Source organism: Streptosporangium sp. NPDC023963, assembly GCF_040639135.1.
Taxonomy (GTDB): Bacteria; Actinomycetota; Actinomycetes; order Streptosporangiales; family Streptosporangiaceae; genus Streptosporangium.
The window spans coordinates 726,323-783,993 of record NZ_JBEZZK010000002.1 but is presented as its reverse complement, the minus strand read 5'-3'; the positions used below and the strand labels follow the sequence as shown (position 1 = coordinate 783,993).

General features: G+C 72.4%; 47 protein-coding genes and 1 pseudogene (2 of these 48 running past the window's edge). 27 read left to right on the top strand and 21 right to left on the bottom strand.

Annotated features, from left to right (window positions below; translation table 11 throughout):
- Together AB0F88_RS09465 and AB0F88_RS09460 are read left to right on the top strand one after the other, a co-directional pair.
- A pseudogene (locus AB0F88_RS09465) lies at positions 1-442 on the top strand (ATP-binding cassette domain-containing protein) (it extends 304 nt beyond the left edge of the window).
- Between the two features lie 97 nt (positions 443-539).
- Entirely contained in the window at positions 540-1,388 is an 849-nt protein-coding gene (locus AB0F88_RS09460; protein WP_362679558.1) for an arylamine N-acetyltransferase, read from the top strand.
- 106 nt (positions 1,389-1,494) lie between these two features.
- Here the strand turns inward: AB0F88_RS09460 and AB0F88_RS09455 are convergent, their stop codons facing one another.
- Complete coding sequence (locus tag AB0F88_RS09455; RefSeq protein ID WP_362679555.1) at positions 1,495-3,213, bottom strand: class I adenylate-forming enzyme family protein; 1,719 nt, start codon at positions 3,211-3,213, stop codon at positions 1,495-1,497.
- Between the two features lie 144 nt (positions 3,214-3,357).
- Between AB0F88_RS09455 and AB0F88_RS09450 the strand changes: the two genes are divergently transcribed.
- The 4 genes from AB0F88_RS09450 (at position 3,358) to AB0F88_RS09435 (ending at position 9,984) form a co-directional block, all read left to right on the top strand.
- Positions 3,358-4,944: a serine/threonine-protein kinase gene (locus AB0F88_RS09450; protein WP_362679552.1), complete on the top strand. Its 1,587-nt coding sequence runs from the start codon at positions 3,358-3,360 to the stop codon at positions 4,942-4,944.
- Positions 4,945-5,042: 98 nt separating this feature from the next.
- The gene (locus tag AB0F88_RS09445; protein ID WP_362679549.1) at positions 5,043-6,944 is read left to right on the top strand and encodes a hypothetical protein; all 1,902 of its coding nucleotides are present in this window, start codon (positions 5,043-5,045) and stop codon (positions 6,942-6,944) included.
- Entirely contained in the window at positions 6,937-8,481 is a 1,545-nt protein-coding gene (locus AB0F88_RS09440; RefSeq protein WP_362679547.1) for a protein kinase, read from the top strand. Before AB0F88_RS09445 ends, AB0F88_RS09440 begins: the two co-directional genes overlap by 8 nt.
- 141 nt (positions 8,482-8,622) lie before the next feature.
- The gene (locus tag AB0F88_RS09435; RefSeq protein WP_362679544.1) at positions 8,623-9,984 is read left to right on the top strand and encodes a hypothetical protein; all 1,362 of its coding nucleotides are present in this window, start codon (positions 8,623-8,625) and stop codon (positions 9,982-9,984) included.
- A gap of 30 nt (positions 9,985-10,014) precedes the next feature.
- Here the strand turns inward: AB0F88_RS09435 and AB0F88_RS09430 are convergent, their stop codons facing one another.
- On the bottom strand, positions 10,015-10,932 hold the full coding sequence (locus tag AB0F88_RS09430; RefSeq protein ID WP_362679541.1) for a helix-turn-helix domain-containing protein: 918 nt from the start codon (positions 10,930-10,932) through the stop codon (positions 10,015-10,017).
- Between the two features lie 278 nt (positions 10,933-11,210).
- Here AB0F88_RS09430 and AB0F88_RS09425 point away from each other — a divergent pair, with 278 nt between their 5' ends.
- The 4 genes from AB0F88_RS09425 to AB0F88_RS09410 all read left to right on the top strand — a co-directional run bounded on the left by AB0F88_RS09425 (position 11,211) and on the right by AB0F88_RS09410 (position 15,276).
- Positions 11,211-12,662, top strand: coding sequence for a carotenoid oxygenase family protein (locus tag AB0F88_RS09425; RefSeq protein ID WP_362679538.1), 1,452 nt, complete (start codon positions 11,211-11,213; stop codon positions 12,660-12,662).
- A 35-nt stretch (positions 12,663-12,697) separates the two neighbouring features.
- Positions 12,698-13,867, top strand: a complete 1,170-nt coding sequence (locus AB0F88_RS09420) for an acetyl-CoA C-acyltransferase (protein ID WP_362679535.1) — start codon at positions 12,698-12,700, stop codon at positions 13,865-13,867.
- Positions 13,864-14,958, top strand: a complete 1,095-nt coding sequence (locus AB0F88_RS09415) for an LLM class F420-dependent oxidoreductase (RefSeq protein WP_362679532.1) — start codon at positions 13,864-13,866, stop codon at positions 14,956-14,958. Before AB0F88_RS09420 ends, AB0F88_RS09415 begins: the two co-directional genes overlap by 4 nt.
- A 126-nt stretch (positions 14,959-15,084) precedes the next feature.
- A complete protein-coding gene (locus AB0F88_RS09410; RefSeq protein WP_362679529.1) occupies positions 15,085-15,276 on the top strand; it encodes a hypothetical protein in 192 nt (63 codons plus the stop codon).
- An 88-nt stretch (positions 15,277-15,364) separates the two neighbouring features.
- Here AB0F88_RS09410 and AB0F88_RS09405 read toward each other — a convergent pair whose 3' ends face one another.
- Both AB0F88_RS09405 and AB0F88_RS09400 read right to left on the bottom strand, forming a co-directional pair.
- Positions 15,365-15,676, bottom strand: coding sequence for a DUF3817 domain-containing protein (locus tag AB0F88_RS09405; protein ID WP_362679526.1), 312 nt, complete (start codon positions 15,674-15,676; stop codon positions 15,365-15,367).
- A 29-nt stretch (positions 15,677-15,705) separates the two neighbouring features.
- Entirely contained in the window at positions 15,706-16,650 is a 945-nt protein-coding gene (locus AB0F88_RS09400) for an SURF1 family protein (protein WP_362679523.1), read from the bottom strand.
- 132 nt (positions 16,651-16,782) lie between these two features.
- On the opposite strand from AB0F88_RS09400, the gene AB0F88_RS09395 reads away from it, so the two are divergent.
- Both AB0F88_RS09395 and AB0F88_RS09390 read left to right on the top strand, forming a co-directional pair.
- Complete coding sequence (locus AB0F88_RS09395) at positions 16,783-16,959, top strand: hypothetical protein (protein ID WP_329425724.1); 177 nt, start codon at positions 16,783-16,785, stop codon at positions 16,957-16,959.
- A 333-nt stretch (positions 16,960-17,292) separates the two neighbouring features.
- Positions 17,293-18,750 (top strand): NAD(P)/FAD-dependent oxidoreductase, encoded by a 1,458-nt coding sequence (locus AB0F88_RS09390; protein WP_362679519.1) that lies wholly within the window; start codon positions 17,293-17,295, stop codon positions 18,748-18,750.
- A 197-nt stretch (positions 18,751-18,947) separates the two neighbouring features.
- Here the strand turns inward: AB0F88_RS09390 and AB0F88_RS09385 are convergent, their stop codons facing one another.
- A complete protein-coding gene (locus AB0F88_RS09385; RefSeq protein WP_362679516.1) occupies positions 18,948-20,735 on the bottom strand; it encodes a gamma-glutamyltransferase family protein in 1,788 nt (595 codons plus the stop codon).
- A gap of 130 nt (positions 20,736-20,865) precedes the next feature.
- On the opposite strand from AB0F88_RS09385, the gene AB0F88_RS09380 reads away from it, so the two are divergent.
- The 7 genes from AB0F88_RS09380 (at position 20,866) to AB0F88_RS09350 (ending at position 28,191) form a co-directional block, all read left to right on the top strand.
- Entirely contained in the window at positions 20,866-21,993 is a 1,128-nt protein-coding gene (locus AB0F88_RS09380; RefSeq protein ID WP_362679513.1) for a sensor histidine kinase, read from the top strand.
- On the top strand, positions 21,990-22,637 hold the full coding sequence (locus AB0F88_RS09375; RefSeq protein ID WP_362679510.1) for a response regulator transcription factor: 648 nt from the start codon (positions 21,990-21,992) through the stop codon (positions 22,635-22,637). The genes AB0F88_RS09380 and AB0F88_RS09375 overlap by 4 nt, the downstream gene beginning before the upstream one ends.
- A gap of 93 nt (positions 22,638-22,730) precedes the next feature.
- Entirely contained in the window at positions 22,731-23,354 is a 624-nt protein-coding gene (locus tag AB0F88_RS09370) for a Uma2 family endonuclease (RefSeq protein WP_362679507.1), read from the top strand.
- A gap of 141 nt (positions 23,355-23,495) precedes the next feature.
- Positions 23,496-24,014 carry a sigma-70 family RNA polymerase sigma factor gene (locus AB0F88_RS09365; RefSeq protein WP_362679504.1) on the top strand — a complete coding sequence of 173 codons (519 nt, stop codon included), beginning with the start codon at positions 23,496-23,498 and terminating at the stop codon, positions 24,012-24,014.
- Positions 24,011-25,219, top strand: a complete 1,209-nt coding sequence (locus AB0F88_RS09360; protein WP_362679501.1) for a hypothetical protein — start codon at positions 24,011-24,013, stop codon at positions 25,217-25,219. Before AB0F88_RS09365 ends, AB0F88_RS09360 begins: the two co-directional genes overlap by 4 nt.
- A 209-nt stretch (positions 25,220-25,428) precedes the next feature.
- Positions 25,429-26,604, top strand: a complete 1,176-nt coding sequence (locus tag AB0F88_RS09355) for a sulfite exporter TauE/SafE family protein (RefSeq protein WP_362679498.1) — start codon at positions 25,429-25,431, stop codon at positions 26,602-26,604.
- Positions 26,605-26,778: 174 nt separating this feature from the next.
- The gene (locus AB0F88_RS09350; RefSeq protein WP_362679495.1) at positions 26,779-28,191 is read left to right on the top strand and encodes a tetratricopeptide repeat protein; all 1,413 of its coding nucleotides are present in this window, start codon (positions 26,779-26,781) and stop codon (positions 28,189-28,191) included.
- A 157-nt stretch (positions 28,192-28,348) separates the two neighbouring features.
- On the opposite strand, the gene ald is transcribed toward AB0F88_RS09350, so the two are convergent.
- Positions 28,349-29,464 carry an alanine dehydrogenase gene (gene ald / locus AB0F88_RS09345; RefSeq protein ID WP_362679492.1) on the bottom strand — a complete coding sequence of 372 codons (1,116 nt, stop codon included), beginning with the start codon at positions 29,462-29,464 and terminating at the stop codon, positions 28,349-28,351.
- A 208-nt stretch (positions 29,465-29,672) separates the two neighbouring features.
- On the bottom strand, positions 29,673-31,067 hold the full coding sequence (locus tag AB0F88_RS09340) for an aspartate aminotransferase family protein (protein ID WP_362679489.1): 1,395 nt from the start codon (positions 31,065-31,067) through the stop codon (positions 29,673-29,675).
- Between the two features lie 281 nt (positions 31,068-31,348).
- On the opposite strand from AB0F88_RS09340, the gene AB0F88_RS09335 reads away from it, so the two are divergent.
- Positions 31,349-32,695 carry a M20/M25/M40 family metallo-hydrolase gene (locus AB0F88_RS09335; RefSeq protein ID WP_362679486.1) on the top strand — a complete coding sequence of 449 codons (1,347 nt, stop codon included), beginning with the start codon at positions 31,349-31,351 and terminating at the stop codon, positions 32,693-32,695.
- A 264-nt stretch (positions 32,696-32,959) separates the two neighbouring features.
- Here AB0F88_RS09335 and AB0F88_RS09330 read toward each other — a convergent pair whose 3' ends face one another.
- Positions 32,960-33,484 carry a cysteine dioxygenase family protein gene (locus AB0F88_RS09330; RefSeq protein WP_362679483.1) on the bottom strand — a complete coding sequence of 175 codons (525 nt, stop codon included), beginning with the start codon at positions 33,482-33,484 and terminating at the stop codon, positions 32,960-32,962.
- Between the two features lie 75 nt (positions 33,485-33,559).
- Here AB0F88_RS09330 and AB0F88_RS09325 point away from each other — a divergent pair, with 75 nt between their 5' ends.
- Together AB0F88_RS09325 and AB0F88_RS09320 are read left to right on the top strand one after the other, a co-directional pair.
- Positions 33,560-34,477 carry a LysR family transcriptional regulator gene (locus AB0F88_RS09325; RefSeq protein ID WP_362679480.1) on the top strand — a complete coding sequence of 306 codons (918 nt, stop codon included), beginning with the start codon at positions 33,560-33,562 and terminating at the stop codon, positions 34,475-34,477.
- A gap of 67 nt (positions 34,478-34,544) precedes the next feature.
- The gene (locus AB0F88_RS09320) at positions 34,545-35,189 is read left to right on the top strand and encodes a LysE family translocator (RefSeq protein ID WP_362679477.1); all 645 of its coding nucleotides are present in this window, start codon (positions 34,545-34,547) and stop codon (positions 35,187-35,189) included.
- 44 nt (positions 35,190-35,233) lie between these two features.
- On the opposite strand, the gene AB0F88_RS09315 is transcribed toward AB0F88_RS09320, so the two are convergent.
- Positions 35,234-36,187, bottom strand: coding sequence for an aldose epimerase family protein (locus AB0F88_RS09315; protein ID WP_362679474.1), 954 nt, complete (start codon positions 36,185-36,187; stop codon positions 35,234-35,236).
- Positions 36,184-37,155, bottom strand: coding sequence for a LacI family DNA-binding transcriptional regulator (locus AB0F88_RS09310; protein WP_362679471.1), 972 nt, complete (start codon positions 37,153-37,155; stop codon positions 36,184-36,186). The genes AB0F88_RS09315 and AB0F88_RS09310 overlap by 4 nt, the downstream gene beginning before the upstream one ends.
- 400 nt (positions 37,156-37,555) lie before the next feature.
- Between AB0F88_RS09310 and AB0F88_RS09305 the strand changes: the two genes are divergently transcribed.
- On the top strand, positions 37,556-38,713 hold the full coding sequence (locus tag AB0F88_RS09305; RefSeq protein WP_362679468.1) for a Gfo/Idh/MocA family oxidoreductase: 1,158 nt from the start codon (positions 37,556-37,558) through the stop codon (positions 38,711-38,713).
- Positions 38,714-38,873: 160 nt separating this feature from the next.
- Positions 38,874-40,310: a pectate lyase gene (locus tag AB0F88_RS09300; RefSeq protein ID WP_362679465.1), complete on the top strand. Its 1,437-nt coding sequence runs from the start codon at positions 38,874-38,876 to the stop codon at positions 40,308-40,310.
- A 174-nt stretch (positions 40,311-40,484) separates the two neighbouring features.
- Here AB0F88_RS09300 and AB0F88_RS09295 read toward each other — a convergent pair whose 3' ends face one another.
- The 6 genes from AB0F88_RS09295 to fdxA form a co-directional block, all read right to left on the bottom strand.
- Positions 40,485-42,653 (bottom strand): family 78 glycoside hydrolase catalytic domain, encoded by a 2,169-nt coding sequence (locus tag AB0F88_RS09295; protein ID WP_362679462.1) that lies wholly within the window; start codon positions 42,651-42,653, stop codon positions 40,485-40,487.
- An 858-nt stretch (positions 42,654-43,511) separates the two neighbouring features.
- Positions 43,512-45,215 carry a hypothetical protein gene (locus AB0F88_RS09290; RefSeq protein WP_362679459.1) on the bottom strand — a complete coding sequence of 568 codons (1,704 nt, stop codon included), beginning with the start codon at positions 45,213-45,215 and terminating at the stop codon, positions 43,512-43,514.
- A 297-nt stretch (positions 45,216-45,512) separates the two neighbouring features.
- Positions 45,513-46,979, bottom strand: coding sequence for an aldehyde dehydrogenase (NADP(+)) (locus AB0F88_RS09285; RefSeq protein ID WP_362679457.1), 1,467 nt, complete (start codon positions 46,977-46,979; stop codon positions 45,513-45,515).
- 199 nt (positions 46,980-47,178) lie between these two features.
- Positions 47,179-47,910 carry a hypothetical protein gene (locus AB0F88_RS09280; RefSeq protein WP_362679454.1) on the bottom strand — a complete coding sequence of 244 codons (732 nt, stop codon included), beginning with the start codon at positions 47,908-47,910 and terminating at the stop codon, positions 47,179-47,181.
- An 83-nt stretch (positions 47,911-47,993) separates the two neighbouring features.
- Entirely contained in the window at positions 47,994-48,434 is a 441-nt protein-coding gene (locus tag AB0F88_RS09275) for a hypothetical protein (protein WP_362680609.1), read from the bottom strand.
- Positions 48,435-48,576: 142 nt separating this feature from the next.
- Entirely contained in the window at positions 48,577-48,921 is a 345-nt protein-coding gene (fdxA, locus tag AB0F88_RS09270) for a ferredoxin (RefSeq protein WP_362679451.1), read from the bottom strand.
- A gap of 56 nt (positions 48,922-48,977) precedes the next feature.
- Between fdxA and AB0F88_RS09265 the strand changes: the two genes are divergently transcribed.
- Positions 48,978-49,571, top strand: a complete 594-nt coding sequence (locus AB0F88_RS09265; protein WP_362679448.1) for a DUF2249 domain-containing protein — start codon at positions 48,978-48,980, stop codon at positions 49,569-49,571.
- Positions 49,568-50,488, top strand: a complete 921-nt coding sequence (locus tag AB0F88_RS09260; RefSeq protein WP_362679445.1) for a methyltransferase domain-containing protein — start codon at positions 49,568-49,570, stop codon at positions 50,486-50,488. The genes AB0F88_RS09265 and AB0F88_RS09260 overlap by 4 nt, the downstream gene beginning before the upstream one ends.
- Positions 50,489-50,584: 96 nt before the next feature.
- Here AB0F88_RS09260 and AB0F88_RS09255 read toward each other — a convergent pair whose 3' ends face one another.
- The 5 genes from AB0F88_RS09255 to AB0F88_RS09235 all read right to left on the bottom strand — a co-directional run bounded on the left by AB0F88_RS09255 (position 50,585) and on the right by AB0F88_RS09235 (position 56,928).
- Positions 50,585-52,171 (bottom strand): acyl-CoA synthetase, encoded by a 1,587-nt coding sequence (locus AB0F88_RS09255; protein WP_362679442.1) that lies wholly within the window; start codon positions 52,169-52,171, stop codon positions 50,585-50,587.
- A 19-nt stretch (positions 52,172-52,190) separates the two neighbouring features.
- Positions 52,191-53,342 (bottom strand): thiolase domain-containing protein, encoded by a 1,152-nt coding sequence (locus AB0F88_RS09250; protein ID WP_362679440.1) that lies wholly within the window; start codon positions 53,340-53,342, stop codon positions 52,191-52,193.
- Between the two features lie 75 nt (positions 53,343-53,417).
- Positions 53,418-54,437, bottom strand: a complete 1,020-nt coding sequence (locus tag AB0F88_RS09245; RefSeq protein WP_362679437.1) for a thiolase domain-containing protein — start codon at positions 54,435-54,437, stop codon at positions 53,418-53,420.
- Entirely contained in the window at positions 54,438-55,370 is a 933-nt protein-coding gene (locus AB0F88_RS09240; protein ID WP_362679434.1) for an OB-fold domain-containing protein, read from the bottom strand. It lies immediately after the preceding gene.
- Positions 55,360-56,928: an acyl-CoA synthetase gene (locus AB0F88_RS09235; RefSeq protein WP_362679431.1), complete on the bottom strand. Its 1,569-nt coding sequence runs from the start codon at positions 56,926-56,928 to the stop codon at positions 55,360-55,362. Before AB0F88_RS09235 ends, AB0F88_RS09240 begins: the two co-directional genes overlap by 11 nt.
- Before the next feature lie 365 nt (positions 56,929-57,293).
- Here AB0F88_RS09235 and AB0F88_RS09230 point away from each other — a divergent pair, with 365 nt between their 5' ends.
- Positions 57,294-57,671: the 5' portion of a crotonase/enoyl-CoA hydratase family protein gene (locus AB0F88_RS09230; RefSeq protein WP_362679428.1), read on the top strand. It continues 438 nt past the right edge of the window; only the first 378 of its 816 coding nucleotides appear in the window; the start codon lies at positions 57,294-57,296; its stop codon lies beyond the right edge, outside the window.

The window sequence follows — 57,671 nt, the reverse complement described above, 5'->3', positions numbered from 1 at the left end:
GCGGGCCCTGAAGGAGATCGTGCCGATGCTCGCCCAGACGGTGGTCGTCGTCGCCGTCACCATCCCGTTCGGGTTCCGCCCGCACCTCGCGGGAGCGCTCCTCGGCCTGCTGATCCTCGCCGTCTTCCGCGTGGGCCTCGGCGCGCTGTCCTACACCCTGGCGCTGGCGTCCAAGGACAGCGAGTGGATGTTCTGGGGGGTCCAGCAGACCCTGCTCTTCCCGCTGATGCTGCTCGCCGGGATGCTGCTGCCCGTCGGCGGCGGCCCGGACTGGTTGCCGGTGCTCTCGCGGCTCAACCCGCTGACGTACGTCGTGGAGGCCGAGCGTGCCCTGTTCGACGGCGAGATCGTCTCGGCGGCCACCGGCGGCGGCGCGGTCGCGGCCGTGATCGTGGCCGCGCTGGGCCTGCTCGTCGGCACCCGGGCCATGCGCCGCGCCTGACCGTGCCCGACCTCACCCGACCTCACCCGACCTCACCCGACGCGCCGCGCCCCGGTATACCGCCGGGCCGCGCCCACCTCGGCGTTACCGTGACGGAGTGATCGATGTCCCCGCGTACCTGCGCAGGATCGGTGTGAAGGTCGACGGACCCCCGAGCGCGGAGTCGCTGCATGTGCTGCACCGGGCACACGTGGAACGTGTGCCCTACGAATGCCTGGAGATCTGGCTGGGCCGCCCGACGACCGTCGACCCGGTGGAGTCGGCCGCGCGGATCGTGCGGGGCCGGGGCGGCTACTGCTACCACCTGAACGGGGCCTTCTCCCTGCTGCTGAAGGCGCTCGGCTACCGGGTGACCCGGCACCTCGGCGGGGTGCAGGGCCGCGCCGGGGGGCCGGCGAGCGTGGACGGCGGTCACCTCGTGCTCACGGTCTCGGGACTTCCCGCTCCGGGCAATCCCGGCGGGGAGTGGCTGGTCGACCAGGGCCTGGGCGACGCGATCCACGACCCGCTCCCGCTCGTCGAGGGCACGTACCGGCAGGGACCCTTCACCTACGGCCTGCGTCCCTCCGAGGTGGCACCCGGCGGGTGGCGGTTCGACCACGACCCGCGCGGCGACTTCCTCGGCATGGACTTCCGCGCCGGACCCGCCGGGATGCCGGAGTTCGCCGCGATGCACCGGTTCCTCTCCACCTCGCCCGAGTCGGGCTTCGTCCGCGTGGCCACGGTCCAGCGGCGCGACGCGAACGGTGTGGACATCATGCGGGGCCTGGTCCTGACCCGTCTCGGCGACCGCGAGCACACCCTGACCGCGCGGACCGAACGCGAGTACTTCGAGATGCTGGCCGACGTCTTCGGCCTGTCCCTGCCCGACGTCACCCCGGCCGAACGCGCCAAACTGTGGCAGCGCCTGTGGACCGCCCACGAGGAGTGGTCCGACTCGTACTGACTCCTCGGACACGGCACGGCCCCGCCTCCGTACGGCCCGCGCGGGCCGGTCCTCCCGGCGGCCCGGTCGCGGAGGGCCACGGCCGCCGGGGTGGGGGTCGCGGGACTCAGCCGTCCGCCGCCAGCGACTCCTTCAGCTCCCGCTTGAGGATCTTGCCCAGCGGGTTGCGGGGCAGCGCCTCGACGATCTCCAGGCGTTCGGGGAGCTTGTACGAGGCGATGCCCTTGCCCCGCAGGTGCTCCACGACCGAGGCGAGGTCCACGGTCTGGCCGGGCTTGGGGACGAGCACGACGCAGACCCGTTCGCCGAGGACCTCGTCGGCGTAGCCGACCACCGCCACCTCGGCCACCGCCGGGTGCCCGGAGACCAGCGCCTCCAGCTCGGCCGGGGCGATGTTCATGCCGCCCCGGATGACCAGGTCCTTGGCCCGGTCGACGTAGCGCAGGTACCGCCCCTGCTCTCCGGCGATCTCGAACACGTCGCCGGTCCTCAGGTAGCCGTCCTCGTCGAACGGGTCGGCGGCGGCCGTGCCCGGCAGGTAGCCGGAGAAGACGGTCGGCCCCGACAGGCGGAGCTCACCGGGGATCCCGGCCTCGACGATCTCCTCGCCGAGGGGGTCGACCAGCTTGGTCCTGGTCGCGCCGAGGGTGCCGGGCCACGTGGTGCCCGGGGCGTCGGGCCGGGGGAAGAAGCGGGCCCTGTCCTCGGGGTCGGGCATGTGCACCGGGTCCGAGAGGAGCGCGACGCCCTCGTTGGAACCGAAGAAATTGATGATCGCGATGCCGTACCTGTCCTGCCAGCCCTTCACCATCGGCGGTGGCAGCGGCGCCGAACCCGAACCGATCCGGGTCAGCGTGGTGAGGTCGGTCCTGGCGAGGACCGCCTCCTGCTGGAGCAGCATCGTCAGCAGCGCGGGCGGGGCCAGGGTGTAGGTGACGCCCTCGGCCGCGATCTGCCCGAGGTAGGTCGGCAGGTCGAACGGGTGGTGCTGGACGAGCACCGCACCGGTCTTCAACCAGGGCAGGAATACGCCGCCGATCCCCGCCATGTTGACCATGGGGAAGGGGTTGAGGATGACGTCGTCCTCGGTGAGCCCGGGAGCCTCGGCACAGGTGGACGCGACCGCGAGCCAGTCGTAGTGGCACCTCGGCACACCTTTGGGAGTGGCCTCGGTACCGGAGGTCCAGCAGATCGTGACGGGGTCGGCGGGGTGGGCCTCGTACGGGATGCCCTGCCCCTCGTGTGACCGCGACCGCGACTGCGGCTGCGGCTGCGGCTGCGGCTCGCGCGGGGAGGGATCGGGCCCGCCGGAAGGGGCGCCCGGAGTGGGGACGGCGTCGAGGGGGGTGGCGGTGTCGAGGTCGGCGCCCCAGGTGAGGGCCGGGATGATCGTAGGCACGCGGGCGGTGGCGGTCGCCGAGGTGACGAAGATCATGGCCCCTGCGAGGGCGCAGAGCTGGTTCAGCTCGTACTCGCGGTACTGCACGGGAAACGGGGTGACCACCGCGCCCACCCTGATCACGGCCAGGAAGGTGACCGCGAGCTCCACGCTGTTGGGCAGCTGGACGGCGACCACGTCCCCGGGTCCGGCGCCCCGGCCGCGCAGCACCCCCGCCACCCGGTCGACCTCGGCGTCCAGCTCGGACCAGGTGAGCCTCTTGACCTCGCCGGGCAGCAGGTCTGCCTTGTTGGGCGGGTCGGCGATCGCGAGGGCGCCTGGGCGGGCGCTCACCTGGGCACGGAGCAGCCGGTCGATCGTGTCTCCGGTCCACCAGCCGCCGGCGGTGTAGTGGTCGATCCGCTCTTGCGTGTGCAGGCGCTTCATCGCGGCTCCAGGGGCGTCGTGAGGGTGCTCGTGACACTACGAAAACAGAAGCCAGGGGTCAATGGATGGGGCGGAATCATCGTTCATTGGTCCATGTGCCGGTAAGTGACTATGTTGCTGTCCGCGATGGGATAAGCGAACGGGGTGAGCGGGATCGACACTCGAGTGCTGGCAGGCCGTTACCGGCTGCTCAACCCTCTCGCCGAGGGCGGGGCGGGCACGGTCTGGCTCGCCACCGACGAGACGCTCGGCCGCGACGTGGCCGTGAAAGAGGTACGGCTCCCGCCTGACCTCGACCCCGTCAGGCGGCAGGAGGTCTTCGCCTCGGCGATCCGCGAGGCCAACCTCGCCGCCCGGCTCAAACACCCCTCGATCGTGACCGTCCACGACGTGGTCATCGACCAGGACCGGCCCTGGCTCGTCATGGAGCTGCTGTCGGGCTCGTCCCTGGAGCAGACCGTCCTCGGCCGGAGTCCGCTTCCCGCGCACCAGACGGCCAGGATCGGCGTGGGCATCCTCAGCGCGCTCGGCGCCGCCCACGCCGCCGGGGTGGTCCACCGCGACGTCAAGCCGGGCAACGTCTTCCTCACCAGGACCGGCAAGGCCGTCCTCACCGACTTCGGCTTCGCGGTCGCCGACGGCGAGGCCACCTCCGGCCGGACCGGCCACCTGGTCGGCTCGCCCAACTACATCGCGCCCGAACGGCTGCGCGGCGAGCGCGGCGGCCCCGCCTCCGACCTGTGGTCCCTCGGCGCCACGCTCTACTTCGCCGTCGAGGGGGTGCCGCCGCACCCGGCGGAGACCCCCATCGCGGCGATCAGCCGGGTGCTCACCGAGCCGCCGAGGCCGCCGGAGCTCGCGGGCGAGCTGGGCCCGCTGCTGACGCGCATGCTCGACCCGGTCCCCGAGGCCCGGCCGTCCTTCGAGGCCGTCGCCCGCGCCCTGGGAGAGCTGGCCGCCGGTCGTACGGTCACCGGGATCCCGGCTGCGTCCCCCGCGTCCCCCGCGTCCCCCGCGCCCTCGCCGTCCCCGGCCCCCGTACCCGCCCGCTCCTCCGAGCCGCGCCGGAGCCGCACGGCGCTGTGGGCCGCCGCAGAGACGGCCGGGATCGCGGTGGTCATCGGGGTCACCTTCGGGGTGACGTTCCTGCTGACCTCGAACCCCACGGCCGCCGAGAAGCGGGTCAGGCTCAGCGAGAGTCCCGGCGCCTTCGCCACTCCGGTGGACGTGTGCAAGCTCATTCCCGGCGCCATGGCCAGGCAGCTGCTGCCCGCGCCGGCGGGCGAGGGCAAGCCGACCAACGACGGCGGCTGCCAGTGGCCGGCACGCGGCATGGGGCTGGAGGTGCGTCTCTCCGGCGCCGACCAGTGGGGCAAGAGCCCCCGGCAGGCCCACGAGCTGTTCGTGAACCGGCGCCAGAGCGCCATACCGAGCGGGGAGAACGCCTGGAGCTGGCCGGAGATCCAGGCCGGCATCCGCTCCTCCCGCTCCACGGCGCCGAGGACGGTGAAACCCGTCGGGGACGAGGCGTTCGGCTACGACGTCTACGAGAATCGCAAGACCGGCAGGCTGGAGCAGAGCTACGTGGTCGTACGCGTTGACAACCTCGTCCTCGACGTCGGTTACACCGTGGTGGACGGCAGCAAGGACGGTCCGGCGATCCAGGCGGGCGCCCACACCACCGCGACGTGGATCGCGAACGCGTTGAACAAGCAGAAAGCGAGCGGATGAACCATCCAGACGTCCCTCGATCGCAGGGCAGGCACGCGGGCGGGCACACCGCTCCCCCCGCGCCGGGACCCGGGATCGCCGGAGCCGAGGGTCCGCCGATGCTTGAGCAGAGCTCCCTGGAACAGGTGATCGCCCGGTTCGGGCCGATGTCCCCGCAGCAGGCCGCGGTGGTCGGGGTGGCGGTGCTGGACCAGCTCGTGGCGATGCACAGGCAGGGCATGCTGCACGGCGACGTGCGGCCGGGTTCGGTGCTGCTCGGCCCGTACGAGCAGATCGTCCTCGCCGCGCCGTCCCTGCCCTCCTCGCTCTTCACCTCTCCCGAGGGGGTGACCAGCCCGGCCGCCGACCTGTGGTCGCTCGGCGCGACCCTCTACACCGCCGTCGAGGGCCGTCCACCGTCGCCCGGCGGCTCCCTGGACAACGCGGGCCCGATCGCGCCCGTCCTGTTCCACCTGCTCGCGGGCGACCCCGCCCAGCGGCCCGACCCGGGCGTCCTGCGCGGCGCCCTGATCGACGTCTCCCAGTACCGTCCCGAACCGCCGGCCGCGCCACCCTTCCCTGGCGCGTTCCCGCCTCCCCCGGAGGGCTCGCTTCCCCAGGTTCCGGGAACCCCCGATCCGGGGACGTCCGCCCCCTCCGGCCCCTTTCCTCCCTTCGCGCCCGGAACCCCGGCCCCCGGAGGCCCGGCCGCCTTCGGGCAGGCGCCCCTCCAGGGCCCCGGAACACCCGGGGCCCCGGGGCCGCACACCGCGACGGGACCCGGGACGACCGGGCCCACCGCGACCGGACCGGGAATGACAGGACCGGGAATGACAGGGCCGGGCGCGGCCGGACCCCAGGGGTTCGACACGACCGCGCCGCCCGGGAGTCCCGGGGCCCCCGGGGCCCTCGGATCCCCCGGCGGGCAGGGGGAGGACGGCACCGCTCCGGTCAACGAGGGCGAGGTGACCGCGCCCTTCAGGAAGAACCTGACCGAGCAGATGTCCGCCATCACGGCGAAGCTCCCCCCTCAGGACGTCCCCGTCCCCTCCCAGGTCGCGCTCTCCTCCTCCCCGGGAACGCCGATCGTCTGGCAGGCCCCGCCCTCGATCCCGCCGCAGCAGGACGCCGTCCACCAGGGCCCTCCCTACCCCGGCTCCCCCCAGCAGGGGCCGCCTCATCAGGAATCACCTCCGCAGGGGCCGCCCCGGCAGGTGACACCCCAGGGGGGACACCTCCCCTCCGGCGCGCCCGGCTCCACGCCACCGCACCCGAACCCGCCGGACGCCCCCGCCTCACGCGAACCGGCCCGTCACCCCTCCCCCGCGGCGGGGGACACGCCCACCGAGCGGCCGACGCGGACGACGGGGGTGCTCGTACCCCGGCCGGTCGTGGCGCTGACCGGTGTGCTGCTCTTCGGCATGGCGGTCACCATCGGCGTCCTTCTCACCTCGGTGGTCGCGAACTCGGACGACGACCTCTCCGCCGCCGAGCCCTCCGGCGCCAAGGGCCGCTTCGCCACGGCCCCCCGGGCCTGCAGCCTGCTCGACGACAAGCAGGTGAACGAGGTCGTGCCGGGCTTCAAGAGCTCCGAGGTCGAGCGCTCCGTCTGCAACTGGCTCAACCAGCACGACTGGCGCAAGCCCAACGTCGAGAAGTACGACCTGCGGGTCCGGTTGATCGCCCAGAAGCAGGACGGGTCGGAGGTCGCGAGGGCCAGGGAGTATCTGGCGGGCAAGAAGAAGGACCTCGTCGACAAGGGCCAGTTCACCACTCCCAAGCCCCTGCCGCCCAAGGACCTGCGGGGCATCGGCGAGGAGGCGTTCACCTCCGGCGCGTACACCTCCATCAACCTGTACGGAGGCTCCTACAAGGCGACCGTGGTCTTCCGGATCAGCAACCTGATCGCCGAGGTCGACTACGAGCGGGGCGGCGTCAAGGAGGACCCCGACGGCAAGATCTCCGAAGGCGCGCTGAAGGTGGCCCGCTGGCTCACCGAGTCCCTGAAGACCGATGACTGATCGGATGGCGGGCCCGCTGCCCGTACTGGCGGGCCGCTACCGGGCGCTCGCGAGGCTCGGCGCGGGAGGGATGGGCGTGGTGTGGCGGGCTCGCGACGAGCTGCTCCACCGCGAAGTGGCGATCAAGGAGGTCAAGCTCGACCCGAACCTGCCCGAGGCGCAGCGCGCCGAGGCGCGGGAGCGCACCCTGCGCGAGGCGCGCGCCGCGGCCAGGCTGGGGCACCCGTCCATCGTGGCCGTACACGACGTCGTGGCGCAGGACGGCCGCCCGTGGATCGTGATGGACCTGGTCGACGGCCGTTCGCTGGAACAGGCGGTCCAGGCCGAGGGACCGCTGCCGCCACGGCGGGTGGCCATGATCGGCCTGGCCGTGCTGGACGCGCTGGCCCTCGCGCACAGCCGGGGCATCGTGCACCGCGACGTGAAGCCGGCCAACATCATGCTCGACAGGAACGGCGGGGTGCTGCTGACCGACTTCGGCATCGCCACCCTGGAGGGGGACGTCCAGCTCACCTCCCCGGACGCCCTGGTCGGCTCCCCCGCGTACATGGCCCCCGAACGGCTGCGCGGCGGCGACGGCCCGGCCACCGACCTGTGGTCCCTGGGGGCGACCCTGTACACAGCCGTCGAGGGCCGCAGCCCCTTCCGTCGCGACACCTCGGCCGCGACCATCGGCGCGATCCTCACCCAGGAGGCGCCGCCGCCCCGCCGGGCGGGGGATCTGGCTCCGGTGCTCGTCGCGGCGCTGGCCAAGGATCCCCGGCAGCGCCCGGGAGAGGCCGGGCTGCGCGCCGCCCTGCGGCAGATCTCCCAGGGACTCCCCCCCGAACCGCTCACCCAGCTCCCGCCCGGCTCGCCCCTCTCCGCGCAGGAGACCGTGCCCGGGAGGCGGATGGCCTCGCGCCGTCGTACCGGCCTGGTCGCCGGGGCCGCGCTGGCCACGGTGGCGGTGCTGGCGACCGGGGCGGTACTGCTGACGACGACCGCGAGCGACCCCGAGGCGTCCGGGTCCCAGTCCCCGGCGCCGCCCACGGCCGGCGCCGGGCGGTTCGCCACCGTGCCCGACGCCTGCTCGCTGCTGTCCGCCGCCCAGAGCCGGGCCGTGGCGCCCGGCTCCACTCCGGAACCCGCGGAAGGGCTGAAGGAAGGGGAGGCCCGCTGCGCCTGGGGCGGCCCGACGGAGGCGCGCTGGTTACGGCTCTCGCTGACCCACAAGGAACCCGTGAGGGCGAAGGCCGCCCCGGAGGTGGCCCACGAGTTCTTCGCCTCCGAACGCACCAGGATCGTCGCCGATCGCGGGGAAGGCCTCCTCGGCGAGACCGGCGCCCTCCGGAACGTCGGCCGGCTGGGCGCGGAGGCCTTCGTCTACGACGTGATCGTGCTGGACCGGGTCAACTCCACGGTTCGTTTCCGGATCAGCAACCTGCTGGTCGAGGTCGACGTGTCGCGGGAGGGCGAGCGTCCGGACGCCGGGCTGCGCGGGCAGGCCCTCCGCGTCGCCCGCCAGGTCGCCGAGAGGCTGAACAGCCGTGACTGAACGCCCCCGGCCCGCGCTCGGCGCCGCCACACCCGGACGACCCACACGGCTCGGCACCGCCCCCGGACCACCCACACGGCTCGGCCCTGCCGCACCCGAACGACGGGCACCACTCGCCCCCACCTCCCCCGGACGACCGACATGACCGATCCGAACCTGCTGGCCGGTCGCTACCGGCTGCTGGAGCGCCGCGACCGGGCCGGGACCAGCTGGCGCTCCCGCGACGAGCTGCTCCAGCGCGACGTCACGATCACCGGGATATCGCTCCCGCCGCCCGGTCCGCACCGCGACCGGCTTCTCGTCCGCATCCGCGCCGCGGCCGACTTCAGGCATCCGAACGTCATCACCCTGCACGACGTCGTCTCCTTCCCCGACCGGGTGTGGCTGATCCTGGAGTCGGTCGAGGGCCGCTCGGTGCTGCGGACCGTCCGGGCCGAAGGACCGCTCACCGCCGAGCGGGCGGCCGAGGTCGGGCTGCGCGTGCTGGACGCGCAGACCGCCGCCCACGGGCGGGGCGTCAATCTCCTGGCCGGCCCGGAGAGCGTGCTCCTCACCCCGGACGACAGGGTCGTGGTCACCGACTTCGCCATCTTCGACGCCACCGACGAGTTGCGCGACCTGGGCACCGTCCTGTTCACCGCCGTCGAGGGACAGGCCCCGGGCACCGGGCCGCACGCCGGGTCGCGCCCGGCGGGCGGCATCGCCCCCGCCTCCGGGGACGCCGGCGGGGCCGGACCCGCCGCGGGGGACACCGGCGCGACGGGCTCCGGTGCGACGGGCTCCGGTGCGACGGGCTCCGGCCCGCTGGCCCCGCTGCTGGAGGGCCTGCTGGCGGCCGAACCCGCCCACCGCCCGGACGCCACCACGACCCGCACGGTCCTGCAGGGGCTCACCTCCCGCCCCGCGAGGTCCCGCCCCCGCCACCTGCTTCCCGTGGCCGCCGCGCTCGCCCTCCTGGCCGTCGGCGGTACGGCGTTCTGGCTCTGGCCCCGCCCCGCGGCCCAGCCGCGGAGCGCGGCTCCGGCTCCGCTGCCCACCTTCTTCGCGAAGGCTCCGGACCCGTGCTCCCTGATCTCGGGGGAACACGCCGGACGTCTCTACCTCGCGCCTTCCCCGTCGAGGAAGAAAACGGCGTGCGCCTGGCACGCGGCGGACCCGACCGCGCCCGACAGCCTCCGGAACACGCTGGAGATCACCGTCGTCCGCGAGCCGAAAGCGGCGCTCGCCCACGCCACCTACCTCCGCCTCCGCTCAAGGGACGCGAAGGACACGCGGATCGTGAGCGCTCCGGCCGACGTGCCCGGTCTCGGCGACGAGGCCTACGTCTACCAGCTCAGCAACGGCCATTCGAGCGTCAACTCGGTGGTCGTCCTCCGGGCGGGAAACGTCGTGACGGCCCTGCAGTATCACCGGTTCACCGTTCCGGACGCCGGCGGCAGAGGATACGCCGGAGCGCTCCAGGCGGCCCGCTGGGCGGTCGACTCGCTGCGCGGCCGGAAATGAGCGCGGCCGGAGACGAGCCCCGGACCGCCGTCATCCCGGTAGGACGAAACGGACCTCGCGCCGCTGGAGCGGCCGGCCGCACGCCTGGCACAGCAGGACCGGCTGGAAGGTGGCGCCGCAGGACGCGTGGGTGATCGACAGGGCCGAGCCCTCGGGGGCGGGGAGCTCGCGCTGGGCCCAGTCGACCAGGAAGGCGAAGACCTCGAAGAAGGCCAGCCCCTTGTCGGTGAGCCGGTACGAGCCGTCGGGCCGGGCGTCGAAGACGCGCAGCTCGACGAAGCGGCGCAGCCGGTCGGTGAGCACCGAGGGCGCGATGCCGAGACCGGACTGGAAGTCGACGAAGCGGCGGATGCCCAGGAACGCCCCGGCCAGGACACTGGTGCTCCACCGGTCGCCGAGGATCTCCATCGACGCCGGGCAGTAGCCGATCAGGTCGGCCGGGGCGTCGGAGCGGACCGTGCGGCGGTGCCGCCGCGGCGGGCCGATCCTGGAGAACGTGGCCAGCGGGCCGGGCTCGGTCCGGGTGTCACGTGCGCTCATCGGCTCCAGGCAGGAACCGCACCCGAGGTACGGTTTGGCATCCTGGCCGCACTGCTCGTGCAGCAGCGGCGGGAGCCGTCCCGGATCGACCCAGTCGCGTTCCCACGCCTGGATGGCCACCAGCAGTGCCCACAGCTGCAGCCCGCGCTCCGTCAGCCGGTACTCGTAGCGGGTGCGGCCGTCGCGGTACGCCGACAGCTCGAAGATGCCGTGGTCGACCAGCTCCCTGAGCCTGGCGGCGAGAACCGACTCGGAGATGCCCAGCGCGTCGCGCCAGCCGGCGAAAGTCCTGATCCGCAGCAGGAACGCCCGCTGCAGGATCAGCAGCACCCACCGGTCCCCCAGGATCGCCAGCGCCTGCCCGATCGCACTGAGCTCGGCTCGCGGCTCCCGCTCGGTGCCGTCCACAGCCTGTCCTCCCGATGGTCGCGTGGTCGCGTGGTCGTGCTCGTGCTCGTGCTCGTCGCCGGCGGGCGGGGCCGTACCCGTTTCCGACGCACACGGTGATGTTCGTCGTCGTCAAGCATGATCGTGCCCGTTTCCGGCGAGCACGGTCGTTCCCACTCCCGGCGAAACCGCCAAACTACCAACCCGGCGCCGCCCGGACGGCTCGGTGCCCCTCCCGGCCACGCGTGGGCGGAGAACGGTCATTGACGGGCTGACTTCTTTTATCATAGCGTCAGGGCATGGCGGAACCTGTGGTGGTCATGGACGAGTCGGGCGAGCCGAATCCGTACCTGCTGGGCGTCTACGCGCCGGTCCAGGACGAGATCACGGCCGAGAACCTCAAGGTCATCGGCGAGATCCCGAAGGACCTCAACGGCGTCTACCTGCGCAACGGGCCCAACGCGCGGTTCCCGATGAAGGGGCGCTACCACTGGTTCGACGGCGACGGCATGGTGCACGCGATGCACTTCGAGAACGGCGAAGCCCGTTACCGCAACCGCTACGTCAGGACCAGGGCGTTCGAGGCCGAGTCGGCGGCCGGGCGGTCCCTGTGGACCGGCGTGATGGAGAACCCGAAGGGCAACCCGTTCGGCAACACCCGCGGGCTCGGCCTCAAGGACTCCGCCAACACCGACGTGATCTTCCATCGCGGCCAGGTCCTCACCACGTGGTACCTGTGCGGCTCCCCGTACGGCATGGACCCCCTCAGCCTGGAGACGCTCGGCGTCGAGACCTTCCTCGACACGCTGACCGGCGACTTCATGGCCCATCCCAAGGTCGACGAGCGGACCGGGGAGCTGTTCTGGTTCGACTACGGGCCCCGCAGGCCCTACCTGCGCTACGGGGTGGTCGGCGCGGGCGGGCAGGTCGAGCACTGCGTGGAGCTGGAGCTGCCGGGAGCGCGGCTGCCGCACGACATGGCGATCACCGAGAACCACGCGATCCTCATGGACCTGCCGCTCTACCAGGACATGGACGCCGCCCGCCAGGGCCGCTACAAGCTGACGTTCAACCGGGAGCTGCCCTCGCGCTTCGGCGTCATCCCCCGGCGCGGGCAGGCGCACGAGATCCGCTGGTTCGAGGCCAAACCCTGCTACATCTACCACGTCGTCAACTCCTGGGAGGAGGACGGGGAGATCGTCCTGGACGTCTGCCGGGTGGGCCGGCCCGCGCCCGCCGGGAGCGGCAGCCCGCTGGCCCGCATGATCTCCTACCTCAAGCTCGACGCGCGGATGTACCGCTACCGCTTCGACCTGCGCACCGGCCGCACCTCCGAGGGGTTCGTGGACCCGGACCACAACACCGAGTTCCCCTCGGTGGACGCCAGGCTGACGGGTCTGCGCTCGCGCTACGCCTACAACGTGTCGGTCAAGGACGCCGCGACCAACCTCTTCGACGGCCTGGTCCGCTACGACAACGTGACGGGCGGCAAGGAGACGTACCACTACGGCGAGCACCGCTACGGCAGCGAGGCCCCGTTCGCGCCGCGCGACGGCGCGACGGACGAGGAGGACGGCTACCTCGTCAGCTTCGTCACCGACGAGCGCGAGGGCACCTCCGAGGTGCAGGTCCTGCACGCGGCGAACCTGGGCGCCGGGCCGATCGCCCGGATCATCCTGCCCCAGCGGGTGCCGCTCGGCTTCCACGCCACCTGGGTACGCGCCGACCAGCTGAGGGGCTCGGCCACGTGAAGCCCGCGCACGACCTTCGACGGGAGCAGGAACAGGTGACGACATACATCTACGAGACCGTCAGAACCCCCCGGGGCAAGGCGAGGCCCGGCGGAGGGCTGGCGGACGTGACGCCGCTGACCATGCTGGAGAGGCTCCTGGACGCCCTGCGCGAGCGGACCGGCGTGGAGCGGGCGGACGACATGATCGTCGGCTGCGCCTCGCAGAACGCCGAGCAGGGCGGCAACCTGGCCAGGACCGCGGCGCTGACCTCGGGCTTCGACGCGCCGGGCATGACCGTCAACCGCTACTGCACCTCGGGCATCGACGCGGTCCGCACGGCCTTCGCGCTCGTGCAGTCCGGGCAGAGCCGCACCGTCGTCGCCGGAGGGGTCGAGTCGGTCTCCCGGGTGCCGATGTTCTCCGACGGCGGGCCGCTGTGGACCGACCCCGCGGTGGTGGACCGGGTCGGGTCGATCCACATGGGCATCGCGGCGGACCTGGTCGCGACGGTCGAGGGCTTCGAACGCGAGGAGCTCGACGCGTACGGCCTGCGCACCCAGACCCTGGCCGCCGAGGCGTGGGCCGCCGGGCGCCACGACCGCTCGCTGGTGCCGGTCAACGACCTGCGGCGCGACGAGCACGTGCGGCCGGGCGTGACCCTGGAGGCGCTCGCCGCGATGGAACCCGCCTTCGCCGGCCAGGACGACCAGGACGCCGTCGTCCGCAGGCACCGCCCCGAGGTCGGCGAGCTGCGCCACCTGCACACCCGGGGCACCTCGCCCAGCCTGTGCGACGCGACCGGCCTGCTCCTGGTCGGTTCCGGGACGGCCGGCGCGGAGCTCGGCCTGCGGCCCAGGGCCAGGATCGTGGGCACCGCGACCGCCTCCGTCGACCCGGTCACCATGCTCACCGCGGGCCAGCTCGCGGTCGAGCGGGTCGTCGCCAGGGCCGGGCTCACCCCCGACGACGTCGAGGTCTACGAGTTCGCCGAGGCGTTCGCCGCGCTGTGCCTGAAGTTCCAGCGGGACCTGAAGGTCGGCGAGGACCGCTTCAACGTCAACGGCGGCACCATCGCGATGGGCCACGCCTTCGGCGCCACCGGGGCCATCCTCATCGCCGCCTGCGCGGACGAGCTCGAACGCCGCGGGGCCCGGTACGGCGTCGCCGCGGTCAGCGGGGCCGCGGGCAGCGGTTCCGCCGTGCTGCTGGAGCGTGTCGCGTGAGGCTGGGCGTCTCCCTGGGACTCTGGCAGGACCGGCCGGCCGAGGAGGCCCTGCTGACCGCGAGGGCCGCCGACGAGCTGGGCTACGACGAGCTGTGGGTGGGCGAGATGGCCACCTACGACGCCTTCGCGCTGGCCACCGCGATCGGGCTGTCCACCGGCCGGATCGGGCTCACCGTCGGGCCGCTGGCGGTGGCCGTACGGGACCCCATGATGATCGCGATGGGGGTGGCGTCGGTGGCCGGCCTCGTCGGGAGGCCGGTGAACGTGGCGGTCGGCACGTCGAGCCCGCTCGTCGTCGAGGAGTGGCACGGCAGGTCACGGGCGCGGTCGGCCGCCGTACTGCGGGAGACGGTACGGGCACTCAGGCCACTGCTCGATGGTGACAAGTCCGATTTTTCAGGTGAATGTGTGAAGAGTCGCGGCTATCGGCTCCGGCTTCCCGCACCCCGCGCCGAGCTGACCGTGGCCGCCTTCGGCGCCTCCGCCGTGCGGACCGCCGCGACGGCCGACCGGATGGTGCTCAACCTGATCACCCCCGCCTCCGCCGCCCGCCTGACCGCCGACCTCCGCGCGGCGGTTCGGACAGCACCGGCACAGGGGCAAGGGCAGGACGCGGCCTTCGGGGCGGTACCGGTGCGGGAGCAGGGCGCGGCCTTCGGGGCGGTACCGGTGCGGGAGCAGGGCGCGGCCTTCGGGGCGGTACCGGTGCCGAGGGTGGCGGCCTGGGTGACCGCCGCGGTCGACCCGGGGCGCGAGGCGGTCGACCGGATACGACGCGCCGTCGTGGGATATCTCGCCGCGCCCGGGTACGGCGAGATGTTCACCGAGGCCGGATTCGGGGATGTGGTCGCGTTCGCCAGGACCCGCCCGCACCCCCGCGAGCTGCTGGCGGCCGTCCCCGACGGCCTGCTGGAGTCGGTCGCCCTGATCGGCGGCGTGGACGCGGCCCGCGAGCGCCTGCGCGCGTACGCCGACGCGGGCGTGGACGAGGTGGCCCTGGTCCCGGTCGGCACGGACGCCGACCCCGGCGGCGTGGCGACACTCAAGGCGTTCAAGGCGCTCGAGACTCTCAAGGCGCCGGCCCGATAGCGGAACCCGAAGGCAAAATCACGATATATCTCGGTTGGAACCACCTCGGTAGGTCCACACGTTGGACTGGCGACGCACAATGAACTACAGACGGGGCGTCCGCCCCGCGTTCGGAGGATGTTGAGGATGTCGCCCGTCCAGAAGTACGCGATCGGCGCCGGAGCAGTGGTGTTCCTGTCGTGGCTGTTCCTGCCGAGTTTCGTGACGCTGCTGATCCTCCTGGGCGTCGTCGCCGCCCCGGTCGTCGGCTACCTGATGCTCGACCCGTCCCAGCGCGAACGCCTCAAGCGCTCGCGTCGCCGGGGTCTCGGCCGCTGACCCGGCACCTGACCGCCCACCGCGCCACGGTCCGGCCCGGCCACGCGAACCCGCGTCTCCGGGCCAGGTCCGGTCCGGCTGGGTCCGGTCAGGCGGCGGCGGTGGCGAGCTCCGATTCCACCCGGCGGGTGACCTTGCGCTCGAACACGAACGAGAGCAGCGGCACGGTGCCCGCGAGCATCACCCCGAGGATGTACGGCCACGTCCAGCGCGCCTTCATGCCCAGGTTCATCGTGGCGACGAGATAGAGCATGTAGAGGAAGCCGTGGATCGGAGAGACGATCTTCGAGGGCTGCTCGATGCCGAAGCCGTACCTGAGCACGATGCAGGTGACCAGGACGAGCAGCATCACGCCGACGATGTAGGCCAGGATGCGAAAGGGCTTGAGAGCGGATTCCACGGTCGGTTACCTCGGTCTTGGGGTTCGGTTCACGGGGCGGTGCGGGCTGGGAGGGCGGGGGTTTCCGGCTCGGTCCCCGGACCGGACTCGAACTCGGTGCCGGTCTTGGACTCGGCGGCAATCTTGGACTCGGCGCCGGTCCCGGGACCGGCATCCCCGAGAGCGGCTCCAGGGCCGGGGTCAAGGTCAGGGCCGGGCTCAGGGCCGGGGTCAGGCCCTGGGCCCGAGGCGGAAGGAGCGTCGGAGTCGCGTTCCCGCGTGCGGCCGCGCAGCGCGTCGCGGACGAAGTGCCACCACATGAAGACCGCGAACAGCCCGAAGATCCACCACTGGGCGGCGTAGGCGAGGTTGCGCCAGGTGAGCCCGCCCCGCTCGGTCGGCGGGGGAACGCTCACCGGCCTGGCCGCGACCTGGGGGGCCGGTGACTGGGTGGCGGCGACCAGGAACCCGTCGCGCAGCCTCGTACCCCGCCAGACGTTGATCAGTTCGGCCGACGAGACGGTCAGCACCTGTCCCGGCGGCAGCTGCCGGACCCTGCGCTGGACGCTGTCGGTGGCCTCCGAGGGCTGCAGGCGCCCGGTGACGGTCACCCTGCCCCCGGAAGGTGCCGTGACGGCGGGGTCCCCGGCCGTGGCCACCCAGCCGCGTACGACCGGGATGGAGGTGCCGTCGCCGAGGTCGAGCGGCGCGAGCAGCCACAGGCCTCCGTCGCGCTCGGCCACCAGGAGCTGCTTCGAGGCGTCGAAGGTGCCCTCGGCGGTCACCCTGCGGCTGACCTTGTCGGCCGTCAGGTGCTCTCCGGGCGCGGTGAGCGTGGCGACCGCCACGGGGGCGGGGTCGAGCAGCGACTGGGGCCTGCCGGACTCCTCGAAGACACCGAGCTGCCACCTGCCCAGCAGCCCGCACACGACGAGGGCTCCGACCGCGAGCAGGTGGAGCACCACCACGCGGGCGGAGAACAGGATGCGGAGCATGGCACCACGCTATCCGCCCCGGTCGGCGGTCCGGCCCCCAGCACCCGTCCTTGGCCGGGCGCCGGGACATCCTTCCCGTGAAAGTGGACAAATCTGTGCTGGAAGGTATCCCGTATCGCTAAAGTCATCCCCATGTCTGATCCTCAGCAGATTGACCCCGCGGGCAACACCCAGGCGTTCCGTGCGTTCGCCCAGCGCAAGGACCCGGAGGCCGCTCCCGAGAAGCGGTCGCTCGCCCTGCCGATCACGGCGGCGGTGGTGGTGGCGGTGCTGGTCGTCGTCGCCGTGGCCGCGTACCTGCTGCTCTAGCGGCCGGAGGGTCCAGAGCGCCGACGGCATCGCCCTCGGCGCTTTTCGCGTTACCGAACGGCCAGGCGCTCCCGGGACGGGAACATACCGAACCGGCCGGGCACTGCCGGGGACAAGAACATACCGACCGGGCGGTTTGGAACGACCCGCCATGCCCCGAGGGTGGACGACGTGCTCCCCGCTCAATACATTGGACGAATAGTCCAATAGAAACGAGCACGGACCGCTCTCACCGCACGGCCGGAACCGGCCGGAACCGGCTGGACGGCCGGCGCCGCCCGAGGGCCGCCACCGGCGAGGAGCCGGGAGAGCGAAGGGGAGCGAGGAGGCCCGATGAGCACGCGCCCCGGGATCACGATCATCGGCTCCGGTTTCGCCGGGCTGGGCATGGCGATCAAGCTCAAGGAAGCCGGATACCACGACTTCGTCATCCTGGAGAAGGCCGGCGACCTGGGCGGGACCTGGCGCGACAACACCTACCCCGGCTGCGCCTGCGACGTCCCCTCGCACCTGTACTCCTTCTCGTACGAGCCCGGCCCAGGCTGGTCGCGGATGTTCTCCCCCCAGGCCGAGATCCGTGACTACCTGCGGGCCTGCGTCGAGAAGTACGGCCTCGGCCCCCACCTGCGGTTCGGCGCGGAGGTCGCCGGGCTGGAGTACGACGACGCGGCGCGCCGCTGGCGGGTGGACGTCGCCGGGGGCGAGAGCTTCACCACCAACGCGGTGGTCTCGGGCACCGGCGCGCTGCACGTGCCGTCGCTGCCCGCGATCCCCGGCCGCGAGAGCTTCGCGGGCCCGTCCTTCCACTCGGCCGAATGGGACCACTCGGTGGACCTGACCGGGAAGCGGGTCGCGGTCATCGGCACCGGCGCGTCGGCGGTCCAGTTCGTCCCGCGGATCGCCGGACAGGTCTCCCGCCTGCACGTCTTCCAGCGCACGCCCCCCTGGATCCACCCCAAGCCCGACTTCCCCCTCTCCCCCCGGGCGAGGCGGCTCCTCGGCCTGCCGGGCGCCACCCGCGCGCTGCGCGCCGCGATCTACTGGGCGCTGGAGAGCCGGGCGCTGGGCTTCGCCGTCGACCCGCGCCTGATGGGGGCCCACCGGAAGCTGGCCCTGCGCCACCTGGCCGACCAGGTCCCCGACCCGGCGCTGCGCGCCAGGCTCACCCCGGGCTACACGATCGGCTGCAAGCGCGTCCTGATCTCCAGCGACTACTACCCGGCGCTGGGCAGGGACAACGTCGAGGTGATCACCGACGAGGTGCGGGAGATCAGGGAGGGCTCGATCGTCGACTCCACCGGCAGGGAGACCGAGGTCGACGTGCTCGTCTACGGCACCGGCTTCAAGGTCACCTCCGCGCTGGACGAGCGGCGGATCGTCGGCAGGAACGGCAGGAAGATCCAGGACGCCTGGCAGGACGGCGTACAGGCCTACTACGGCATCACCGTCGCCGGGTTCCCGAACCTGTTCCTCCTGCTCGGCCCCAACACCGGCCTGGGCCACAACTCGGTCGTCTTCATGATCGAATCGCAGGTCCGGTACGTCCTGGGCTGCCTGCGCCTGCTGTCCAGGACGAGGGCCAGGGCCCTCGACGTCCGCCCCGAGGCGCAGCGCGCCCACAACGACCGCCTCCAGGACCGCCTCAACCGCCGCGTCTGGAACACGGGCGGCTGCGGCAGCTGGTACCTCGACGAGCGCGGCGTCAACAGGACTCTCTGGCCGGGCTTCACCTTCGAGTACTGGGCACGCACCCGGACGCCGAGACGCGAGGCGTACGAGCTGATCCCCTGACCGCCTCCCCTGCGCCCCGCCGCAGCCGGCGTTCCCACCGTCCCCGCCGTCAACGTTCGTACCGGCCCCGACGGCGCCCCGGCGGCGCGGTCAGGACCACGCCGCCGGGGTCGGCATCCGTTCGTACCGTCATCGCGCCCGCCACGGCTCCTGCCACGGTTCCTGCCGCAGTTTTTGCCGCGGGGCGGACGGGAACCCTACCTGCGCCCGCTCACCACCAGCGCGCTGCCGCCGCCGCGACGGGTCGGCTCCGCCACCGCCTGGAGCTTCCCGTGCCGCAGGAACTCGACCGCCGTGGCCGCGCCGATCTCGGGGTTCAGCACGAGGCTGTGGCCCCGGGCGGTGAGCTCGGCGCCGTAGCGGTCGATGAAGCCCTGCTCGGCCTGGGTCTGGGCGGTGTTGCGCTGGGTGGCCCGGGGCGCCGCGAGCGCCTCGGGGAGCGACATGCCGAGATCCCAGCGGTTGACCAGGATCTGCAGCACGGTGGTGATGATCGTCGAGCCGCCGGGGGAACCCAGCGCGAGCAGCGGCCTGCCGTCCTTCAGGACGATCGTCGGCGCCATCGAGGAACGGGGCCGCTTGCCCGGCGCGGGCAGGTTCGGGTCGCCCGGAGCCGGTCCGAAGGTGAAGTCGGTCAGCTCGTTGTTGAGCAGGAAGCCCCTGCCGGGCACGACGATGCCGTTGCCGCCGGTCGACTCGATGGTGATGTTGTAGGCGACCACGTTGCCCCACCGGTCCGTGACCACCAGGTGCGTGGTCTCCGGCCCCTCGGGAGCCGACGGGGCGGCCTCCGCGGAGGGCGCGGGCGCGCACGGCCCGTACGTCCCGTCGGGGTTGCCCGGCGCGGCCGGGCTCGTCAGGGCCCGCTCGCCGATCAGGCAGGCGCGCTCCTTGGCGAACCCGTCGGACAGCAGCTCCCCGAGCGGGACGTTCGGGATGTCGCCGACGTACTTGCCCCGGTCGGCGAAGGAGAGCCTGGAGGCCTCCAGGTACTCGTGCTCGCCGACCTTCGGCAGGGCCTCGAGGATGTTGAGCGCCTCGCCGACCGTCGAGCCTCCCGAGGACGGCGGCGCCATACCGTACACGTCCATGCCCTTGTACGTCACCTTCGTGGGCGGCCGTTCGAGCGCCCGGTAGGCCTTCAGGTCGGGCAGTTCCATCAGCCCCGGCCGCACGTTGCGGGTGGAGCCCGGGGTGACCGGCGGCTTCTTGACGGTGGCCACGACCTCGGCGCCCAGGGAGCCGCCGTAGAGCCACTCGCCGCCCTGCCTTCCGAGCCTGCGGTAGGTGTCGGCCAGCTCGGGGTTGCGGAAGGTGGAGCCGACCGGCGGCGGGGCACCGCCCGGCAGGTAGAGCTTGGCGGTGGAGGTGAAGTCCTTGAAACGGGCGGCGTTGGCGGCGGTCTGGTCGTAGAAGGTCTGGTCGACCTTGAAACCCTTGGAGGCGACCTCGATCGCGGGCTTCAGGGCCTGGCGCAGCGAGAGCGTGCCGAACCTGCGCAGCGCCAGCTCCCACTGGGCGACGCTGCCGGGCACCCCCGCGGACAGCCCGCTGGTCACGGCCTCCTCGAAGGGGATGCCCTCCAGGGAGGCCGGCCCCATCGCCTTCGGCGCGGTCTCCCGGCCGTCGATCGTGTGGATCTTCTTGCGGCGCGCGTCGTAGTAGACGACGAACCCGCCCCCGGCCAGCCCGGCCGAGTAGGGCTCGGTCACGCCCAGGGTGGCCGCCGCGGCGACCGCCGCGTCCATGGCGTTGCCGCCCTCGCGCAGCACGCCCAGCGCGACCTCGCTGGCGTCGAGGTCGACGGTCGAGACCGCGCCCCCGTACCCCTCCGCGACAGGCTTCTTCTCCGCCCGCGGCCACATCTGCGACGCCTGCGGCCACACCTGCGACGCCTGCGGAGCGGCGGCGGCGGGTTGGACGAGCAGTAAGGAACTTCCCACCAGGATCCCCGCCAGGGGGGTGGCGAATCGACGATTGATCATGAGACCTCCCGCAGACAGCTTGACTCAGCCCGTGAGCCTTGTCAGCCCCTTCCCTACCGCAGGGGATGTAGTACCTCATGCCTCACGAGATGGACGCGAGCTTCGGGCGGGCGCACGTACAGTGCTGAACGTGCACGCCAAACCCCGCTGGGCCGAGTTCCTGCTCCCGCTGTTCGCGGGGGTCTTCCAGGGTGCGGCCACCCGCGGCGTGCAGTGGTGGCAGGTCCACGACCCCGGCATGCTCAGGGTCCCGCTCGACCCGCTGGGCTGGGCACTCGTGCTGGCCGGGCCCCTGGCCCTGATCGTACGCCGCCGCCACCCGGTGCCCTGCCTGGCGGTCGCGGTGGGCTCGACCGCGATCTTCATCGGCCTCGGCCACCCCTACGGCCCGGTCTTCCTCAGCCCGATCATCGCGCTGCACACCGCCGTGGCACGCGGCCACCGGCGGGCGGCTTGGTCGATGTGGGGCCTGGCCTACGTGTTCCTCGTGGTCTACACGTCCTGGCTCGCCCCCGTCCGCCCGGCCGGCTGGTTCCACGACCTCACGGTGGGCGCGCTGATGGGCCTGGTCCTGGTGGTGGCGGAGTTCTCGCGGGCCAGGAGGGAGCGGCAGGCCGAGCGCGAGCGGGTGGAGGAGGAGGAGCTGCGGCGGCGGGCCAGCGAGGAGCGGCTGACCATGGCGCAGGAGCTGCACGACGTGCTCGCGCACAACATCTCCCTCATCCACGTCCAGGCGTCCACCGCGCTGCACCTCATCGAGGAGCATCCCGAGCAGGCCCGGACCGCGCTCACCACGATCAAGCAGGCGTCCAAGGACGTGCTGAGCGAGATGCGGTCGGTGCTCAACGTCCTGCGCGACGGCGCGCCCCGCTCCCCCACCGCCGGGCTGGACCGGCTCGACGAGCTCATCGAGCGCAGCGGGCTGCCGGTCACCAAGGAGATCGTCGGCGAGGCCGGGCCGCTGCCTCCCGGCGTCGACCGGGCCGGGTACCGCATCGTGCAGGAGGCCCTCACCAACGTCACCAGGCACGCCCCCGGCGCGTCGGTCACGGTCATGCTCGGCTACGCCCCCCGCGCGCTGACCGTCCAGGTCACCGACTCGGGCGGCGACACCCCCGGGGAGAGCCTGGGCAGCGGGAACGGCGTCCCCGGCATGCGGGAGCGGGCCTCGGCCCTGGGGGGGACGCTGACCGCCACGCACCACGGCCGGGGCTTCCGCGTCGAGGCCCGGCTGCCGATCCCGGAGGAACCCCGATGATCAGAATCGTGCTCGCCGACGACCAGGCCCTCGTCAGGGCGGGGTTCCGTGCCCTGCTGGACGCGCAGCCGGGGATGACCGTGGTGGCCGAGGCCGCCGACGGGGCGCAGGCCCTGCGGCTGGTCGCCGAGCACCGGCCGGACGTGGTCCTGATGGACATCCGCATGCCCGGCATGGACGGGCTGACCGCCACCCGCGAGATGCCCGCCGGGCCGAGGATCATCATCCTGACGACCTTCGAGCTGGACGAGTACGTCTTCGAGGCCCTCCGCGGCGGCGCCAGCGGCTTCCTGGTCAAGGACACCGAACCGGCCGAGCTCATCCAGGCCGTCCGGGTGGTGGCCGCGGGCGACGCCCTGCTCTCCCCCGGCGTGACCCGCCGCCTGATCGCCGAGTACGCGAGCCGCGCCAAGGAGCCGCTCCACACCCGCGACCTCGGCCCGCTCACCGACCGCGAGCGCGAGGTCCTCGCCCTGGTCGGCACCGGCATGACCAACGACGAGATCGCGGGCGAGCTCTTCATGAGCCCCGCCACCGCCAAGACCCACGTCAGCCGGACCATGATGAAACTCCACGCCCGCGACCGCGCCCAGCTGGTCGTCATCGCCTACGAGTCGGGCCTCGTCCGCCCCGGCTGGGTCTGACATCCCACATGCCGGTAAAAGCTCGCGTCTGCCCGCCCCACTTGCGATACTCAACGTGTTCACCAGAACACGAAGGGACATATCGTCATGGTCATGACATCGCGACGGAGCCATGCCCAGCTGCGCCCCTCCCCCGAGACCTCGTCCCAGCCCCTGCCAGGAACGGCGCGCGAGCTCTTCGACGCGCTCCCGCAGCTTCCTGGGCTGCGGACCGAGATCATCGACGGGAGACTGGTAGTGAGCCCGATGGGCACCCCCGAGCACGCCAGAATCGCGATGCGCCTGTATCGCGCCCTCCTTCCCCTCATCGAGGAGAAGGAGTGGGACGGTTTCAGCGGCAACGTCGACGTCTGCATAGACGGACCGCGTGACCCGATCGTCCCCGACTTCGTCCTGGCGCCCGCCGACTGCCCGCGCTGGGGCGCCCGCGAGCTGCTCTCCTCCGGCCTCCTCATGGTCGCCGAGATCGTGTCCCCGGGAAGCGTCGTCGACGACCGCGACCGCAAGCCCGTCATCTACGCCTCCGGGGGCGTCCCCGTGATGCTCCTGATCGACCCCGTGGCCGCGCCCGCCACCGTGACGGTCCTCAGCGACCCCAAGGAGGGGGAATACCGGACCTCCACCCGGGTCGAGATGGGCTCGCGCCTCCACCTCCCCGAGCCGGTCGGCTTCACCCTCGACACCTCGATCTTCGCGGACACCCGGACCACGCCGTAAGCAGGGGCCGGTCGGCAGGCCGATCCGCGCGTCCCCGGCGGGCGGCGACGCCTCCTCCCGCGCCCCGGCCGGTCGGACGGGCACGCGAACACTCATGCCCGTCCTAAGCAGCGGATCGGGGCCGGTGCGCGTTCTTAGGGCATGAACGGTGAGACAGTCGCCCGCGCCCCCGCGCCGTCCGGCGCCGAGGCGGTACTGGCCGGCCTGTACCGCGAGCACTGGCTCGCCCTGGTGCGCCTGGCCGTGCTGCTCGTCGGCGACCGGGAGGCGGCGGAGGACGTCGTACAGGACGTCTTCTCCAGGCTGCACGGCAAGCGTCCCGAGACACTCCCCCTGACATACGTCCGTGTCTGCGTGCTGAACGCCTCGCGCTCGGTCCTGCGCAGGCGCGGCGTCGCCGCGAGGGCGGTGCTGGGACGGCCGGACGAGCCGGTGGACTCCGCGGAGACGGCCGCGCTGCTGGGCGAGTCGCGGCAGGAGATGCTGGCCGCGCTCAGCCGGCTGCCCAGGCGGCAGCGCGAGGTCCTCGTCCTGCGTTACTACCTCGACATGTCCAACGCCGACATCGCCCAGGCGACGCGCGTCAGGGAGAGCACCGTGCGGTCCACCGCCTTCAGGGCCCTGGAGCGGCTCGAACGCGAACTGGGAGGCAAGGCATGACCGAGATCGAGGACCGGCTCAGGGACGCGATGGCCGCCAGGGCGGAAAGCGTGCGGGACGACGGGCGGCCCCGGGCCCTGCCCGCGCCACGCGGGACGTCCGGCGCCAGGTGGTGGGCCCCGATCGCGGTGGCGGCCGCCATCGTGACCGTGGTGGCCGCCACCGTCGTGGGAACGCGTACGGTCACGCCGCCCACCCCGGCGGTCCCGCCGGTTCCGACGGTTCCGACGGCGCGGCCGACGCCTCGCACCGGCGCTCTCGCACCGCCGGTCAGGCAGGTGTGGCCGGGCGCGGTGCACGAGATCCCGGCGACGGGGCCCGGCGGCCGGGTGTTCACCCCGGACGTGTTCGTCACCGACCGGGTCGTGGTGGGGCGGGGGCTCACCAGGAATCGGCTCGACGGGATCTGGTCGTACGACGTCGACAGGCGAGGGTTCACCCGGATCGCGCCGCTCAAGAACCCGAACGTGATGAACGCGCCGCTGGTCTTCGGCGACGGATACCTGGCGTGGTCCACACTCCGCGACCGTCTGACGGAGATATGGGCGGTGCCGGTCACCGGCGGCGTCCCGCGGCGGATCGCCTCGGTCACGGCCGTGCTCGTCGACAACGCTTACAGCGGGATCGATCTGGCCATCGCCGACGGCACGGCCGTCTGGTCGCCGCTCGACGGCGGCGGCGTCTACCGGGCCCCGCTGACGGGCGGGAAGGCGTCCCTGGTCGACGGCACGAGAGGCTTCCACCTGGTCGGCTGGCCGTGGGCCGGGCGGCCCGAGCAGGACATGATGTCGGACCGTCCCGCCGTTCGCCCGATGGAGTTCCTGAAGAACGTGCTCACCGGCGAGACCAGGGACGCGGCCCCTCCGGCGGGGCTGACGTCCTGGAGCGACTGCGGGGTGACGTGGTGCCTCAACGGCGCCGAGGCGTGGCGACGCGACGGCACGGACCGGCACGGGCTGCCGGGGACGGCCCACGGGCTTCTCTACTCGGGCCGCTTCGTCCTGCTCCATCAGAGGAGCCGCGACGGCAGGGGGGCCAGCTCCCTGCACGACGTCGCCACGGGACGCACCGGCCTGCTGTTCCCGGTTCCGACGCGCCGGGGGGACAAGGCGGCTCCCACCCTGTACGTGCACGAGGGCATGTTCCGGTTCCGGTCGGGACCGGGCAGGCAGGTTCTCGTCGACCTGAACGCCGCCGGCCGGTGAGCACCGCCGCCGTCGGGACCCGCCGCGCGAAGTGGTCCCCGGGGAACGTCCCCGGGGCGCGCCCGGCCGCCGGAAAGCCGGATGCCCGGCGAGGAACCCGGAAACCGGAACCCCCGGTGAGGAGCCCGGAAACCTGGACGCCCGGTAAGGACGGCGGGAGCGCTCGGTAAGGAAGTGTCACCGTCGGTCACCCTCAGGCGAGATTACGTTTGGTCCGTGGGGATCTGGATCGTCACCGGGGGCGTCCGCTGAGCGCGGGACCGGCCGCGCTGTTCGCCGGAGGGCTCGCCGCGGGACTGGTCGCGGGTACGGCCTCGTGCGCGGCCGTGCAGGGCGGCCTGCTCACCGGGCTCACCTCCCGCCGCCCGGCCGGCTCCGGCGGGCTCACCTCCCGCGGTCGCCCGGCCGGCTCCGGCGGGCGCGGCGGGACCGGGGCGGGTCCCCCGGGTTCCTCGGGTCCCTCGGGTCCTTCGAGTCCTTCGGGTCCCGCTGTCGTCGCGCTGTTCCTCGCCGGGCGCCTCGGCTCCCACACGGCGGCCGGAGCCCTGCTCGGGCTCGCCGGGTCCGCGGTGCGTCTGGGTCCTCAGGTCAGGGCCGCGCTGCTCGTCGCGGCCGGGATCGCGGTCGTGTTCTTCGGAATCCGCATGTTCGGCCGCGAACCGCAGGACGGATGCCGCCCGGACGCCCCGCCGGGCGGGCGTACGTCCCGGCGCGGCGGCCTGTCCGGGATCGCCGCCCCCGCGCCCAGGGCGCTGGCGCTCGGTGCCGCGACGATCCTGCTGCCGTGCGGGGTGACGCTCAGCACCGAGATGGTGGCGGTCTCCAGCGGGTCGGCGCTGGGCGGGGCCGCGGTGATGGCGGGCTTCGTGGCGGGGACGGCTCCCGCGTTCGCCCTGCTCGGGCTGGTCCTGCGGCGGGCCGCGACGACCAGGCTGGCGGCGCTGGCGGGGGTCGTCGCGCTGGCGGCGGGTCTGTGGACGATCTCCTCGGGGCTGAGTCTCGGGGGGTGGCTCCCCGGGTCCGGCGGCCCGGCCATGGCGGCGGACGGCCCGGCACGGCCGGCGGGCGCCCCGGCGGGGCGGACGGGGAGGGCGGCGGACGATCAGGGGGGCGACGCCGCGGCCGTCCGCGCCGGCGGTGTCCAGCGGGTCGAGGTCCGGGCCACCGGTCACGGCTACCGGCCGGGCGTGGTGACCGCCCGCGCGGGGGTTCCCACCGACCTCGTCTTCCATCTCGAGGGCGTCCCCGGCTGCACCCGGACGCTCACGATCGACGGCCGCGACGTGGCACTGCCCGCCACCGTGCGGCTGGGCGCGCGCGAGGCGGGTTCCCTGCGCTACGTCTGCTCGATGGGCATGTACGTGGGGTTCGTGCGCTTCGTCTGAGCGCCGGGATCCGAGCTCCGGGCCACCGGGCCACCGGGCCGAGCACGATGGCAGGATCGGCGGACGGGTCGGCGGGCGGACCGGTGGGCGGAAGTCGCGATTACCCTCCGCGATCGAGCGGTTACGTGCCACCCTGTGACCTGTCGGCTGCGCGACGTCGGCGAGGAGGGTGACATGGGGTGGTGGCCTGACGACCCGGAGGCGGCCGCGGGGCTGGTACCCACTCCCCGGAGCACCGAGCACGAGAACGACACGGACGGCGAGACCGCGCTGCTGCTCGCCGCGCACGGCGGTGACGTGCAGGCCGCCCACCTGCTGGGCCGCCACTTCGCGCAGCGGGGCGACCGCTCGGCGGCCCGGCACTGGTGGGAGCGCGCGGCCGCCGCGGGAAACCTCGACAGCGCCTACAACCTGGGGATCTGGCACGAGAAGCACGGCACTCCCACGGAGGCCGCGCGCTGGTACGAGCTGGCGGCGAACGCCGGAGACGTCGAGGCCGCGGTGAACCTGGCGATCCTCCTGCTGGACCAGCACGGCGACGTCCCCGCCGCCCGGCGGTGGTTCGAGACGGCGGCCAAGGCGGGCTCCCGCGCGGCGACCAGGCGGCTCGCGCTGCTCTGCGAGGACGGCGGCGAGGTGAAGGCGGCCGGGGAGTGGCATCGCAGGGCCGCGATGGACGGTGACCTGGCCTCGGCCCACGACCTCGGATTCCTCGCCTACGCCTCCGGCGAGGAGGACGAGACGCTGCGCTGGTGGGAGCTGGCCGCCCGGAGCGGCCATGCCGACGCGGCCTACCACCTCGGGCTGTTCCTGCAGGCCAACCGCGACCCCGAGGGGGCGGAGGCGTTCTTCCGGCTGGCCGCCAAAAACGAGCACCCCGGTGCCGCGTCCCAGCTCGGCGGGATCGCGCTGTCCCTCGGCGACCTGCGCACCGCGCGCGCCTGGTTCGAGCGGGCGGCCTGCACCGGCAGGATCGACGACCAGCGGACGGCCGGGTTCGTGTGCGTGGAGATGAGCGACGCGCGGGGGGCCGGCCACTGGTTCAGCCGGGCCGCGGCGGGGGGCGACCCGGAGGCGGCCTTCAATTTCGGCCTGCTGCTCATCGCCGAGCACAGCGACCTGCAGGGCGGGCAGCACTGGTTCCGCCAGGCGGCACAGGCGGGACACCACCGGGCCGCGGTCGAGCTGGCCGCGCTGCTGTCGGCCGCGGGCTTCTCCCGCGAGGCGGAGCGGTGGCTGTCCGATCCGCCCTCTCCCCCGTGGAGCCGGACCACCGAGCCCGAGCTCGTCGCCCGCGCCGAGCTGGCCGCGGCCGCCGTCGCCCGGCGGGGCGGCGCCCCCCTGAGGGTCGCCGACCTGACCGAGATCCTCGGCACCTGGGACCTCGTCACCCGGCCGCTGCGCGACCACACCGACGTCACGGCGTGGCTGACCGAGCGGAGCGGGCTGCCGTCGGGCGCGATCGAGCACCTGGCGTCCGTACGGGCCACGCTGCTGCGCCCCGGCGGCGCCCCCTGGCCGACCCCGGTGGAGATCGAGCACGTCCTGGTCACCGCACGCGCCCTGCGTTCCGGCTGGTCGCCGTGAACGAGGCGCGGACAACGCGCGGACAACACGCGGACGACACGCGGACGAGGCGCGGACGAGGCCGTGACCGGCGCCGCGCCCCTCGCGAACCCGCCCCGCGGCCCGGCGGGGCCACGCGTCCCACGCCCGGCCGGCGCGGGACGAACGGACCCCTGGCTCAGGCGGCGATGACCTCGGAGACCGGCACGTACGGCAGGCCGAGGGCGACGGCGACCTGCTTGTTGGTGAGCCGTCCCGCGTGGGTGTTGAGGCCCAGCGCGAGGGAGGCGTCCTGCTGGAGCGCGGGCTTCCAGCCGAGGCCGGCCAGCTTGACCGCGTAGGGCAGCGTGGCGTTGGTCAGCGCGTAGGTGGAGGTGTTGGCGACGGACCCCGGCATGTTGGCCACGCAGTAGAAGATCGAGTTGTGGACCTGGTAGGTCGGCTCGGCGTGCGTGGTCGGGCGGGAGTCCTCGAAGCAGCCGCCCTGGTCGATGGCGATGTCGACGAGCACGGAGCCCGGCTTCATGCGGGAGACCAGCTCGTTGGAGACGAGGGTCGGGGCCTTGGCCCCGGGGATCAGCACGGCGCCGATGACCAGGTCGGCCTCCAGGACCTCCTTCTCGATCGCGTACGAGGTCGAGACGAGGGTCTTGAGACGGCCCTGGTAGATGGCGTCGACGAAACGCAGGCGGTCGATGTTGAGGTCGAGGACGGTGACGTCCGCGCCCATGCCGACCGCGATCTGCGCGGCGTTGAGCCCAGAGACGCCCGCGCCGATGACGACGACCTTGGCGGGGGCCACGCCGGGCACGCCGCCGGGCAGCACGCCGCGCCCGCCGTTGAAGCGCATCAGGTTGTAGGCGCCGACCTGCGGGGCGAGCCGGCCCGCGACCTCGGACATCGGGGCGAGCAGCGGCAGGGTGTTGCCGACCTGGACGGTCTCGTACGCGATGCCGGTGACCTGGCGGTCGAGAAGGGCGTCGGTGCACTCGCGGCCGGCCGCGAGGTGCAGGTAGGTGAAGAGCACCTGGCCGGGGCGCATGCGGTGGTACTCCTCCGCGATGGGCTCCTTCACCTTGAGGATCATCTCGGCCTGGTCCCACACCTCGTCGGCGCTGTCGAGGATCTTGGCCCCGGCGAAGAGGTACTCCTCGTCGGTGAGGTGCGAGCCGAGGCCCGCGCCGCGCTGGATGTAGACGTCGTGGCCGTGACGGACGAGCTCGTGCACGCCCGCCGGGGTCGCGGCGACGCGGTACTCGTGGTTCTTGACCTCGGCGGGCACGCCGATCTTCATGGGATTTCCTTTCGTTGTTTCGACGGAGTGGCACAGCGAGGCTTCCGCGGGTGCGGTGCGGTCTCACTCCGGCGGACATGACGCCGGACGGCGAGCGCCGGCGAGGACGCGGCGGGCTGGGAGGGCCCGGGCGGCGCGACCGCCGGCGGGTGCGGCGCGCCCGTCCGGGCCGCGTGTGGCGGTCCGGATGGGGCGCGGCCGTGCGCGCTCAGAGGCGGCTCCATGCCTCCGTCAGCACCGAACGAAGGATGGACTCGATCTCGTCGAACTCCTTGGGTCCGCAGATGAGCGGCGGAGCGAGCTGGATGACCGGGTCGCCCCGGTCGTCGGCGCGGCAGTACAGGCCCGCCTCGTAGAGGGCGGGGGTGAGGAAGCCCCTGATGAGGCGCTCGGACTCCTCGGTGTCGAAGGTCTCCTTGGTGACCCTGTCCTTGACGAGCTCGATGCCCCAGAAGTAGCCGGAGCCGCGCACGTCACCGACGATCGGCAGGTCGCGCAGGCGCTCCAGGGTGGAGCGGAAGACCGGCTCGTTGCGGGTGACGTGGCCGAGCAGGTCCTCCCGCTCGAACAGGTCGAGGTTGGCCAGCGCGACGGCCGAGGAGACCGGGTGGCCGCCGAAGGTGTAGCCGTGGGCGAACATCTCGGTGCCGTTCTTGAACGGCTCGAAGAGGCGATCGGAGGCGATCATGGCGCCGATCGGCGAGTAGCCGCTGGTCATGCCCTTGGCGCAGGTGATGATGTCGGGGACGTAGTCGAACTTCTGCCCGCCGAACATGGTGCCGAGGCGGCCGAAGGCGCAGATGACCTCGTCCGAGACGAGCAGGACGTCGTACTCGTCGCAGATCTCGCGCAGGCGCTTGAAGTATCCGGGGGGCGGCGGGAAGCAGCCGCCCGCGTTCTGCACCGGCTCGACGAAGACGGCGGCCACGGTGTCGGGGCCCTCCATCTCGATGGCGCGGGCGACGCGCTCGGCGGCCCAGTAGCCGTACTGCTCAGGCGTCATGCCCGGCACGCCGGTGATCTCGTCGGCGCGGTAGTGGTTGGTGTTGGGCACCCTGACGGAACCCGGGACCAGCGGCTCGAACATCTGCTTGAAGGCCGGGATGCCGGTGATCGACAGGGCGCCCTGCGGGGTGCCGTGGTAGGCGATCTGGCGGCTGATGACCTTGTGCTTGAGCGGCCTGCCGGTGATCTTGAAGTACTGCTTGGCGAGCTTCCACGCGCTCTCGACGGCCTCGCCGCCGCCGGTGGTGAAGAAGACGCGGTTGAGGTCGCCGGGGGTCTCGGCGGCGAGACGCTGGGCCAGCTCGACGGCCTTGGGGTGCGCGTACGACCACAGCGGGAAGAACGCCAGCTCCTGGGCCTGCTTGGCGGCGGCCTCGGCTAGCTCGCTGCGACCGTGACCCGCCTGGACCACGAAGAGGCCGGCGAGACCGTCGAGGTAGCGCTTGCCGTGCACGTCGTAGATGTAGGAGCCCTCACCGCGCACGATCATCGGCACCTCGGCGCCCTCGTACGAGCTGTGCCGGGTGAAGTGCATCCACAGGTTGTCCTGCGCGGCCTTCATGAGCGAGGTCACGTCGGTGTTTTCAGGGTGCGTCATCACGATCTTCCCTCGTTGAGCTGAGCTTCCAACAGTCTGCCTGCCAGAACAGCTCTTGCCAAGTGAAAACGTGGCATTAAAGTGCGAGAACCTCGGAATCCGCAAAACGCCCATGTAACAACGACGAAATCCGCGATCAGGCGAGAAGTGCATCCGACCATTGCCCAAACCCCGGTTCCGCTTGGCGGAACCCTGGTGTGCTGGAATCGTGCACGAGAGCGGCCGTACCTGCGGCTGTGATCCAATAGGACGCACCAGATATTGAGATGCGGGGGAAAGTCGTGACTCCTGACGAGATCGAGAACGCCGTGACCGCCGGCATGCCCCAGGCGATAGCGGACCTCAGAAGGCTCGTCGCCATCCCCTCGGTGGCCTTCCCCGGCCATCCGGAGGAGCCCGTGCACGCGGCCGCCGCGGTGACCGAGGAACTGCTGCGGAGCACCGGGCTGCCGCGTGTCCAGCAGATCCCCGTCGAGGGCAGTTTCCCCGCCGTCTACGCCGAGGCCCCCGCCCCGCCCGGCGCGCCGACCGTGCTGCTGTACGCGCACTACGACGTGCAGCCCACCGGGGACCTCGCGCTCTGGCGCACCCCGCCCTTCGAGCCGACCGAGATCGATGGAGCGATCCACGGCCGCGGCGCGGCCGACGACAAGTCGGGCGTCATCTCCCACGTCGCGGCGCTCCGCGCCTTCCAGGGGCGTTTCCCCGTCGGCGTCAAGGTCATCGTCGAGGGCCAGGAGGAGTACGCGGGCGAGCGCCTGGAATCCTTCGTCGAGCGCAACCCCGAGCTGTTCCGCGCCGACGCGATCGTGGTCGCCGACACCGGCAACCCCCGGGTGGGCGACCCGGCGGTGACGACCTCGCTGCGCGGCATGGGCGCCTTCACCATCGAGGTGCGCACCCTCAAGGAGTCGCTGCACAGCGGCTCGTTCGGCGGCGCCGCCCCCGACGCCCTCGCGGCGCTGATCCGGATGCTGGCCGCCCTGCACGACGACCACGGCGACATCCGCGTCCCCGGCCTGCCGCGCGGCAGCTTCCTCGGCTCCGGGCCGTCGGAGGAGGACTTCCGCGCCACCGCGGGCGTGCTCGACGGCGTCTCCACGGTCGGCTCCGGCTCGCTGGCCGACCGCCTCTGGGCCTCGTACGCGATCACGGTCACCGGCCTGGACGTGCCGACGGTCTCCGGCGCGATCAACGCCGTCCAGGCCGTCGCCAGGGCCCGGGTGACCGTGCGGGTGCCCCCGGCCGGCGACCCGAAGACCACCGTCGAGGCCGTCGTCGACTTCCTGCGGCAGGTCGCCCCCTGGGGCGTCCAGGTGGACGTGGGCGACTACACCATGGGCTCCGGCTACCTGGCCGACACCGGCGGCGCGGCCCGCTCCGCGCTGAACCGGGCGATGGAACGCGCCTTCGGCCGTCCCCCGCGCGACGTCGGCGCCGGTGGCTCGATCCCGCTCGTCTCCACCTTCGTCAGGCAGTTCCCCGCCGCCACGATCCTGCTCTTCGGCGCCGAGGACGACGACGCGGCGATCCACGCCCCCAACGAGCGCGTGAACATCGAGGAACTCCGCCGCACCGCCACCGCCGAGGCACTCTTCCTGCAGGAGTACGGCTCCACGGCGGTCTGACGAGCGCGTGAACATCGAGGAGTTCCGCCGCACCGCCACCGCCGAGGCACTCTTCCTGCAGGAGTACGGCTCCACGGCGGTCTGACGCCTCAGGTTCCGACGATGGGGCCCTCCCGGCGATCGCCGGGAGGGCGACTCGGCGGCCGGCCGAGCGGTCCTCGCTCACCGGCGGCGGGTGGCCGGGGGGGGTGGGCCCGGCTCGTGTGGGGAAGCCGGACCCGTGGTCCCCGCCTCACCGGACGGGCGGGGCGCAGGACGACCCGTTCAGCGAACGGGCAGCTCGTAGACGCGGCGGACGCTGGTGGGGGCGGCGCTGAGGTCGGCCCCGTAGATGTGGAGCGAGATGGCCGTCTCGTCACCGGTGTTGTGGACGCGGTGGATGTCGCCGGGCGGGGCGAAACCGCTCACCTCACCGGTCTGGTTGGCGGCCCTGCCGATCTCGGTCAGGTGGTCGCCGTGGTCGCGGTAGAGGGTCTCGTACTCCACGCCCTGCAGCACGCCGAACACGCACCAGGCGATGTGGTCGTGGATCACGGTCTTCTGCCCGGGCCGCCAGACCACGGCCACGATCGAGAAGTCCTCCTCGGCGTGCAGGGTGTGGCCGACATAGCGGTCGGGGTCGCCGAGGCGCTCCTCCTCGGTGAGGATCCCGGGGGACGGCAGCCGTTCACGCAGCAGCCCGGCCACGGCGAAGGCCGTGGTCCGAGCGTCGGCGGACGGGTCCACGAGGTCTCTGACCCCCGCGACCAGTTCGGCCAGGCCCGGGCGGGTGAGCGTCAAGGTTGTCATGCCTCAAGGATGCGGCGAGGAGATACATAGCGTCCAATGCCCATCTTCCTGCTCATCCATAGATAAAGTTAATACATGCTCGATATCGTGCGACTTCGCGTCCTCGCCTCGGTGTCCCGGCACGGCTCGGTGACCGCGGCGGCGAGGGAGCTGCACTACTCCCAGCCCTCGGTGAGCCACCACCTCGCGAAACTGGAGGCCGAGACCGGGGCCAAGCTGATCCAGCGGGTCGGCCGGGGCATCCGGCTGACCGAGGCCGGTCGGCTGCTCGCCGAGCGGGCCGTCGAGATCATCGGTCGCCTCGACTCCGCGTCCGCGGAGCTGTCGGCGCACGTGGGCCTGCGTGCCGGGCGGGTCAGGCTGGCCGCCTTCCCCTCCGCCCTGGGGACGTTCGTGCCGGAGGCCGCCGCCGTCCTCGCCGGGGGGCACCCCGGCCTGGAGCTGCGCCTGACCGAGACCGAGCCTCCCGACGCGCTGCGCATGCTCAAGGCCGGTTACGTGGACGTGGCCGTCATCTTCCGCTACGACGACACCGCCCCCGAGGGCGACGGGATCCGGCTGCTCCACCTGCTGGACGACCCCAGCTACCTGGTCACCTCCGGTCCGGTCGGCGAGCTGACCTCCTACCGCGACTCCCGGTGGATCGGTGGCTGCGACCGGTGCCGCACCCACCTGCTGGAGCTGTGCGCCAGGGCCGGCTTCGAGCCGGAGATCGCCTTCACCACCGACGACGTCGTCGCCGTCCAGGCCCTGGTCGCCGCGGGGATCGGGGTGAGCGCCCTGCCGGGACTCGCCCTGCACGCCCACCGGCATCCGAGGATCAACATGATCGAGCTTCCCGGCTCGACCCGCCACGTCTACGCCGCCACCTACGGCGAGCCCCCCGACCCGCCGGCCACCACCGCCCTGCTGGCCGCCCTGACCTCGGTGACGGCCGCCCATACCGCTGCGGAACGGCCCGTCCAGGCGCTGAGCGGTACGGGCGCCCCGTGACGGGCGGGAGCCGCCAGGCGGTGAAAATGTGAGGCGCCGGGAAAACCGGTGACCCTACGATCCGGATATGCCAGATCTGCCTGCTCTCGCGCTCTTCGCCGCCGCGACCCTCGCCCTGCTGCTCGTGCCGGGGCCCGCGGTGCTCTACATCGTGACCCGCAGCGTCGCCCAGGGCCGGTCCGCCGGGCTGGTGTCGGTACTCGGCATCCACCTCGGCTCGCTGGTCCACGTGGCCGCCGCCGCCCTGGGCGTCAGCGCCCTGCTCGCGGCCTCGTCGACCGGTTTCACGATCGTGAAGTATCTCGGCGCCGCCTACCTGATCTGGCTGGGCGTGCGCAAGCTCATGACCCGCTCGAACGGGGAGGAGTCCTTCGAGCCGCGGACCGCGACCCGGTCCCGGATGTTCTGGGAGGGCTTCGTGGTCAACGTGCTCAACCCGAAGACCGCGATCTTCTTCCTCGCCTTCCTGCCGCAGTTCGCCGACCCGGAGGCCGGGCCGATCGCCCCGCAGATCGTGCTGCTCGGCCTGATCTGGACGGTGCTCGGCATCGCCAGCGACGGCGCCTTCGCCCTGCTCGCCTCGGCCATGGCCGGCCGCCTGCGCCGCTCGGCCCGCGCCCGCCGCCGCCTGGACGTCACCAGCGGTGTCGTCTATCTCGGCCTGGGAGCCGTCGCGGCCCTCGGCGGCGAGCACGCCACGGCCAGGGCCTGAGCGCCGGGGCGTGGGGTCACGTCCCGGCGCCCTCCCCGGGGCCGTCAGGTGAAGCGGTAGGTGGTGGTGGAGTCGAACCGCTCGCCGGGACGCAGGACCACGGAGGGGAAGTCCGGCCGGTTCGGCGAGTCGGGGAAGTGCTGGGTCTCCAGGCACAGGCCCGCGTGCTTGCCGTACGCGGTGGCGACGCCGTCCAGGAAGTTGCCCGTGTAGAACTGCACGCCCGGCTCGGTGGTGGTGACCTCCATGGTGAGCCCTCCGGCGGGCTCGTGGACCTCGATGCCGCCGCGCAGGACGTAGCAGTGGTCGTAGCCGCCGCCCAGCGCGGGGTCGGCGATCCGCTCGCCGATCTCGTACGGCGAGGTGAAGTCGAACGGGGTCCCGGCGACCGGGGCGAGCTCCCCGGTCGGGATCTGCGTGGCGTCGACCGGCAGGTAGTGGTCGGCGTCGATGCGGACCACGTGCTTGAGGACGTCGCCGCCCCCGGCGAGGTTGAAGTAGGAGTGGTTGGTGAGGTTCAGCACGGTCGGCGCGTCGGTGACCGCCTGGTAGTCGAGCCGGATCGCGTCGCCGGTCAGCGTGTAGGTGACCGAGACGGTGAGCGTGCCGGGATAGCCCTGCTCGCCGTCCGGGCTCACGTACTCCAGGGTCACGGCGGTGTCGGAGGCGGCGGTGATCCGCCAGACCCGGGTGTCGAAGCCGTGCGTCCCGCCGTGCAGGCTGTTGGGACCGTTGTTGACCGGCAGCTCGTGGTCGCGCCCGTCGAGGGTGAAGCGCCCGTCCGCGATGCGGTTGCCGTACCGGCCGACCACGGCGCCGAAGTAGCGGCTGCGCGTCAGGTAGTCGTCGAGGTTGTCGTAGCCGAGGACCACGTCGACGCCGGAGACCTCCAGCGACTGCAGGATCGCCCCGTAGCCGAGGACCGCGGCGCGCATTCGCCCGTTCGACAGCACGTGCCGCTCGACCCGCTCGCCCGAGGGGGTGGTTCCGAAGGTCATTGTCGCGCCTCTCCGGTGGATTCACGGACGACCAGGCTGGTGTCCAGGGTGGCCAGGGTGGGGGTGGCGCCGTCGCCGAACGACTGCAGCAGCAGGTCCACCGCCATCCGCCCGGCGGCGGCCGTGGGCATGGCCACGGTGGTCAGCTTGGGGCGGTTCAGCCGCCCTGACACGATATCGTCGACGCCGACCACGCTGATGTCGTCGGGGACGCGCACGCCGCGCTCGTACAGACCCTCGATGAGCCCGATGGCCACCAGGTCGTTGTAGGCGAGCACGCCCGTCACCCCGGAGGCGACCACCTCGCCGGCGACGGCGAGGCCGCCCTGCTCGGTGGGCGCGTTCGGGCCGAGGGTGACCAGCTCGACGCCGTCCATCGCGGTCGCGGCGGCGCGCATCTCACCGCTGGTCCACGAGCCGCTCGGCCCGGAGAGCAGGGCGATCCTGCGGTGGCCGAGGCCGGTCAGGTGCTCGATCGCGAGGCGGGCGCCCTGGCCGACGTCCATCAGGATCGTCGGCAGGCCCTTCATCTGCCGGTTGACCACCACGAACGGCACGTCGGCGTGGAGACGCTCTATGGCCCGGTTGGACAGCCGGGGGCTGCAGAGCAGGACCCCGTCGACCTGCTTGGCGAGGGTCTGGATCAGCTCCTCCTCGACCTGCGGGTCCTCGTCGGTGTCGGCCACGAACACGTGGTAGTCGCGGGCTCTGGCGTGCGCCTGGGCGGCCTTGATCAGCGGCGGGAAGAACGGGTTGGAGATGTCGGCGACGATGAGGCCGATGTTGTGGGTCCTGCCGGTGGTGAGGGCCCGCGCGGCGCGGTTGGGGCGGTAGCCGAGATCCTCGGCGACGGCGAGCACGCGGTTGCGGGTCTCGGTGTTCACCAGATGCGGCGCCGAGAAGGTGCGGGACACCGTCGAGACATGCACTCCCGACGCCCGCGCCACGTCCCTGATCGTCGCTGCCACCATGCTCCTTCGCCCTGACCCGGCATCGGGGCCCTGAAGCACATTAGTGCAAGCGGTTGCGTCACTGTCAACGCCGGAATCGGATGCTTTGCGAAGCGGTACGGGATCGGTTGTATACCCCTGGCTATCAGAAATACCGAAAAATCCGCAGATGAGGAGCGATTTACCAAATTGGGCCCTTGACGTTGCGGGAAGATGTCCTCAATGTTTCTTGCAACCGGTTGCAGCCCGTGGCGCCGATTCGGAAGGGAGCATCGGCGGATGACACGAACACGCGGAGGAGCTCGCCGGGCTGATCGGATCCGGCCCGGCCCCGGCCGGGCGGTGAACGGCCGATGACGGTGCGGCGGGCCGGACCTGATCAGCCCGGTGGACGGGGACGGCGATGGGAGGTGGCGTGATGGAACCGGTTCGCGTGGTGCTCGCCGGGGCGCACGGGCACGGCTGGTGGCACCTGTCGAACATCCGGCGGCTGGCCGAGACCGGGCTGGTGGACCTGGCCGGGGTGTGCGACGTGCGGCCCGTCGACGACCTGCCCGAGGGGACGGAGTTCTCCGGCGACCTGGCCGGGCTGATCGGGCGTACCGGCGCCGAGGTGACGATCCTGTGCACACCCATCCACACCCACGCCGCGCTGGCGGAGAGGGCGCTGCGCGCCGGCTCGCACGTGCTGCTGGAGAAGCCGCCCGCCGCCACGTACGCGGACTACCTCCGGATCGTCACGGCGGCCGGGGAGACGGGGCTCGCCTGCCAGGTGGGGTTCCAAAGCCTGGGCTCGGAGGCGATCCCGGCCGTCCGGCGGATGATCGCCGAAGGGGCGATCGGCCGGGTCACCGGGATCGGCGCGGCGGGCGCCTGGGAGCGGCCCTACTCCTACTACGGCCGGGTACCGTGGGCCGGGAGGCGCGAGGTCGACGGAGTCCCGGTGGTGGACGGCGTGCTCACCAACCCGCTCGCGCACGCGACCGCGACCGCGCTGGCCGTCTCCGGCGCGGAGGTCGAGGACGTCGAGGTCGAGCTCTACCGGGCCAACATGATCGAGGCGGACGACACCTCGTGCGCGCGGATGCGGATGGACGACGGGACGGTCGTGACGGTCGCGGTCTCGCTGTGCGCGGACCGGCGGCACGAGCCGTACCTGATCGTGCACGGCGAGAGCGGGCGGATCCGGCTGACCTACACCGAGGACCGGGTCGAGTTCGACGGGACCTCGGTCGTCCACCCCAGGACCGACCTGCTGGAGAACCTCGTCGCGCACGTCCGCGATGGCGCTGGCCTGCTCGTACCGCTGGAGAGGACCGCCGGTTTCATGCGCGTCCTCGACGCGGTGCGGCGGGCGCCCGAGCCTCTGGCCATACCGGACGTGTTCCAGGAGATCGGCGACGAGCGCCGGGTGCTGCCCAGGATCGCCGAGGTGACGGCGACGAGCGCGGAACGGCTGGCGCTCTACTCGGAACTCCGGGTGCCCTGGAGCGAGCGCCGTCCCGGGGTGGGGCGGCCGCCCTCCGGCGGCGGCCCGGCCCCCGGAACCTCCTGGACACGTTCGCGGCCAGGCTGACCGAAGCGCAGGCGTCGTGCACGCGGCGCGACGGCGGCCGAGCCGTTACAGCGAGGCGGGCGCGTCCATCCCTGACCTGGGCGCGCCCGTCTCCACCATCCGGAAGGCTCTCGGGGGCCGTACGGAGCCTCCCTCCCACCTGACCTGTGGAGGAATCCCCGTGAAACGAGCCGTCGCGCTCACCACCCTGCTGTCCCTGGCAATCCTCGCCGCCCCGCCCGCGTCCGCCACCGCCCTGGGTGCCGGCGTCCCGGAGACCACCGCCCTGGGTGCCGGCGTTCCGGAGACCACCGCCCTGGGTGCCGGCGTTCCGGAGACCACCGCCCTGGCCCTGAGCGCCGACGTCCCGGAGACCACCGCCTCCGGCGGCACCACCTCGTCGGAGGCCGCCGGCCGGCGGCCGGACCTGGGCCGGCAGACCCTGCCCGCGAACGACGGCTGGGCCGCCGAGGGCCCCGGCACCACCGGTGGCGCCGCCGCGCCCGCGTCGAACGTGCACACCGTCTCCACCCGCACCGAGCTGGCCACCGCGCTCGCCGCCCCCTCACCGAAGATCATCTACGTGAAGGGGACGGTCGACACCGACAGGACCTGCGCCGACTACGCGACCGGCGGCTACACGCTGGAGGCATACCTCGCCGCGTACGACCCCGCGGTGTGGGGCAGGGAGACCGACCCCTCCGGCCCGCTGGAGGACGCGCGCGTCGCCTCGGCCGCCAGGCAGACCGCCCACATCAGGCTCAAGGTCGGCTCCGGCACCACCATCGTCGGCCTCGGCAAGCACGCGCGGATCCGCGGCGTCAACCTGCACGTCGACAAGGTCGACAACGTCATCATCCGCAACATCCACTTCGAGGACACCGCCGACTGCTTCCCGCGGTGGACCCCGACCGACGGCGCCGAGGGCAACTGGAACTCCCTCTACGACAACATCTCGGTGACCGGCTCGACGCACGTGTGGGTGGACCACAACACCTTCACCGACGGCGACAACCCGGACTCGGAGCAGCCGCCGTACTTCGGCAGGCCCTACCAGGTGCACGACGGGCAGCTCGACATCACCCACGCCTCCAATTTCGTCACGGCCTCCTGGAACCGGTTCTCCGGCCACGACAAGACGATGCTGATCGGCTCGACCAACAACCCGGCGAACGACACGGGCAAGCTGAACGTCACCGTCCACCACAACCACTTCGACAACGTGCTGCAGCGGCTCCCGCGCGTGCGCTTCGGCCAGGTGCACGTCTACAACAACTACTACGAGATCCCCGACGCCTCGGCCTTCCAGTACGCCCTCGGTGTGGGCGTGCAGTCGCAGATCTTCGCGGAGAACAACTTCTTCCGGCTGGGCCGGGCGGTCGACCCCTCGGACCTCCTCTACAACTGGGGCGGTACCGCCCTCACCGCGAGGGGGAACGTGCTCCGCGTCGGCGGCCGGGTCGCCCCCGTCGACCTCGTCGCCGTCCACAACGCCGCCAACGACCCCGACCTCGGCACGGACGCGGGCTGGACCCCCGTCCTGCACACGGCGATCGAACCGGCCCGGGCGGTGGACCGTTCGGTCTCCCGGCACGCGGGCGTGGGCGAGATCCGCTGACGACCGCCGCATGCGAGCGTGCGGCGGTCCGCTGAGGACCGCCGCACGCCCCGGACGGCACCTGGATCCGCCGCCGAGGGCCCCGGCTCCCCGGCTCCCCGGGGCCCGCAGGTGTTCCCGCGTGTCAGGCGGACGCCGTGAAGGTCTTATCAGGCGGACGCCGTGAAGGTCTTATCAGGCGGGCGCCGTGAAGGTGTACGAACCGGCGCCGAGCCGGAAGACGGCCGCGCCGCCCTCGTGGCCCATGGGCACCGCCTCCGGCGGGCCGGTGACCGCCGCGGCCGAGGCCGAGGGGACCCGGACGGTGGCCGTGGCGTTCGCCGGGATCTCCACCCGCAGCGTCAGCGTCCCGCCGCCGATCGACCAGTCGCTGAGCGCCCTGCCGTACGGCGTCCGCAGGTCGGACCTGCCCGAGGTGAGCCCGCCGCCGGGGCGCGGCGCGATGGTGATCCGGCGGTAGCCGGGGTCGCGGGTGTCGGGGCCCAGGCCGCCCACCGTCCGGTACAGCCAGTCGCCCACCGAGCCGAGGCCGTAGTGGTTGAAGGAGTTCATCCCCGGGTCCTGGAAGGAGCCGTCGGTGCGGATGCCGTCCCAGCGCTCCCAGATCGTGGTCGCCCCGCGACCGCTCATGTATCCCCAGCCGGGATAACCGGGCTGCAGCAGGATCTGGTACGCGGTGCCGAGGTGACCGTGGTCGGCCAGGACGGGCAGCAGGTTCTCCACGCCCAGGAAGCCCACGCTGAGGTGGCCGTCACGCGAGGCCACCTTCGCGGCGAGCCTGTCCGCGACCGCCTGGGCCCGGTTCTGCGGCACCATCCCGAACGACAGCGCCAGCACGTACCCGGTCTGGGTGTCGCCCGACACGGTGCCGTCGGCGGCGACGAACCTGGCGGTGAACGCCTGGGCCACCTGGTCGGCCAGGGTGCCGTAGGAGGCGGCGTCGGCGGTCCGCCCGGTGGCCGCGGCCATCCGCGACAGCAGCCGGGCGCTGTACCCGAAGTACGCGGTGGAGATCAGGTCTTCGGCCGTGTCGTCGTTGACGTTCAGCCAGTCTCCGTAGGTGTCCTGGTCGCGGATCAGATCGGCTCCCGAGGTGGCGCGCGAGTAGTCGACCCAGCGCTTCATCCCCGCGTAGTGCTCGTCGACGACGCGCAGGTCGCCGTAGCGCTGCCACAGCGTGTAGGGCACGATGACGCCCGCGTCCGCCCAGCCCGCCTTGCCCGCGCCGCAGCAGACGTCGGGGACCACGTCGGTGAAGGCGCCGTCCGCGCGCTGCGCGTCGGTCAGGTCGTCGGAGAACTTGTCCAGCAGGCCGTGGACGTCGAAGTTGAACGTCGAGGTCTGCGCGAAGATCGCGATGTCGCCGGTCCAGCCGAGCCGCTCGTCGCGCTGCGGGCAGTCGGTGGGCACCGACAGCATGTTGGAGCGGGCGCCCCACACGATGTTGTGCTGGAGCCGGTCGACCAGCGCGCTGGAGGAGTCGAAGACGCCGGTCGGCGCTCCGCCGGTCCAGGCGGCCCGGCCGGTGAGGCTCGCGGTGGCCGGCGTGCCGGGGAAGCCGGTCAGTTCCACGTACCGGTAGCCGTGCACGGTGAACCTCGGCTCGTACACCTCGTCCGCGCCGGTGCCGGCGAGGGTGAACCTGTCGGTCTGCCGGGCGGCGCGCAGGTTGGCGGTGTAGATCGTGCCGTCGGCGTTGAGCACCTCGGCGTGCCGCATGGTCACCGTGGTGCCCGCCGGGCCACGCACCCGCAACCGGTTCCAGCCGGTGAAGTTCTGCCCCAGGTCGACCACCCACACGCCGGGCCTCGGCTGGGTCACCGACCGCGCGGCGATGTCCTGCTGCACGACCACGCCCGGGTCGACGGCCGCCACGAGGGCAGGCTTCGCCTCCGCGCGTACCCGCACCGCGCTCCAGCCGGAGTCGTCGAACCCGGAGGCGTCCCAGCCGGTGCGGGCGGCGCGGGCGTCGTACTCCTCGCCGTGGTAGAGGTCGTCGGCGGCGATCGGCCCCGGCGCGGTGCGCCAGGAGGAGTCGGTCAGGACGGTGGTCTCGGTGCCGTCGGTGAAGCGGACCCGGAGCTGCGCCGAGTACCAGGGCTGGGTGCCGTACCTCTGGCTTCCGGCGAAGCCGAGCGATCCGGCGTACCAGCCGCGGCCGAGCTGCGCGCCGACGGCGTTGTCACCCTGGCGGACCAGCGAGGTCACGTCGAAGGCGCGGTAGGCCAGGCGCTTGTCGTAGTCGGTCCAGCCGGGGGCGAGGACCTCCTGGCCGACCCTCGTGCCGTTGATCCGGGTCTCGTGCAGGCCCAGCGCGGTGACCAGCAGCCGCGCCTCGGCCACCGGCCTGCCGAGCGAGAACCCCTTCCGCAGGTACGGGGCCGCCTCGGCGGCCGAGACGTTCGAGGCCCACGGCCCGGAGCCGTAGGCTGCGACGACTCGCGCGGCGGGCCAGGAGGCGTCGGAGAAGCCGGGCTGCTGCCAGCCGGACGGAGTGCTCGGCCCGGGGCGAGGTCGCCAGCGGGACTCCGTTGAGCCAGACGTCGAGGGTGTCGTCGCCGGTCGCGACGAGCTGCGCCTCGGTGACGGCGCCCGCCGGGACGGTGAACGTACGCCGCAGGTAGCGGGTGCCGGCGGGCACGGACTGCCGCGCGTCCCCGCCGGGGGACCAGATCCAGCCGGCCCCGGCGAGCCCGACCGGGGCGGCGGCCCGCGCCGGGGCGGCGACGGCGGGCAGCAGCCCCGCCACCAGCGCGCAGAGGGCCAGCGTCCACAGGGCTGTCCATAAGACCGTGCGTAACCGGCCGGGGTGGAGGGAGGGGAATGGCATGCCGTCTCCTTGCGATCCGTGGGGGGCGAAAAGGCAGGGCGAACCAAGACGGAGTAAATCGATTTAAAACTGACTGGACAGTAGATCAGCATTTCGTGGCCGTCAATGGCCGATTAACGCGACATTTCCGACAGAACCCCACTCAGGGAAGACTGTTTTTGTTGTTACGTTTTAATTAGGTGTTAGAGCAAGCCGAAACAGACCCGGCCCTTGGAGGCCAAGCGGGGTCGAGGCGTCCTCGGCTCTTGTGAGTGGTGGCGTGGCGGGCGCGTGACCACTGGTTTCCGAAGACGCGGAAGCCAGTGGTGGGGTGGCGGGCGCGTGACCACTGGTTTCCGAAGATGCGGAAGCCGTACGCGTCCCGCCACCGCTCACGACTTCAGCGTGATCCTCTTCTTCGACGCACCCGGGAATACGACGACCAGGTGCTCCTCCCCCGCTTCGCCGACCCGCACGTAGACACGGAGCCGGTAGCGGCCCTTCCCCGCGATCGCCAGGTTCGGCATCGGGGCACCCGCGCCGACCTCTCCGTCGCCCATCTCCGGCACGGTGAGCCGGCCGCTGCGGCTGATGATGGGCACCTCGTTGACCTGCTGCCACCCGGCCGTCCGCCGTGGCGGCGCGGTGCGCAAGGCCTTCACCGTGAGACACAGGTCGATGACGTCCTCGATGTGCCCGATGAGCACCGCGGTGCGGGTCACCCCGATGAAGGTGCCGTCGTCGTACATCTTGTCGATCGCCCGCTCCCACGCCTCTTCGTCCCCTTCATCCCCTTCGTCCTCGGGGTCGTGGACCTGATAGCCGTGATCACCGTCGGCGAACAGGAAGTACTTGGCCGTGGCCTGGACGACCCCCTTCGTCCGGGGCCACGGGTCGCGGCACTTCGCGTTCTCCTCGGCGATGTAGGCGGTGTTCGCCGCCTCCGCCTCCGCGGCCGACCGCAGCAGCTCGGGATGGGTCGCGCCGACGATCTCCGGGCAGACGTAGACGAGGTCCCACGGGTCCACGCCCCAGGCGGACCGCTCGCTCCCGGCACGCGCCAAAATCGCCTGCTGCTCGTCGCGGTCCTTCGCACGGCACAGCGCCCGCCCGGACGCGAGGATCTGCTGGTCCGACAGGCTGTCCGGGAACATGGGCGGGACCCCGCCGTCCGTGCTCCGCGCCCGGCACAGGAACGCGGCGTCGCGTTCCGCGGGTTTCAGGTCGCCGAAGCCGGGCCGGGCATAGCAGTCCATCGACCAGCCGGTGTAGGTGAGGTGCGGGGTCTGCTCCGGGTGGATCAGTGCGATGACCGGCAGTACGGCCACGGCCGCCACCGCGACGCGGACCACGCGCCGCCGCGCGGGCGGAGGGTCCGCCGGGCGGCCCCCGGCGGGCATCTCACGGGCGGTCGCCGCGATCCACACGGTGCTGACGAGCCCCATCGCGTCCATCATGACCAGAATCACCAGCCTCCCGCCGGAGATCCCCTCGGAGAGGAAGTTGAGCGGGATCACCAGCACGTAGACGCCCACCGACAACCACCCGGCGACCAGCGTGCCAAGACTCCACCGCCCGTCGCGCCGCTGCCCGACGACCGTGAGGATGGTCGCCGCCACTCCGGCCAGCATCAGGCCCAGTCCGACGACGATGCCCGACTCAAGGTCTGGGAGGTCGAGTTCGTCGAGCAGTTCGTTGGCCATCCCGGCCAGCCCGACCGCGAACATCACCGCGACCGCCGCGCGCAGCGTGCGGGACCGCCAGCGGATGACGAGCAGGTAGAGGACGTCGATCGCGGTCCACAGCGCGAGCTGCAACGCCGCGTCGACCGCGTCGGGGAGCAGCGCCATCGGGTACCACAGCACGAGGGTGTACGCCACCGCCAGATACAGCAGGCGGCGCAGCGCCTTCTCCCGGCGGTCCAGCGGTCCCGGCGCGGGGGCACGCAGGATCAGCCACAGGAGCGCGGCCTTCACCAGGGCGGCCACGAGCAGCGCCACAGTCGTCAGGGTGTCGAACCCGTCGGGCGCGTAGAACTCCATATAGGGCGGCGACGACCATTCGACGGCCACCCAGAGCCAGGCATCGCCGAGCACCAGGCCCGCGACCGCCGCCGCAAGAACCAGGCCTACTATCCCAATCCTGATAATTCGCCATAAACCATCCGGAAGCACGGGGATTGATCTTAGCTCGGACGGCCCCGCTCAACCTTGAAAAACCAGCAGACCCTGGGCCGGAGCCACGGGAACGGGACGACGCGAACGGGAACGAGAGCAGGAACGGCACGAACGGGAGCGACGTGAAAGGGAACGGCGCCGAGCCGGTCTCCGAAATGCCCGGAGACCGGCGGGGAACATCAGGCGACCGGCGGGAACGTCAGGCGACGGGAAAAGTCAGGCGCGTCCCTCGACGAGGACCCCGTCGACCCGGCGGGGGATGCCCAGCGGGTTGTCGTCGCGCAACTCGGGCGGCAGGAGCTGGGCCGGCCAGTCCTGGTAGGCGGTGGGCACCAGCCACCTGCGGATCGCGGCGGCGCCGACCGAGGTGTGGGCGGCGGCCGTGCTGGCGGGCCAGGGACCGCCGTGGTGCATGGCCCAGCGGACCGCCACCCCGGTCGGCCAGCCGTTCCAGATCAGCCGTCCCGCCTTCTTGAGCAGCACTTCCGCGCTCCCGCGCGCTTCGGCGGGGTCGGCCGCGTGGATCGTCGCGGTCAGCGAGCCGTCCAGCCTCTCCAGTACGGCGGGCAGGTCCGCGGGGTCGTCGTAGACCACCACGAGGGCGGCCGGGCCGAAGCACTCCTCCACCAGGTCGGGCAGGTCCGCGGCGAACGTGGCCAGGTCGGTGACGAACACCTGCGGGGTCACCGCGAACGCCCCCTCGCCCGGCTGCCCCTCGGCCAGCGGGGTGAGCTTGCCGAGCCTGGCCAGCCCGCGCAGGTAGCCGCCCTGCATCCGCTCGGTGAGCATCGGCCCGCCCACGGTCGCGGAGACGGCCTCGGAGACCGACACCAGGAGCTCGGTGTCGTCGGGGACGAACACCAGGCCGGGGTTGGTGCAGAACTGGCCGACGCCGAGGGTCAGCGAGGCGGCGAACCCCTCGGCCAGGCCCTCGCGGGCGGCCGAGGGCAGCACGACGACGGGGTTGACGCTGCCCAGCTCGCCGTAGAACGGGATGGGGTCGGGACGCTCGGCGATGAGCGCCTGGATGGCCTTGCCCCCGGGGATGGAGCCGGTGAACCCGACGGCCGCCACGGACGGGTGTACGGCCAGCCGCCTCCCCGCGTCGAGCCCGCGGACCAGGCCGAGCAGGGCCGGGTCGGGCAGGGCGCGCCGGATGATCTGCCACGACAGCTCCGAGGTGGCCGGATGCCCGTCATGGGCCTTGACCACCACCGGGCACCCGGCGGCGAGCGCCGAGGCCGTGTCGCCGCCCGCGACCGAGAACGCGAACGGGAAGTTGCTCGCCGCGAAGACCCCTGCCACGCCGGGCAGCGGGTGGTTCATCCGCCGCAGGTCGGGAACCGGCGGCTGGGCCGTCGCGTGGTCGATCACCGCCTCCACGTGCCCGCCGTCGCGCAGCACCTGGGCGAAGAGCCGGAACTGGCCGGCGGCCCGCCCCACCTCCCCGCGCAGCCGGGTCTCCCCGAGCGCGGTCTCCGCGTCGGCCGCCCGCCAGAGCTCCTCGACGTTCGCCTCCAGCGCCGCCGCGACCGCTTCGAGCGCCGCCGCCCGGTCCGCCGTACGCCAGGCGGGCCCGGCCGCGAGAGCCGCCCCGACGATCGCGTCCACCTCGTCGTCCGAGGTCAGGGGGAAGGGATCCCCGACGGACTCGCCGGTCCTGGGGTCGATTGAGTGGATCAAAACGAGTGCCTTTCCTCAACGGATCCTGTCACGCCGGACCATCTTCCTAAGGTAAGCGCTTTCCTTGCCAGGGACCAACCGGCGCAGCTCTCACTCGGGTCCGTGTCGCCGGCGACCAAGCCAGCTGTCGGCATCGGGAAAAACCTCGCGGGCGACACCTTCGAACAATTGGAATCCCCGTCTTCGGACGGTGAGGATGTCAAGGAAGCATCGCCTCCCAGCGGGCGATCAAGGTCTTGCCCCCGGCGACCACCGTCACGTTGTCCCCCGCCTTTCCCAGGGCGGCACGCAGCGTCGTCGCCTCGCGTCCCCGGTAGGTCAGGGTGCCGAAGTTGCCGCCGGTCGCAGCCTCGATCGGCGTGGTGATCCCCTCGGGCCAGGTCGCCTGCCGCCTGGGCCGGGCGGTCGGGTCCTCGTGCATCGTCACCGTGATCGGCGCGGTGACGTCGGGCGTGCCGGTGGAGCGGATCCTGGCGGTCAGCTTCGAGAGGCGCTCGGTCGCGGCGACGACCGGTGCGTCCTCCGCCGTCGGCGTCCCCTCCAGCCGGGTCTCATGGGTCTTCCCGCCGGAGTCCACGACGGTGACGACGGCGAAGGGCTGGTCGGTGGCCCCTCCGGTGCGGTCGAGCGTGCCCTCCCGCCCGGCCAGGGATTCGGCGAGCCCGGCCCGCAGGTCGCGCAGCTCGGCCGCCGGGAGCGGGACGGCGACGAGTTCCGCGTCGCGCAGCGAGACGGCCCGGCCGTCGGCGGTGACGCTCATGCCGTCCCCGCCCTCGCACGTCATCCCGCCGCAGCTGACGTACCGGACGACGACGGCACCCGGCCGTTCCACGGCGGGCGCGGTGGTCTCGACGGCGGCGGTGGTGCCGTTCCCGGAGCAGCCGGTCACGAGGAGGAACGGAAGCAGGACGACGGTCCGCAGAAAACGCATCACACCCCAGGAACGGATCGTGCCCCCGGCCGGTTCACACCCCACCGGGCCACGTGACCTCCCCTCCGGGCCCCCGGCGGTGTTCAGCTCATCATGAGCGTGACCCCGGCGACGGCCAGGGCGACGACCTTGACGACCTCCAGGACGATGTAGGCGTGGTGGCCCTTCGAGCGCGGCGCGTCCCGTCCGGCGAGGATTCGGTCGGACCTGCGTGCCAGCCATGGCCGCACCACCGCCAGTTGCACGGCCAGGGTCAGGACCGCGATCGCCGCCGGGGTGACGGCGCCGGCCGGCGGGAGGCCGGAGACGACGGCGGTCTCGACCGCCAGCACGCTCAGGAGCACGGCGGCGAGCACGGTCTCGACCGTGTTGAGGGCGCGGAAGACCAGCCGCCCGATGCCGAGCCCGATCTTCGTGGTCACACCGGGGGCGCGGAACTTCAGCGGCGCCTCCAGGAAGGAGATCGCCAGCACCATGCCGAGCCAGACGAACGTCACGGCGGCGCTGATGGCGAGCGCCTGCATCTCGGTCACGACGTGCCCCAGGGCCGGCCGAGGCACACCGGACGCGGACGCGGATCAGGTCCGGCGAACGGCTCCGGCCTCCTGGCCGTGCTCGCGGTGCCCACGACGTCCGCGCCGTACCGCCGGGGCTCGGCCGTCCCGATCACGAGTTCCGCCGTGGGAGTCCCGCGACCAGGGGCGTGTCGACTCCGAGCGGGCCGAGTTTGGCCGCGCCCCCGGGTGACGACAACGGCTCGGGTCGGCCTGGCAGGGGCTCGGCGAAGAACCTCGCGTTGTCCGCCAGGTAGGGCCGCAGCGCCTCGGGCAGGTCGTCCTCGTAGTAGATCGCCTCCACCGGGCACACGGGCTCGCAGGCGCCGCAGTCGACGCACTCGTCGGGATGGATGTAGAGGCTGCGCGCGCCCTCGTAGATGCAGTCCACCGGGCACTCCTCCACGCAGGCCCGGTCCAGCACGTCCACACATGGTTCTCCGATCACGTAGGTCATGGACTTGAGTTTATACAAAATTCAGTTGTATAAATAGGGGGACGAGAGGAAAAACCATGGCTGACCAGGAACTTGACGTACGCCCCCTGCGCAAGCCCGACAAGCATCCGACGATCTTCGCGACCTACGGGGCCCTCGCCGTCGGCGGCTCCTTCGTGCTGGTCAACAACCACGATCCCCGGCACCTGCGCGACGAGTTCGACGCCGAGTACCCCGGCGGGTACGGCTGGGACTATCTCGACAAGGGCCCCGAGGCCTGGCGGATCCGGATCACCAAACTGGCCACCACCCCGCTGCCCCGTGTCCTGCACGACACCGGCACGGTCAACCCGGGCGTGACCGGCGCGGCCTGGAAACTGGGGATGCGCGAGCGCGACCTGGATGCCAACGTCATCCAGCTGGCCCCCGGGGCCACCATCGACGCGCACACCGGCCCGGATCTCGACGTCCTGCTGCACGTCCTGCACGGCACCGGCCGGCTCACCACCGAACTCGACACCCTGGACCTGCGGCCCGGCGCGCTGGTGTGGCTGCCCAGGCGCTCCGGGCGCGCCTTCACCGCCGGACCCGACGGATTGGGCTACCTCACCGTGCACCGCAGCCGCCAGGCCCTGGTGCTGGAGCCCGTCGCCGGAAGCCCCGGCCGATGACCACGGTCCCGCCCCCGCCCGAGCCGCGGACGACCGGCCGCGAGCCGCGGACGACCGGCCCCGCACCACGGGCGGGCGACCCGAAACCACCGGCGACCGGCCCCGCACTACGCCTGGCCGGCCGGGCGCCCCTGCCGGGCGACCGCGCCGACGGTGACGCGCCGGGCCACTCCCTCCTCGCCCGCCTGGGCAAACGCGTCCTGCGCCCCGGCGGTGCCGAACTCACCCGGGTCCTCCTGGCAGGGGCGGAGATCACCGGTGCCGACGTGGTCGAGTTCGCCCCGGGCCTCGGGCGTACCGCGCGGGAGATCCTCGACCGGCATCCGCGCTCCTACGCCGGCGTCGAGCAGGACCCGGTGGCGGTGGCCGCGGCCGGCCGCGTCGTCGCCGGGCACGGCACCGTCGTCCTCGGCGACGCCGCCGCCACCGGGCTGCCCGACGCCTCGGCCGACGTGGTGATCGGCGAGGCCATGCTCACCATGCGGGGCGACCGGGCGAAACACGCCGTCGTCGCCGAGGCCGCCCGCCTGCTGCGGCCCGGCGGCCGCTACGCCGTCCACGAACTCGGGCTCACTCCCGACCCGCTGCCCGAGCCGGTCAAGACGGGCATCCGCCGGGCTCTCGCCCAATCCCTCAAGGTCAACGCCCGCCCTCAGACGATCACCGAATGGCGGTCCCTGCTCCAGGCGCACGGACTGGTCGTCGAGCGGGTCGACACCGCTCCCATGGCCCTGCTGCGGCCACGACGGATCGTCGCCGACGAGGGCCCGCTCGGCGCGCTGCGCTTCGTCCGGAACCTGCTCGCCGATCCCGACGCCCGCCGGCGCGTCCTCGCGATGCGCCGCACCTTCCGGCTGCACCGCGACCACCTGATCGCCGTCGCCCTCATCGCCAGGAAACCCTCGCCGGGCCCCTGACCGCCGTCGCCGTCGCCGCCCGCGAGCCGCCACCGGGCCCCTGACCACTCATCGGCTCGCCAGGGGCACGCGGGGCGGGTGACGCGGAAAGGACCGTCAGGAACGGGCGGCCTCGGCGGTCGTCCTGGCCCAGCGGTAGTCGGCCTTGCCTGCCGGGGAGCGGACCATCTGCTCGACGAAGGCGAAGGTCCTGGGCACCTTGTAGCCGGAGATCTTCTCCCGGCAGTGGGCCTCGAGCTCCTCGGCCGTCGGCGCCGTGCCGGGGCGCGGCTCGATGACCGCCGCCACCCGGTTGCCCCAGCGCTCGTCCGGGATGCCGGTCACGACCGCGTCGAAGACCGCCGGGTGGCCCTTGAGCACCGCCTCGACCTCCTCGGGGAAGACCTTCTCCCCGCCGGTGTTGATGCAGGCGGAACCCCGGCCGAAGATCGCGATGGTGCCGTCCTCCTCGACCGTGGCCATGTCGCCGGTGAGCAGCCAGCGGACACCGTCCTTGTCCGTCACGAAGGTGCGGGCCGTCTTGGCCTCGTCCTTGTAGTAGCCGGAGGCGATGCGGCCGCTCCTGGCCACGGTGCCCAGCTCGCCCGAGCCGGGCTTGACCGGTTCCAGGACCTCGTTGAGCACGGCCATGGTGGCCTGGGGGTTCGCCTGGTAGCGCAGCCCGGACTCGGGAGAGGAGCCGGGAACCGCCGAGGCGGTGTAGCCGGACTCGGTGGAGCCGAAGCTGTCGACGAGCATCTTCCCGGGCAGCAGCTCCTCCAGGCGCTCGCGCACCGAACCGCTGAGGATCGCGCCGGTGGAGCTCAGCACGAACAGCGAGGACAGGTCGTAGGCGCCGGTGGCGATCTCCTCGACCAGCGGGCGGGCCATCGCGTCCCCGGTGATGTTGAGCGTCAGGACCCTCTCCCGCTCGATCGTCCGCAGCACGTCGGCCGCGTCGAACTTGCGGACGTACGCGATCGTGCCGCCCATGCACCAGGTGATGAACGTGCCCATCTGGGCGGCGCCGTGCATCAGCGGGGCCGCGGCCATCATGGTCATCTCGCCCGCCGCGACGGCCGCCTCGACCACCTCGCCCGGGGTGGCGCGCGGCTCGCCGTAGGGGTTGCCGCCGCCGAAGGCGAAGAACAGGTCCTCGGTGCGCCACATCACGCCCTTGGGCATGCCGGTCGTGCCGCCGGTGTAGATGATGTAGAGGTCGTCGCCCGACCGCTCGGGGAACCCGCGCGTCTCCGGCTGCCCGGCCAGCGCCTCCTCGTACGGCACCGCGCCCTCGACCTGGGACGGTCCCCCCACCGCGATCAGGTGTTCCAGGAGGGGGGCGTCCGGGGCGGTGGCCGCCACCCGGGCGTCGAACTCCACGTCGAACAGCAGGGCCACGATGTCGGAGTCCCGGTAGAGGTAGAGCAGCTCCGCCTCGACGTAGCGGTAGTTCACGTTGACCGGCACCGCCCGGATCTTGAGGGCGGCCAGCAGCCCGGCCACGTACTCGATGCCGTTGTACAGGTGGATCCCGACGTGCTGCCCGGGGCGCACGCCCTTACCCTGGAGGAAGTGGGCGAGCCGGTTGGCGTGCGCGTCCAGCTCGGCGTAGGTCATGCGGCGGTCGCCGCAGATGACGGCCGTGCGGTCCCCGACCGCGTCGGCGACCCCTTCGAACAGATCCGCGTGGTTGAACTCCATTCGCACCCCTCCTGGGGGATCAGGGTTTGTCGCTGCCGACCATCCACATCGCGAAGAACTGGGCGCCTCCCCCGTAGGCGTGCCCGAGGGCCCGCCTGGCGCCGTCCACCTGGTGCTCCCCCGCCGTTCCCCGCACCTGGAGCGCCGCCTCGGCGAACCGGATCAGCCCGGAGGCGCCGATCGGGTTGCTCGACAGCACGCCGCCCGAGGCGTTCCACGGGATGTCGCCGTCCAGGGCGGTGGCCCCGGACTCGGTGAGCTTCCAGCCCTCCCCCTCGGCGGCGAAGCCGAGGTTCTCCAGCCACATCGGCTCGTACCAGGAGAAGGGCACGTACACCTCCGCCACGTCGATCTCCCGGCGCGGGTCGGTGATCCCGGCCTGCCGGTAGACGTCGGCCGCGCAGTCCTTGCCGCCCTGCGGGTTCACGGTGTCGCGGCCCGCGCGGAAGATCGGCTCGGAGCGCATCGCGGTGCCGAGCACCCAGGCGGGGGTGCTGCCGGTGAGCTTGTCCTCCGCGGCCAGGACCATCGCGCAGGCTCCGTCGGAGGACGGGCAGGTGTCGAGGTAGCGGATCGGCTCCCAGAGCATCGGCGTCGACTCGACCATCTTCTGGTCGATGCCGGGGATCCTCAGGTGGGCGTACGGGTTCTTCAGTGCGTTGCGCCGGTCCTTGACGGCCACCAGGTGGCCGATGTGCTCGGGGGCGCCGGAGCGGCGGATGTACTCGCGGATGTGCGGGGCGAAGTAGCCGCCCGCGCCGACGACCAGCGAGGCGCTGAACGGCAGGTGGGTGGACAGGGCCCAGGTCGCGTTGGACTCCGACTGCTTCTCGAACGCCACCACCAGCACCCGGTCGTGCACGCCGCCCTGGATCAGCGAGGCGCCGACGAGCGCGGTGGACCCGCCGACCGAGCCGGCCGTGTGGACCCGCATCATCGGCTTGCCCGCGGCGCCCAGCGCGTCGGCGAGGTAGGCCTCGGGCATCATCACGCCCTCGAACAGGTCGGGCGCCTTGCCGATGACGACCGCGTCGATGTCCTTCCAGGTCAGGCCCGCGTCCTCCAGCGCGCGCAGGGCCGCCTCGCGGACCAGCCCGGCGAGGGAGACGTCGCGCCGCTTGGTCGTGTAGTGGGTCTGGCCGACACCGATGACAGCGCAGGGGTTACCCATGGTCGCTCACCGCTCCTCGCTCGCTCCGCGGGCCGCTCGCTCCGCTCCGCTCGATGCGTCGGGTTCGCTCCACCTTCATGCCTCCATCACGGTGACGAGGTTGTGCTGGAGGCAGGGGCCGCTCGTGGCGTGCCCGAGGGCGCGGCCCGCGGTGCCGTCCATGACGCGCCCGGCCGCCTCGCCGATCCTGATGAGGCCGGTGGCCATGACCGGGTTCGCGGCGAGGGGGCCGCCGCTGGGGTTGACGCGCGTGCCCTCGGGGAGCTCCAGCGCCTCGCGCAGGACGATCTCCTCATGGCTGAACTGGACGTGCAGCTCGGCCACGTCGACGTCACCCTTGCCGACACCCGCCGCGCGTGCGGCGTCGGCGGCGGAGGCCGACCGGGCGAGGTCCCTCATGCCCAGGTAGTGCGGCTCAATGCGGTGGGCGATCCCCGTTATCCACGCGGGGCGCTCGCACAGCTCCCTGGCCAGGTCGCCGGCCGCCAGCACCACCGCGGCGGCGCCGTCGGTGATCGGGGCGATGTCGTACGGCCGCAGCGGCGCGACCTCCGCCTCCTCCCCAGCAGGGTCGGGCAGGTCGAGGGCGTACGGGTTGGCCCTGCCGTCGGCGCGGCTGCGCCGCACGATCTCGTCCAGCTCGGCCCGATCGGCCCCGGTGGCCGACGCCTGCAGCGCCGCGAAGGAGACCTGGTCCAGCCCGAGGGGGGCCAGGTAGTACGGGTCCAGCTGGAGCGTCATGATCTCCCGCAGGTCCCCCTGCGACGACTTGCCGAAGCCGTAGACCAGGGCCGAGTCGACGTCGCCGTGCTGGAGCCTGACCCAGGCCTCGTACAGCGCCCAGGCCGCGTCCATCTCGACGTGGCTCTCCGAGATCGGCGGCCAGGCGCCGAGCGCGTCGAGCGCGGAGACGAACGAGAACGGCGCGCCCGCCAGGTAGTCGCACGACCCCGAGCAGGTGAAGCCGAATTTCCGCAACCCGGTGGCGGCCCTCACCTCCTCCAGCGGGGGCAGGATGAGCTCGGCCTCGCTCTGTCCCTCGTCGACGGCGCTGTGCCGGGTCTGCGCGAACGCGACGACCGCTATCTCCCGCATCTACAGCTCCACGTCCGGCTCGCCGGTGGGGGCGAACCACTTGATGTTCGACATGGACATCGTCCGCTCCTCCTCGGGCACCCACACGGCCCGCACCCGCATGCCCTGGCGCACCTCGTGGGCCGGGATCCCGCCGACCAGGGCGATCATCGGGATGTCGGTGCCGTCGAGCTGGATGTACGCCGAGACGAACGGCACCTCGGGGGCCCGGGGGTCGGGCAGGTTGTTGATGGCGAAGGTGGTGATCGTGCCGGTGTCCGGGACGACCGTCTCCTCGGTGATCGACACCCCGCACTCGGGGCAGGACAGCCGGTAGGGCACGTAGACCTTGTGGCAGGTGCCGCACCGGCAGCCGATGAGGACACCCTCGGCGACGCCCTCCAGGAAGCGGGTCAGCGCCCGGCCCGGCGTCACGGTGTACTCGGCGCTGACCTCGGAGACGATCCTGGTGACCTCGGGGACGAAGCTCTCGATGTCGGTGATGTGCCCGGTGCGACCGGCCCGCCAGCGGGGGCGCACCCGCAGCCCGGGGCGCATCGCCCTGACGTCCGCCGCGTTCCCCACGTCCACCGCGTGCACCAGCGAGGTGTCGGCGCCGTCCAGCCGGATGAGGGCCCAGGCGAACGGCCGGTCCAGCGGGTGGTTCTTCCTCGGGGCGGTCACCCACGCCCAGCTCTCCACGGTGCCGGCCGGGCCGACCTCGACGAACTCGCCGGTCACGGCGTCGCCGGTCTCCGGGTCGTACTCCAGCGGCGGCACCAGCGTGCGGCCGCCCGCCGTGCGGACCCCGACGAGCCGCCCGTCCCGGAGCTCGGTGAGGAAGCGCCCGATCACCGGTCCGGTCGTGCGCGTGTATCCGCCGGGGAACTCCAGCACGTGCCGCGCCCGCAGCGGCGAACGGGTGTCTTCGCTGGACAGGTCGCTAGATGGCACGTTCGTGTCCCTCCCAGTACGGGTCACGCAGCTTGCGTTTGAGGAGCTTGCCGTTGGGCTCGCGGGGCATCTCCGCGATGAAGTCGATGGATTTCGGCCACTTCATCCTCGACAGGCGGCCCCGCAGCGACTCGACGAGCTCGGCCGCCAGCTCGGGCGAGGGGGCGACGCCGGCCGCGGGCTCGACCACGGCCTTGATCTGCTCGCCCCACTCCTCGTCGGGGATGCCGAACACGGCCACGTCGGCGATCTTGGGGTGGACCATCAGCTCGTTCTCGATCTCGGCCGGGTAGATGTTGGTCCCGCCGGATATGATCATGTCGGCCTTGCGGTCGCAGAGGAAGAGGTAGCCCTCCTCGTCCAGGTAGCCGATGTCGCCGACGGTGAAGTGGTCGCGCAGCCGGTTGGCCGCGGTCTTCGCCGGGTCGCCCTTGTACTCGAACTGGACGCCCATCATCTTCATGTAGATGGTGCCGGGGGTCCCCGCCGGCACGGGCTCCAGGTTCTCGTCCACGATGAGCAGCTCACTGATCGGCCAGGCGGTGCCGACGGTGCCCGGGTGGCTCCGCCAGCCCTCCGGGGTGGCGAGGGTGCCACCGCCCTCGGTGGCCGCGTAGTACTCGTAGATGCAGTCGCCCCACCACTCCAACATGGCCCACTTGACGGGGACCGGGCAGGGGGCGGCGGCGTGGATCATCCATCTGAGCGAGGAGAGGTCGTACTTGGACCGCACGTCGCCGGGGAGCGCGAGCAGTCGCTTGAAGTGGGTGGGGACCATGTGCGAGTTGGTGACCCGGTACCTCTCGCAGAGCCGCAGCGTCTCCTCGGCGTCCCACCTGTCCATGTAGACGAGCGTGTGCCCCATCTGCAGGGCCGTCCCCCCGAACTGGGTGACGGCGGTGTGGTAGTTCGGCGAGGTGACCAGGTGCACGTTCTCCTTGCCCGGGGTGATGCCGAACAGCGTCAGCAGGAACGACATCAGCTCGGCGGCCTCGTCCGGGTCCAGGCCGCTGAGCGGGCGGCGCACGCCCTTGGGCTTGCCGGTGGTGCCGGAGGTGTAGTGCATGGTGGCGCCCGCCGTACGGTCGGCGGGGGCGGTGTCCGGCTGTCCTTCGGTCAGCTCCGCGACGGGCCGTACCCCCTCGACCCGCCCGAACGCTTCGACCCGCCCGAACGCGAAGACGCGGTCGGCGGCGATGCCCGACTCGGCGGCGCCGCGCAGTCCCTCCTCGGCGTAGCGCTCGTGGACGAAGAAGGCGCGCGCCTCGCTGTCGGCGACGATGTAGCCGATCTCGGGTCCGGTGAGGTGCCAGTTGATCGGCGTGTAGTACCAGCCGGCCTGCAGGGCGGCGAGGTAGAGGGTGAGCCCGTCCGAGCCGTTGGGCACGAGCCCGCAGATGCCGTCGCCCGCCTTGAGCCCGAGTCCCCTCAGGGCGTGGACGAGGCGGTTGGCACGGGCGAGCAGGTCACCGGCGCGGTGTTCGGTGCCGTCCGGGTCGACGGCGGCCACCCACTCGGGGTCCGCCTGCGCCAATCTCCAGAAACCGAGCGTACCCATCGGAAATCCTCTCGGTGGAAAGGCCCCGGCACGCCGGAGTGAATCACGTTCTCTTTATCGCGACAAGCCCTGGCGGAACGGGGTATTTAGAACAAGAATCTGTTCTTGTACGCATGGGCAGACTAACCCCGTGGGGTACGCCTAGCAAGCGCTTGACTCAGCACGGGCCCCGCCCTTTCAATGCAGGATCGGCACCCCGGGAGACGCCTCGCCCGACGGTGCCGGAACCCCGGTCCCACTCCGAGCGGTGCCCCGCCCGAGGTCGCCGGAACCCCGGTCCCACCCCCGGGCGGCCAGGCCGCGCGGGAACGATACGCATCCAGAATTTCCCATCAGGCACCTGGCGAATCAACGGAGGTCGTCCCGTGGAACTCCTGCCGATCAGCACCCCGCACTGCCGGGTCGAGCGTGACGGTCACGTCGTGGTCGTCACCATGGACCGGCCCGAGGCGAGGAACGCGCTCTCCACCGACATGCTGGTCGGCCTGGCCGACGCCTGGGCGTACGTCTCGGAGGAGCCCGGGGTCCGCGTCGCCGTGCTGACCGGCGCGCACGGGACGTTCTGCGCGGGCGCCGACCTGAAGGCCATGGGCAGCCCGTCGCAGGACGCCCGGGTCAGGGAGCGGGCCGCGGCCATCCCCGACTTCCACTGGAAGGGCCTGCTCCGCGACTCCGGCGCGCTGCCGACGAAGCCGATCGTCTGCGCGGTCGAGGGGTACGCCGTGGCCGGGGGCACCGAACTG

Excerpts from the sequence above, each read along its gene's own strand:
- AB0F88_RS09330 (WP_362679483.1), bottom strand. The coding sequence starts at position 33,484 with ATGACAACCTTGACGCTCACCCGCCCGGGCCTGGCCGAACTGGTCGCG.
- AB0F88_RS09455 (WP_362679555.1), bottom strand. The coding sequence starts at position 3,213 with ATGAAGCGCCTGCACACGCAAGAGCGGATCGACCACTACACCGCCGGC.
- AB0F88_RS09400 (WP_362679523.1), bottom strand. The coding sequence starts at position 16,650 with ATGCTCCGCATCCTGTTCTCCGCCCGCGTGGTGGTGCTCCACCTGCTC.
- AB0F88_RS09245 (WP_362679437.1), bottom strand. The coding sequence starts at position 54,437 with ATGCGGGAGATAGCGGTCGTCGCGTTCGCGCAGACCCGGCACAGCGCC.
- AB0F88_RS09445 (WP_362679549.1), top strand. The coding sequence starts at position 5,043 with ATGCTTGAGCAGAGCTCCCTGGAACAGGTGATCGCCCGGTTCGGGCCG.
- AB0F88_RS09265 (WP_362679448.1), top strand. The coding sequence starts at position 48,978 with ATGGCTGACCAGGAACTTGACGTACGCCCCCTGCGCAAGCCCGACAAG.
- AB0F88_RS09340 (WP_362679489.1), bottom strand. The coding sequence starts at position 31,067 with ATGACGCACCCTGAAAACACCGACGTGACCTCGCTCATGAAGGCCGCG.
- AB0F88_RS09410 (WP_362679529.1), top strand. The coding sequence starts at position 15,085 with ATGTCGCCCGTCCAGAAGTACGCGATCGGCGCCGGAGCAGTGGTGTTC.
- AB0F88_RS09425 (WP_362679538.1), top strand. The coding sequence starts at position 11,211 with ATGGCGGAACCTGTGGTGGTCATGGACGAGTCGGGCGAGCCGAATCCG.
- AB0F88_RS09325 (WP_362679480.1), top strand. The coding sequence starts at position 33,560 with ATGCTCGATATCGTGCGACTTCGCGTCCTCGCCTCGGTGTCCCGGCAC.
- AB0F88_RS09320 (WP_362679477.1), top strand. The coding sequence starts at position 34,545 with ATGCCAGATCTGCCTGCTCTCGCGCTCTTCGCCGCCGCGACCCTCGCC.
- AB0F88_RS09250 (WP_362679440.1), bottom strand. The coding sequence starts at position 53,342 with ATGGGTAACCCCTGCGCTGTCATCGGTGTCGGCCAGACCCACTACACG.
- AB0F88_RS09435 (WP_362679544.1), top strand. The coding sequence starts at position 8,623 with ATGACCGATCCGAACCTGCTGGCCGGTCGCTACCGGCTGCTGGAGCGC.
- AB0F88_RS09385 (WP_362679516.1), bottom strand. The coding sequence starts at position 20,735 with ATGATCAATCGTCGATTCGCCACCCCCCTGGCGGGGATCCTGGTGGGA.
- AB0F88_RS09280 (WP_362679454.1), bottom strand. The coding sequence starts at position 47,910 with ATGCGTTTTCTGCGGACCGTCGTCCTGCTTCCGTTCCTCCTCGTGACC.
- AB0F88_RS09305 (WP_362679468.1), top strand. The coding sequence starts at position 37,556 with ATGGAACCGGTTCGCGTGGTGCTCGCCGGGGCGCACGGGCACGGCTGG.
- AB0F88_RS09375 (WP_362679510.1), top strand. The coding sequence starts at position 21,990 with ATGATCAGAATCGTGCTCGCCGACGACCAGGCCCTCGTCAGGGCGGGG.
- AB0F88_RS09390 (WP_362679519.1), top strand. The coding sequence starts at position 17,293 with ATGAGCACGCGCCCCGGGATCACGATCATCGGCTCCGGTTTCGCCGGG.
- AB0F88_RS09395 (WP_329425724.1), top strand. The coding sequence starts at position 16,783 with ATGTCTGATCCTCAGCAGATTGACCCCGCGGGCAACACCCAGGCGTTC.
- AB0F88_RS09440 (WP_362679547.1), top strand. The coding sequence starts at position 6,937 with ATGACTGATCGGATGGCGGGCCCGCTGCCCGTACTGGCGGGCCGCTAC.
- fdxA (WP_362679451.1), bottom strand. The coding sequence starts at position 48,921 with ATGACCTACGTGATCGGAGAACCATGTGTGGACGTGCTGGACCGGGCC.
- ald (WP_362679492.1), bottom strand. The coding sequence starts at position 29,464 with ATGAAGATCGGCGTGCCCGCCGAGGTCAAGAACCACGAGTACCGCGTC.
- AB0F88_RS09260 (WP_362679445.1), top strand. The coding sequence starts at position 49,568 with ATGACCACGGTCCCGCCCCCGCCCGAGCCGCGGACGACCGGCCGCGAG.
- AB0F88_RS09350 (WP_362679495.1), top strand. The coding sequence starts at position 26,779 with ATGGGGTGGTGGCCTGACGACCCGGAGGCGGCCGCGGGGCTGGTACCC.
- AB0F88_RS09360 (WP_362679501.1), top strand. The coding sequence starts at position 24,011 with ATGACCGAGATCGAGGACCGGCTCAGGGACGCGATGGCCGCCAGGGCG.
- AB0F88_RS09235 (WP_362679431.1), bottom strand. The coding sequence starts at position 56,928 with ATGGGTACGCTCGGTTTCTGGAGATTGGCGCAGGCGGACCCCGAGTGG.
- AB0F88_RS09315 (WP_362679474.1), bottom strand. The coding sequence starts at position 36,187 with ATGACCTTCGGAACCACCCCCTCGGGCGAGCGGGTCGAGCGGCACGTG.
- AB0F88_RS09365 (WP_362679504.1), top strand. The coding sequence starts at position 23,496 with ATGAACGGTGAGACAGTCGCCCGCGCCCCCGCGCCGTCCGGCGCCGAG.
- AB0F88_RS09370 (WP_362679507.1), top strand. The coding sequence starts at position 22,731 with ATGACATCGCGACGGAGCCATGCCCAGCTGCGCCCCTCCCCCGAGACC.
- AB0F88_RS09255 (WP_362679442.1), bottom strand. The coding sequence starts at position 52,171 with ATGGAGTTCAACCACGCGGATCTGTTCGAAGGGGTCGCCGACGCGGTC.
- AB0F88_RS09275 (WP_362680609.1), bottom strand. The coding sequence starts at position 48,434 with ATGCAGGCGCTCGCCATCAGCGCCGCCGTGACGTTCGTCTGGCTCGGC.